A 47,424-nucleotide genomic window follows, 5' to 3' on the forward strand; every position below is an offset into this window, starting at 1 on the left:
CTCGCCACGGCATCGCACAGCCCTCCAACCTATCAGGCGAGAACTGTTACCCATCTATCCGGGCTGGTCTGTCACCTCTCTATCCGGGCTGAACACCCCCCCTCTCCCTCTGGGAGAGGGTGAAGGTAGGGCGCCGCGCCTCCCGCCAGGACCTGGGCGACTCGGGGTCTACGGAATGAGCAACGTCGCCCCGGTCGTCCGCCGGCCCTCCAGCGCCTCATGCGCCGCACGGGCCTGAGCCAACGGGAACGTCTGCCCGACCTCGATCTTCACCGCCCCGGACGCCAGCACAGCGAACAGCGCCGCCGCGCTCTCGTCCAGTTCCTCCGTCGTGGCGATGTAGTCGAACAGCCGGGGCCGGGTCAGGAACAGCGACTTGCCCGATAGTTCCAGCGGCGCGATCGCCGGCGCGGGACCGGAGGCGTTGCCGAAGGTGGCCAGCACGCCGCGTCGACCCAGGCTCTTGAGGCTGGCCTCGAAGGTGTCCTTGCCGACCCCGTCATAGACGACCACCACGCCCTGGCCGCCGGTGATCTCCAGCACGCGGGCCGCGACGTCTTCCTCGCTGTAAAGGATGACATGGTCAGCGCCATGCGCGCGGGCGAGGGCGGCCTTGGCCTCCGAGCCGACCGTGGCGATCACCGTCGCGCCGAGCGCCTTGGCCCATTGCACCAGGATCGACCCCACCCCGCCGGCCGCCGCATGGACCAGCACGGTCTGACCCGGTTCGACCCTGTGGCAGCGTCGGACCAGGAACTCGGCGGTCATGCCTTTCAGCAGGACCGCGGCGGCGGTCTCCAGGCTGACCGAGCCTGGAACCTTCACGGCGCGATCGGCGGGAACGACGGCGGCCTGCGCATAGGCCCCAAGCGTGCCGTTATAGGCGACGCGGTCGCCGACCGCGAAGCGGGTGACGCCGTCGCCGACGGTCTCGACGAGGCCAGCCGCTTCGAGACCCAGCACCACGGGCGTCTTCATCGGGTAGAGGCCGCTACGGTGATAGGTGTCGATGAAGTTCAGACCCACGGCCTGGTGCCGGACCAGGATCTGACCGGCGCCAGGCGTGGGAACGGGAAGGTCGACAGCCTCGAGCACCTCGGGGCCGCCAGTGCGGACAGCTTGTATGGCCAGCATCGGTCAGCCCAGGTTCGACTTGAAGAACGCCAGGCTGCGGGCGTTGGCGCTACCGGCGTCGGCCGCGTCGTAGTGCTCGCCGCCGACCCGGGCGAAGGCGTGGTCGCGACCGGGATAGGTATGGATCGCGATCTGCGGATGATCCTTCAGCGCGCCGAGGATCACCTTCTGTGCCTCCTTCGGCACGAACTGGTCTTCCTCGGCGATGTGCATGAGCAGGGGGCGAGCCAGCTTGTCGGCCTCGCCGACGTGCTTCTCGATGCCGACGCCGTAATAGGCGATCGTCGCGTCGCTGTCGGTGCGGGCCGCGGTCAGGAAGGCCAGCAGGCCGCCGAGACAATAGCCCACGGCGCCGACCTTGCCGTTGACGCCGGGCAGGGCACGGACGACGGCCAGGGTGGCGGCGATGTCGGAGACGCCGGCGTCGACATCGAAGGCGTTATAGAGTTCGAAAGCCTTTTTCCATTCGGCCTCGCTCTGGTCGGTGATGTCGATTCCCGGCTCGATGCGCCAGAACAGGTCGGGGCAGACGGCGACGAAGCCCTGGGCGGCCAGGCTATCGCAGACGTCGCGCATCACCTTGTTGACGCCGAAGATCTCCTGGATGACCACGACCGCCGGGGCGGGGGTCGTCGTGGGGCGCGCCACATAGGCCGAAAAGGCGCCGTCCGGGGTGTCGATCGTGAGGGTCTCGCTCATTGGGGCTCTCCGTATCCGCAAGGCGTCGATGGGACTTTCGACCGAAGCGCTCTAACGTGGTCCGATGCGCCTGACGCATAACAATGTCGTGCCCTGACTGTAGGGAACCAAAGCCATGAAGATGACGATCGAGATCGACTGCACCCCCGTGGAGGCCCGCGCCTTCCTGGGCTTGCCCGACGTGAGCGCCCTCAATGACCACCTGGTCAAGGAGATGCAGAGCCGGATGGACGCCAACATGGCCGCCCTGGCGCCGGAAGAGCTGATGAAGAACTGGATGGCGTTCGGGGCCGGGGCCCAGGATCAGTTCCGCAAGCTGATGACCGCGGCGGCCGGGGCGGCCGTGGGTGGCATGGGTGGCAAGCGCGAATGAACGACACGATCTACGCGCCGGCCACGGGCGCGGGTAGGGCGGCGGTGGCGGTGCTCCGGATATCCGGGCCCCGCGCCAGCGATGCAGTGCGCGCCCTGGCTGGTGACCTGCCCAAGCCGCGGCGCGCGGCCCTGCGTCAGTTGACCCATGACGGCGTGGCCTTGGACGACGCCCTGGTGCTGTGGTTCGAGGGCCCCGCCAGCTACACCGGCGAGGACGCCGCCGAGTTCCACGTGCACGGCGGCCGGGCGGTCGTCGAAGCGGTGCTGGAGGCGCTGGCCGCCGAGGGGCTGCGCCTGGCCGAGCCGGGCGAGTTCACCCGCCGGGCCTTCGAGAACGGCAAGCTGGACTTGACCCAGGCCGAGGGTGTGGCCGACCTGATCGACGCCGAAACCCAGGCCCAACGGCGCCAGGCCCTGGGCCAGCTGGGCGGGGCGCTGAGTGAGCGGTACGAGGCCTGGCGCGGGTTGCTGGTCGAGGCCCTGGCCATGTTGGAAGCCGCTGTGGACTTCCCCGACGAGGCGCTTCCGGAGGACGTCGCGGCGCGAGCCCGCCCCGGCCTGGTGGCCCTGGAGGCCGAGATCGGCGAGGCCTTGGTCGACGCCGCGCGCGGACGGCGGGTGCGCGACGGCTTCCGGGTGGCCCTGGTCGGAGCGCCGAACGCCGGCAAGAGCACATTGCTGAACGGCCTGGCGGAGCGCGACGCGGCGATCGTCACCTCGACCCCGGGCACTACGCGGGACATTATCGAGGTTCCGCTGACCTTGGGGGGCTACAAGGTTCTCCTGGCCGACACGGCGGGTCTCCGGGCGACGGAAGACACCATCGAAGCCGAGGGCGTACGCCGCGCCCAGGCTTGGGCGGCGGGAGCTGATCTTCGTCTCTGGGTGATCGACGCGGCGATGTTTCACGTGAAACAGGACGACGCCTATGGCGTGGTCCGGCCGGGCGACTGGGCGGTGATCAACAAGATCGACCTGGTCGACGACCATCGCCTGGAAGAGCTTCGCATCGCCTTGGTGGGGCAGGGCCTGTCGATCGTCGAACTCGCCGCCCGCAAGCCCGGCGGCGCCGAACTGGCCAGAGCGGCGCTGACGTCGCACGTGATCGAAGCCCTGTCCGGCGCCGAGTTTCCCGCCGCCACCCGCATCCGCCACGCCGAAAGCCTGACGGAGGCGCGTGGCTATCTGCGGCGGGCCCTGTCCGACATGGGGCTGGAAGTCGAGCTCGCCGCCGAGGATGTTCGCCTGGCGGCGCGATCCTTGTCACGCATTACCGGGCGCATCGATCCGGAGGATGTGCTGGATCGCGTGTTTTCGAGCTTCTGCATCGGCAAGTGATGTTCCACGTGAAACATCGGCTTGAACCATCCACAGGCTGATCACAGATGTGTCGGGGCTGTTTCACGTGAAACACCCGAGACCGACTCGCCGTTCGAGTGAGTTCCACGTATAAGGCCCGTACGCCCCCGCCGCGACGGGGGCGTTCGCATTGAGGCGCGCAAGCTTGTCCAATCTCTGGGATGTCATTGTCATCGGCGGCGGTCACGCCGGCTGCGAGGCCGCTTCCGCGTCGGCCCGAGCCGGGGCGCGCACCCTGCTGCTGACCCACAAACGCGAAACCGTCGGCGAGATGTCGTGCAACCCGGCCATCGGCGGCCTGGGCAAGGGCCATCTCGTTCGCGAGATCGACGCCCTCGACGGCCTGATGGGCCGGATGGCCGACAAGGCCGGCATCCAGTATCGCCTGCTGAACCGCTCCAAGGGCCCCGCCGTGCGCGGCCCGCGCTCGCAGATCGACCGCAGGCTCTATCGCGAAGCCATGCAGGCCGAACTGTTCGACCACGTGAACCTCGACGTCATCGCCGCCGCGGCCGAAGACCTGATCGTCGAGGACGGGATCGTCGCCGGCGTCATCGATGGGGAGGGCGCTGTCTACCGGGCGCCCCGCGTCGTGCTGACCACCGGCACCTTCCTGAAAGGCCTGATCCACCAGGGCGAAACCCGCATCCCGGCCGGCCGGGTCGGCGACGCGCCGTCGATCGGCCTGTCGGACCGGCTCTATGCACTGGGCTTCGACATGGGCCGCCTGAAGACCGGCACGCCCGCCCGTCTGGACGGCAAGACCATCGCCTGGGACCGCCTGGAGATGCAGGCCGCCGACGACAATCCCGAGCCGTTCTCGTTCCTGAATTCCACGGTGGACGTGCCGCAAATCCAGTGTGGCATCACCTATACGACCGCCGAAACCCACAAGATCATCGCCGATCGCCTGGGCGAGTCGGCGGTCTACGGCGGTCGCGCCACCGGGATCGGCCCGCGCTATTGCCCGTCGATCGAGGACAAGGTCGTCCGTTTCGCCGACAAGACCAGCCACCAGGTGTTCCTGGAACCGGAAGGCCTGGACGACGACACGGTCTATCCGAACGGTGTCTCGACCTCGGTCTCGGCCGAAACCCAACTGCTGTTCCTGCGCACCATGCCAGGCCTCGAGGCCGTCGAGGTCATCCGGTATGGCTACGCCATCGAGTACGACTACGTCGATCCGCGCGAGCTCTACCCGACCCTGGAGACCAAGCGTCTGCCCGGGCTCTACCTGGCGGGCCAGATCAACGGCACGACCGGTTATGAGGAGGCGGGGGCCCAGGGCCTGGTCGCCGGCCTCAACGCGGCGCTGGCCGGACAGGGCAGGGAGCCCGCGATCTTCGCCCGCGACGAGGCCTATATCGGGGTGATGATCGACGACCTCGTCACCCGGGGCGTCACCGAGCCCTATCGGATGTTCACCAGTCGCGCCGAGTTCCGCCTGGTGCTGCGGGCCGACAACGCCGACCAGCGGCTGACCGATCGCGGCCTTGAGTTTGGTTGCGTCGGCACGGTCCGCGCGGCGGCCTGGGCGGCCAAGAAGGCCGAGCTGGAAACCGTCCGCGCCTTCGCCCGCTCGGTCACCCTGACCCCGGCGGCGGCGGTCAAGGCCGGCTTTAAGGTCAATGCCGACGGCCAGCGTCGGGATGTCCTGGCCATGCTGGCCCTGCCGGGCGTCGACCTCGACGGCCTGACGGCGGTATGGCCGCGGATCGCCAACTGGAGCCCGATGGCCCGCGAGCAGATCGAGATCGAGGCGGCCTATGCCGGCTATCTCGACCGCCAGCGCACCGACGCCGAGGCCTTCCGCAAGGAAGAGGACCTGCGCCTGCCCGGCGACCTCGACTACGACCTGGTCGGCAGCCTGTCGAACGAGGTGCGCGAGAAGCTGGCGCGGGTCAGGCCCCTGACCCTGGGCCAGGCGGCCCGGATCGAGGGCGTGACGCCCGGCGCCCTGACCGCGCTGTTGGCCCATGTGCGACGCGCCCGTGCAGCGGCCTGATCCCATGCAAACAGAACTCGTCATCGAAGCCCTCGACCCCGTCGACGCGGCCGCATTCCAGCGGCTGACGGGCTGCAGCGACGCCCAATTGGCGGACCTGACGCGCTTCCAGGCCCTGCTGGCCGAGTGGAACGCGGTGATGAACCTGGTCGGGCCGGCGTCGCTGCCGAACTTCTGGAACCGCCACGCCTGGGACAGCGCCCAGCTGCTGAAGTTGGCGCCGGACGCCAGGACCTGGGCCGATCTGGGGGCCGGCGCCGGCCTGCCGGGCGTCGTCCTGGCCATCCTCCTGAAGGACACGCCGGGGGCCAAGGTCCACCTGGTCGAGAGCATGGCCAAGCGCTGCAAATTTCTGCGCGCGGTCGTCGACGACCTGAAGCTGCCGGCCGAGATCCACAACGCCCGCGCCGAGGAGCTCGACCTGAAGGTCGACGTCGTCACCGCCCGGGCCTGCGCGCCGATGGTCAGACTGCTGGGTTATGCCCAGCCCTACCTGAAGCGCGGCGCGACCGCCTGGTTCCTGAAGGGACAAGATGTCGCTTCGGAACTGGCCGAAGCCGCCACATATTGGAAATTCGAGTCGACCCTGCGGTCCTCCCTGAGCGACCCGCGAGGCCAGATCGTGCAAGTGAAGGGGCTCAAGAGTGTCCGTAAAGTCTGACCAACCGCTGCGCGTCCTGGCCATCGCCAACCAGAAGGGCGGGGTGGGCAAGACCACGACCGCGATCAATCTGGGCACTGCCCTGGCGGCCTGCGGCGAGCGCGTGCTGCTGATCGACGCCGACCCGCAGGGCAATTGCTCGACGGGCCTGGGCATCACCCGCATGCAGCGCAAGACCACGCTCTACGACGTGCTGATGGGCGAAAAGCCGGTGGTCGACGCCGCGGTCCGGACCGAGCTGCCGGGCCTGGATGTGATCCCCGCCGACGCCGACCTGTCGGGCGTCGAGATCGAGCTGGGCCAGACGGCGCGCCGTTCTTACCGTCTGCGCGACGCCCTGGAGCCGCTGCGCACGAGTGGTGAATACAGCTACGTGCTGATCGACTGCCCGCCGTCGCTGAACGTGCTGACCGTCAACGCCATGACCGCCGCCGACGCGGTGTTCGTGCCACTGCAATGCGAGTTCTTCGCCCTGGAAGGCCTGACCCAACTGATGCGGACCATCGAGCGGGTGCGCGGCAGCCTGAACCCCAAGCTGGAGATCCAGGGCGTGGTGCTGACCATGTACGATCGCCGCAACAGTCTGTCCGACCAGGTGGCCCGGGATGTCCGGCAACACTTCGGCGACAAGGTCTATGACGCGGTCATACCGCGCAACGTTCGGGTGTCCGAGGCGCCGTCGTTCGGTAAGCCCGTACTGCTCTACGACCTGAAATGCGCGGGCAGCCAGGCCTATCTGCGGCTGGCGCGCGAGGTGATCGTGCGCGAGAAGTCGCGGCTGGCCCAGGCGGCATAGGGCCGTCTGAGGATAACCATCCAAGTCATTGTCGAAATTGAGTGTTGAGCGCGTGAGGGAGTCGGTCGTGGTGGGAGAACCGGGGATGTCTGAAGGTCGTCGTGGGCTGGGTCGGGGTCTGTCCGCCCTGCTCGGCGAGGTCGATTCCGCGCCCGCCCAGGCTCCCGGCGACACCGCCGGCGGCTCGCGCGAGGCGCCGATCGAACTGATCCGCCGCAATCCCGATCAGCCCCGCAAGACCTTCCACGAGGAAGACCTGGTAGAACTTTCGGACTCGATCCGCGAGAAGGGCGTCCTGCAGCCGATCCTGGTCAGACCGGCGCCGGGCGCGGCCGGGGAATACCAGATCGTCGCCGGCGAGCGCCGCTGGCGGGCCGCCCAGCGCGCCGGCCTCAAGACCATCCCGATCATCATCCGCGAGCTGGACGATCTGGCGGTGCTGGAGATCGGCATCATCGAAAACGTCCAGCGCGCCGACCTCAACGCCCTGGAAGAGGCGCTGAGCTACAAGGTGCTGATGGACAAGTTCGGTCGTACCCAGGAGGCGATCGCCCAGACCGTCGGCAAGAGCCGCAGCCACATCGCCAACACCCTGCGCCTGCTGGCCCTGCCCGAGGCCGTCCAGACCTACCTGACCTCCGGCGAGCTGACGGCGGGTCATGCCCGCGCCATCGCCTCCGCGCCCGACCCGACTGCCCTGGCCCGTGAGGTCGTCGACAAGGGCCTGTCGGTCCGCGAGGCCGAGGCCCTGGCCCGTCGCACCCCGAACGCCGCCGGCGAGGTTCGCGCCCGTTCGAACGGCGGCCGCCCGCCGCGGACCAAGGACACCGACACCCAGGCCCTCGAGTCCGACCTGTCGTCGGTGCTCGGCCTCGACGTCGAAATCGACCATCGCGGCGACGCCGGCGCCATCACCATCCGCTACGCCAAGCTCGAGCAGCTCGACGACCTCTGCAACCGTCTGACCCGAGGCCTCTGAGGCCTCGGAAAAAGGGTCGTCTGTCGCGCACGGAACGGGGCTTGTCCGCACACCGGGACGCACGATCGGCGAGAAACGACGCGGGGAAGCTCCCATTTTTCGATCAAACCTTTGAATTATAAGGCGAAGTATCGCTTTTCGCCGAGAGTTTGATCGAGGGGTTCCCGGAGTATAATCCACAGGAAAACGCGATCCGCCGCCCCATGGGTTTGACGGTTAGGCCGACTCAGCTTCCGCGATCATCCAGACGCCTGGGGCAGGGGATCGATCCGAAGGCGGTCGCCGCCTGAGTCAGGCGGCGTCGCTCACAGCCCCAGCCGTCGCGCCTTGCCGGCGATCTGCAGGGCCAGCCGCTCAGAGATCAGCTGGTCGGGCGAGCCTGAGGTCTTGCAGGCCTTGTCGGCGGCCAACACCTCGGCCTGCACCAGCAGCAGCTGATCCAGGGTCCAGGCGCGGGCCTGGCGCAGGAATTCGCGCTCGCTCTTCCAGAACACGCCCGAAGCCTTGGCGGCCGCCGCCAGGTCGACGCCGTTCTTGTGCAGGGTCAGGGTGCGGCGCAGGCGGCCCAGATGATAGCCCATGGCCCGCACGGCGGCCGGTCCGCCTTCACCCTCGGCCGCGGCGCGCCTCAGGCCGGCCTGGGCGGGGCCCAGACGGCCGCCGAACGCGTCGACGGCGGCGTCGCCCAGCGAAGCCTCGGGCTCTACGCCCAGGAAGTCGGTCAGGTCGGCCGGGGTGGCGCTGACGCCGCTGCCTGGGCCCAGGAACAGGGCCAGGCGCTCGATCTCGGCGCGGGCCACGCCGCGCTCCTTGGGCAGGCGCGAGACGAACAGGTCCAGCGCCTCGCCGTTCAGGCTGACCTTGTCCTTGGCCAGGGTTTCGCGGGTCAGGCGGGCCAGGTCGCCGGCCTCGTCTTCGTAGCAGGGGATCACGGCGGCGCCGGCGGCCTTCTCGCCGGCCTTGCGCAGGGCCGAGTTGCGATCCAGGGCCCCGGCCTCGACCAGGAACAGCGCCTCGGGGTTCAGCTGGCCCTCGACATGGCGGACCAGGGCTTCGGCGGCCTGCTTGTCGGGTCCGGCCTTCTCGCCGGTCAGGCGCAGGCGCACCAGCCGTCGGCCGCCCATCATCGACAGGGCCGAGAGTTCGTCCTCCAGCTTGCCGGCCTGGGCGTCGAGGTCGCTTTCGGTCAGCTGGGCGGTGTCGAAGGGGTCGTCGGGCCGCTCGAACAGCCGCTTGGCCAGCTGGTCGGCGCGATCACGCACCACCCCGCGATCGCGGCCGTAGATGACCACGGCGCGGATCTCCGGCGTGGGGTCCTTCAGGAAGCGTTCGACGTCCTGGCGTTTCGACAGGATCATGGCCAGCGTACTCGAGCGAAATGGATGTCGGTTCGCGTGAAGAGCGCGCGCGAGAACAGGGTCGGGTCTCTAGGGGGCCTTGCCCGCGAGCCAGGCGGCGAGGTCCAGCTGGATCTTGCGGGCGACCTCGGCCGCCGCGCGCTCCTGGCTGTCCTGCTGGGCCGCGATGGAGGCGTAGGGCTGGTCGGCGGAGTCGTAGGTGACCGCGGCGGCGGCGGAACCGGCCCGCACGGCCTGCCCGGTCTTGGTGTCGAGTAGGCGCCAGTCGGCGGTGAGGTTCAGCTCGTAGCGGTTGGCGACGTTGTCGACCCGAACGCCCCGGGCGTAGCGCTGTTCCTTGACGGTGTAGACCAGCCGATGGGACGGCAGGACATTGACGTCGCGCGCCAGGGCGTCCTCCAGCTTCTCGCGCAACAGATAGCCGGCACGGCCTTCGGGGGCGACCACTTCGATGGCGCCGAGGCCCTTGGTGACCGACTGGGGCCCGTAGAGGGGGGTGAAGCCGCAGGCCGAGAGGAGCAGGGCGAAGCCGGCGATCAGGGCCGTGGGAAACAGTCTGGGGAGCATTGCGCGCTTCATGGATCAGCCGGCCACGATGTTGACGATACGGTCTTTCACCACGATCACCTTGCGAACGGTCAGGCCCTCAAGGTGGGCCAGGACGGCGCGATCCGCCAGAGCGATTTTCTCGACCTCGGCCTCGGCCGTGCCGGCCTTGACCTTGATCTCGCCGCGACGCTTGCCGTTGATCTGGATCGGCAGCACGCGCTCATCGTCGGCCGCCAGCATCGGGTCGGCCTTGGGCCAGGGCGCGTCGACGACCATGCCGCTCTTGCCCAGGCTGGCCCAGGCTTCCTCGGCCAGGTGGGGCGTGAAGGGTGAGATCAGGCGGGCCAGGATTTCCAGCGCCTCGGCGCGGGCGGCCAGGACGCCCTTGGAGGCGCCGCTTCCATCAGCCAGGGCGGCCGGCGCGGCCTTCAGCATGTTGAGGAATTCGTACAGGCGCGCCACGCCGCTGTTGAATCGGAAGCCCTCGATGGAGTCGGTCACGAAGCCGATCAGCCGGTGGGCGCCCTTGCGCAGGGCCAGGGCCGTGGCGTCGGTCTCATCATGGGCGAAGTCGCCGGCCGGCTGGCCGTCGAACTCGTTCCACACCCGGTGGGTGAAGCGCCAGGAGCCCTCGACGCCGCTGTTGGTCCACTGCACGTCGCGCTCGGGCGGGCTGTCGGACATCACGAACAGGCGCGCGGCGTCGACGCCGTAGGCCTCGAAGATGTCCTCGGGGGCGACGACGTTCTTCTTGGATTTCGACATCTTCTCGATGTCGCCGATGGTGATCGGCTCGCCGGTCGCGGCATGGGTCGCGGAGCGCTCGGCGCCTTCGACGGTGATGCGGATGTCGGACGGTTCGACCCACTCGCCGGCCGCGTTCTTGTAGGCCTCGTGGGTGACCATGCCCTGGGTGAACAGGCCGGCGAACGGCTCCTCGACCGACAGCAGGCCCTCGTCCTTCAGGGCGCGGGTGATGAAGCGGGCATAGAGCAGGTGCAGCACCGCGTGCTCGACGCCGCCGATATACTGGTCGACCGCCATCCAGTGGTCGGCCGCGTCCTTGCTGATCGGCTCGGCGGCGGTCGGGTCGGTGAAGCGGGCGAAATACCACGAGCTGTCGACGAAAGTGTCCAGCGTGTCGGTCTCGCGCTCGGCCTTGCCGCCGCAGGCCGGACAGGTGGTGTGGCGCCAGGTCGGATGGCGCAGCAACGGGTTGCCCGGCTTGTCGAAGCTGACGTCGTCGGGCAGCACCACCGGCAGCTGGTCCTCGGGCACACCGACGGGGCCGCAGGCTTCGCAGTGGATGACCGGGATCGGGCAACCCCAATACCGCTGGCGCGATACGCCCCAGTCGCGCAGGCGATAGACCGTGGCGCCCTGGCCCTGGTCCATGGCTTCGATGCGGTTCACGGCTTCGGTCTTGGCGGCCTCGATATCCAGGCCGTCCAGGAACTCTGAATTGAAGATCGCGCCGGGGCCGACATAGGCTTCCTTGCCGATCTCGAACGTCACGGGGTCCTCGCCGGGTGGCAGCACCACCGGCAGGACGGGCAGGGCGTACTTGCGGGCGAAGTCCAGGTCGCGCTGGTCGTGGGCCGGGCAGGCGAAGATCGCGCCCGTGCCGTAGTCCATCAGGATGAAGTTGGCGATCCACACCGGCAGGGTGATCGACGCGTCCAGCGGGTGGACGACGCGCAGGCCAGTGTCGCGGCCCAGCTTTTCGGCCCCCTCGATGTCGGCCTCCGAGGTGCCGCCCTTGCGGCATTCGGCGACGAAGGCGGCCACGGCGGGGTCGGCCGCGGCCAACTGCTCGGCCAGCGGATGCTCGGGGGCGATGCCAACGAAGCTGGCGCCGAACAGGGTGTCGGGGCGGGTGGTGTAGACTTCCAGGCCGTCCTCATGGCCGGCCGGGGCCTTTTCGGCGAACTTGAAGGTGAAGCGCAGGCCCTTGGAGCGGCCGATCCAGTTCTCCTGCATGATCCGGACCTTCTCGGGCCAGCGATCCAGGGTCTTGAGGCCGTCGATCAGGGCGTCGGCATAGTCGGTGATGCGCAGGAACCACTGGGTCAGCTTGCGCTTCTCGACCGTCGCGCCCGAGCGCCAGCCCTTGCCGTCGATCACCTGTTCGTTGGCCAGGACGGTCATGTCGACCGGGTCCCAGTTGACCGAGGCTTCCTTGCGATAGACCAGGCCGCGCTTCAGCAGACGCAGGAACCAGGCCTGCTGCTGGCCGTAATATTCCGGATCGCAGGTGGCGAACTCGCGCGACCAGTCGACCGACAGGCCCAGGGCCTTCAGCTGCTCGCGCATGGCGGCGATGTTGTCGTAGGTCCAGCCCTTGGGATGGACGCCGCGCTCCATGGCGGCGTTCTCGGCCGGCATGCCGAAGGCGTCCCAGCCCATCGGGTGCAGCACGTTGAAGCCCTGGGCGCGCTTGTAGCGGGCCACGACGTCGCCCATGGCGTAGTTGCGCACATGGCCCATGTGGATGCGCCCCGACGGATAGGGGAACATCTCGAGCACGTAGTACTTCGGACGGCCGTCGGGGGTGATCGGCGTCAGGAAGGTGTTGGCGGTCGCCCAGGCGGCGCGCCACTTCGGCTCGGTGTCTTTGGGATTGTAGCGGGCCATGAAACCAGACTGTTCGTGCGGGGGATCACGCCTTTGGAGCGCGTTCCGCGGAAGTCTTAAGCGGTTTCGCGGCCTCGGCGCGCTTCTAAAAGTGCGAACGGGAGCTTTTGTCGCCAGGACAAAAGCTCCCGCGAAGAACTCGGCCGAAAGCCTAGTTCTTGATGTTGGAGAGTCGCAGCTGACGGGCGCGGGTCAGGATGGCGTTCTCGATGTCGGTCGCCGTCTGATCGGTGGCGGCCGTGTCGGTCCAGCTACCGGCGGCGTCCTTGATCTGCTTGAAGATCGTGACGTTCAGGCCGTCGGCCCGCAGGCGGGTGTCGAGGATGTAGACGGTCGCCTTGAAGCGCTCGTCCGGCTTCTCGGGATTGGTGTACCAGTCGGTGACGATCACGCCGCCGTAGGGGTCGGCCGAGGCCAGCGGCATGAAGGCCAGGGTGTCGAGGCTGGCGCGCCACAGGAAGCCGTTGACGCCGATCGAGCCGCTGGACGGCGCGGCCTGCTTGCCGCGGCCGAACTTGAACGGGTTGAAACCCGGCTCGTCGCTTTGGGTGCTGAAGGTTTTGGGAGGACTGCTGCTGCAAGCAGAAGCGCCCACCAGGACCGACAGCGTCAGAACGCCAGCGGCGACGCCGCGCAACACCGACCCACGCTCAAACGCCATAGTACCTCGCTCCAAATGTATCGCCGGCGCGTCGCGCGACCTGGCGCGCCCCCGCAGCCGGAAGCGGTCTATAGCATGGTCGCGCTGCGTCAAAACAGGAATCGCGTGGCAGGACCGCCACAGGCGCCGCTTGAATCGCTCCCTGCGACGCTTAGCCCGACTCAAGTGCGGTTGACCGCGCTGTACTCAGGCCTTTAATCGATTTTCAGGGAGCCCGCTCCTATATGTAGGTTGGCCTATATTAGGTTCGGGTTGGGGATTGGGTTCAGTAGCGATGTTCGCGGCACGGTATTTCATGGCAGGGGCTACGGCGTTGATCCTCTTGGGATCGACCTCGATGGCCTATGCCCAGAGCAAGACGCGTACGGGCGCCGCCGATTTCACCGTGAAGAACGATTTCAGCAATCCCGCCCAGATGATGCCGTTCAACCCGCAGCAAGGCCCGAAGAAGTCCCTGCAGTGGGACAACAAGAAGGGCAAGTGGGGCCTCAAGCTCGACCTTGACCAGCCGGCCAACCGCGAACTCGAAGGACGGGACGTCCAGGCCGGGGCCTATTACAGCGTCACCCCGTCGATCCGGGTCGGCGGCGCCGTGGCGCTGGGCGACAACAACCCCGCCCTGGCCGCCCGCAAGAACGAGATCCAGGAGCCCGCGCCGCGGGTGAAGCTGGAAACCGCGTTCAAGTTCTAGGCGTCCAAGTCTAGGCGTGGAGCGCCTCCACAGCCGCGATCCCGACAATTCCGCTGTCCAGCAGTTGCTCGACCGTGTCCGCTCGCACGCCGCCCAGGGCGTAGACCGGCGTTTCGACCGCTCCGATGATCCTCTTGAGGCCATCCAAGCCCAGTGGCGTCCCCGCCGAGGGGCTGGCGCTGGGAAAGACCGGTGAAACCACCAGCGCGTCGGCGCCCGCCGCCCGGCCCGCCCTGGCGGCGCCGTCGTCATGAGCGGCCACGGTGATCAGCCATTGCGGATGACGGGCCCGGATCGCGGGCAGGTCCGCCGAGAGCCGTTGCGGCAGATGCAGACCATCGGCCTCGACGGCCACCGCCAGGGCTTCGTCCGCCCCGACCAGCAGCAGCAGGCCGCGTCGCCGGGTGATGTCCCGCAATCCACGGCCCCGGGCTTCGGCGTCCGGCGCGCCGAACGCTCGGAACACCACGGCCGCACCCGGCGGCAGGCGCTCGGCGACGCCTTCGGGGTCGGGGGTCCGGTCCGGGTCTGTGAAGAACAGCAGATTGGGCAGGGGTTTTCCGCGCACCAGCCATGGGCGAAGGCGCGCTGCCGTTCTAGACAGGGCGTCCATCTCGTCGATCGCGCCCCCGGCGCCCACGCCTGAAGAATCCATGTCCGACGTCTACGCCTCCATCCAGTCCCGTATCCGGGCCGCCGCCGTCGCATCCGGGCGTCCGGCCGACGCCGTCACCCTGGTTGCGGTGTCCAAGCTGCAGCCCTGGGACCATATCGCTCCCATTCTGGCCGCCGGCCAGCGGGTGTTCGGCGAAAATCGCGTCCAGGAGGCCATGGGTCGCTGGAGCGAGCGCCGTGCGCAGGTCGAGCTGCGACTGATCGGGCCGTTGCAGAGCAACAAGGCGCGCGAGGCGGTGGCGTTCTTCGACGTCATCGAGAGCCTGGACCGCGAGAAGCTGGCCCACGTCCTGGCCGGGGAGGCTCAGGCCCAGGGCAGGACGCCGCGGCTGTTCGTCCAGGTCAACACCGGCGAGGAGCCGCAGAAGGCCGGGGTGGTCCCGGGCCAGGCCGACGCCTTCATCGCCCTGTGCCGGGGCCTGGACCTGCCCGTGGAGGGCCTGATGTGCATTCCGCCGGCCCAGGGCGACCCCGCGCCGCATTTCCGCCTGCTGGGCCAGATCGCGGCCCGCAACGGCCTGGCCAGGCTGTCGATGGGCATGAGCGACGATTTCGAGACCGCCATCGCCTGCGGCGCGACCTCGGTGCGGGTGGGCTCGGCGCTGTTCGGAAGCCGGGGCTAGGCGACGATCTCGACCGCGTCCCCCGGCCTGGCCACCGCCAGCAGAGCCTCGACATCGTCCCGCGCCAGGGCCACGCAGCCCTCGGTGCCGGGATAACCGTCCCGCGCCAGGTGCAGGAAGATCGCCGAGCCCAGGCCGGCGACGGGCGGGTCGTCATTGTGGCCCAGCACCACCACCAGGTCGTAGACAGGGTCGTCGCGCCACAGCCGCTCGGCGCTGGCCGGGTAGGGCAGCTTGACCGGCCGGTTATAGGCGGGGTCGCCCGGAGCGTCGCACCAGCCGTCGTCGGCCGCGATCGGCCTGGCGGGCAGGCTGGTGGCGGGGCCGTCCGGATAGATGTCGGGCCGGTAGAGCACGTGGCGGATGGGCCAGAGGCCTAGCGGGCTCTTGTTGTCGCCCTCGCGCTTGTCGGCGGCGGCGATGACTCCGGCCTTGCCCAGCGCGCAGCGCGCCAGCCGCTCGTCCCACTCGATCTGGCCTTTGGCGTGGGCGCGAAAGATCATCGGCGCGGTGTTCTCTCAAAGCGCGCTTGGCGCCGGGGGCCGCAGCGGTGCATGTTCCGCCTTATGGCGCAACGCAAAACCCTACTGCTGGTCGATGACGACGAGGATCTGCGCGGCGCGCTCGCCGAACAGCTCGCCCTCCACGAGGAGTTCGCGGTCGCCGAGGCTCCCACGGCCGGCGAGGGCGTGCGGATGGCCCGGGAGATCAAGCCGGACTTGGTCCTGCTGGACGTCGACCTGCCCGACATGGACGGCCGCGAGGCCTGCCGGTTGATGCGCAAGAACGGCGTCACCGCCCCGGTGATCATGCTGACGGCGGCGGCCAGCGACAGCGACACCATCCTGGGCCTGGAATCCGGGGCCAACGACTATGTCACCAAGCCCTTCCGCTTCGGGGTGCTGCTGGCCCGCATCCGCGCCCAGCTGCGCAGCTACGAGGCGTCCGAGGACGCCCTGTTCCGCATCGGCCCCTACGAGTTCAGGCCGTCGGCCAAGCTGCTGATCGACGAGAAGCAGAAGAAGGTCCGGCTGACCGAGAAGGAAACCAACATCCTCAAATACCTCTACCGCGCCGGCTCCAAGCCGGTGTCGCGCGAGGAGCTGCTGACCGAGGTCTGGGGCTACAACGCCGGGGTGACGACCCACACGCTCGAGACCCACGTCTATCGCCTGCGCCAGAAGATCGAGCCCGATCCGGCGATGGCCCGGATCCTGATCACCGAGATGGGCGGATATCGGCTGCAGCCTTAAGTATTTGGCGCGTCGTTCTCCCATTCGGCGCGTTCCGGCAGCCAGCAATCGTCGCCGGTGAGATTGGAGCGCATCCACTTGTCGAAGATGTTGAACGAAATCTCGGATGGCGAGAATCTCGAAGCGCCTTTAGCGCTAGCCTCTCTTTCGAGACCCCAGAGCGCTTGATGGAACGACCACATCGCGATCTGTCGCCAGTCATCGTCGACGGAGTATGAATCCTCGTTCGCCTGATAAATTCGGTTCAGGGTGTTCCGTGCGTCAAAAGTGAAAATCGTCTGCGGCCAGAGCGCCTTGGTGCTTTCGAATAAAGCTGTCTTGTCGATAGCCATGAAGTCTAGCTTTTCATCGGGCAGTTAAAGAAAAGGCCCCGATCGCAGCACGATCGAGGCCTTTTTGTTTCAGCCTTCTGGGTGTGATCAGGCGTTGCCGACCGTCGCGCCGTCGGCCTGGGCCTTGCGGGCCGCGTAGACGCCGGCGAAGTCGATCGGGTCGATCAGGAAGGGCGGGAAGCCGCCTTCGGTGGTGACGTCGGCGATCAGGCGACGGGCGAACGGGAACAGGAAGCGCGGGCACTCGATCAGCAGCACCGGCTCCAGGTCGGCTTCCGGCACGCCGCCGATGTGGAACAGGCCGCCGTACATGACCTCGACGTGGAACACCGGCTGGTCGTCGCGGGTGGCGCGGGCCGACAGCTTCAGGTCCACCTCGAACAGGCCGTCGGGACGGCCGCGGGCGTTCATCTCGACACCCATGTCGATGGCCGGCGCGGCGCCGCCGGCGCGCAGGGAATCCGGGGCGTGCGGGCTCTCGAACGAGAAGTCGCGGACGAACTGGGCGATGATGCGGATGCCGGTTTCGGCGGCCGCGCCGTCTTCGAGAGCGGCGGGGGGAGCGGCGTTCGTGTCGGTCATGAGCGATAAATCCGTATTCGGCGTCGAAATTGGCCGCTAGGAGAGAGCGGGGCTGCTAACACGGGGGCGGCTGGCGCGCAACGCCAGGCGCCTGACGCGCGAGCCCTTCTCGCCTATGGATGGGGCCTCGCCTATATAGGCAGGATGTCTCGCCTTGGCGCCTGCCCTGGCTGAACGAGCGGAAACTATCGTGTTTGAATGGATTATCCTCGCGGTTCTGGCCGCGGTCATCCTCTACCAGCTCTACGCCACCCTGGGCCGCCGGGTCGGGCGTCAGCCCGAAGACGCGCCCGCCGCCGTGCCGGCCAACGCGCCGGCGCTCGACGTGAAAGCGCCCGAACTGGCCGTGGACGCCCTGAGCGGCCTGGCCGCCCTGCGCGCTCGCCAGGCCGATTTCGACGTCGGCCACTTCCTGGCCGGCGCCCGCCAGGCCTACGAGATGATCGTCAAGGCCTTCGCGGCGGGAGAGCGCGACACCCTCAAGCCGCTGCTGGCGCCTGACGTCATGGCCAATTTCGAGACGGCCATCGCCGCCCGCGAGGCCGAGGGCCGCACCGAGAAGGCCGAATTCATGGTTCCCCCGCGCACCGACCTGGATTCCATCACCGTCGAAGGCGATGTGGCCAAGGCGGTGGTCCGCATCCTGGCCGAGGTCCGCACCCGTTCGACCAGCGCCGCGGGCGAGGCGGTCGACGATCGCCGCACCGCCGACCTGTGGACCTTCGAGCGCGACCTGAAGAGCCGGAACCCGAACTGGACCCTGGTCCGCGTCGACGTCGCGGAGGCGTGATGCCGCGCCTGGGATTTGTCGCCGCGTTCGCCGTCCTGGCGTTGGCGGCTTGTACGACCACGCCGCTCAGGCCGACAGGGCCCGGACCGGTCACGACCACGCCGGGCGCCTCGACCGCTCTGTCGTTCAACGCATTGGCCGGCTGGTCGCAGGAAGACCATCTCGGCGCGCTGGACGCCTTCCGCCAGGGCTGCGGCGTGGCCAAGGCGCCGGACCTGGCCGCGATCTGCCGCAAGGCCCGCGCCGACCGGGTGACCGACGACGCCGGGGCCCGCCGTTTCCTCGAAGCCAATTTCCGGCCTGAACCCGTCGCCGGCCAGGGCCTGCTGACCGCCTATTTCGCCCCGGAATACGAGGCGCGCATGTCGCGCTCGGCCGAGTTCAGCGCCCCGATGCGCGGCAAGCCGGCCGACCTGGTGACGCTGGACCTCAGCCAGTTCGAACCCGGCCTGGCGGGCAAGAAGGTCACCGGCGAGGTCGAGGGCGGCCAGTTCGTGCCCTATCTCGACCGCGCCGCCATCGAGGCCTCGTCCGTCGATCGGCCGCTGGCCTGGATGCGTCCGGAAGAGCTGTTCTTCCTGCAGATCCAGGGCTCGGGCGTTCTCGTCCTGCCGGACGGCCGCCGGGTGCGCGCCGCCTTCGCCGGGCACAACGGCCGGCCGTTCGTCGGCATCGCCACCGCCATGCGCGATCGCGGCCTGCTGCCCGACAACAACACCTCCGGCGACGCGATCCGCACCTGGCTGGCCGATCACCGCGGTCCCGAGGCCGACGCCATCATGCAATTGAACCCACGCTACGTGTTCTTCCAGACCCTGCCGGACGACGGCAAGCAGGCGGTGGGCGCCGCGGGGATTCCGCTGCCGGCCGGCCGGGCCATCGCCGTCGACCCCAGCAAGCACGCGATGGGCGAACTCTATTGGCTGGACGCCAGCGCGCCGAAGCTGGCCGGGGCTTTCCCGGCCTATCGCCGCCTGGCGGTGGCCCTGGACGTCGGTGGCGCGATCAAGGGCGACGCCCGGGCCGACCTCTACACCGGCACGGGCCCGGCGGCGGGGGCCGAGGCGGGGCGCGTGCGCCACGACCTGCGGCTCTACCGGCTCGTCCCGCAACCCCAGTCCTGAGACCATGAAACGCCCCCCGCGCCAGGACGAGATGCGTCTGTGGGGCATGGTCACCGCCACGGTGCGGGCCAAGCCGACCCAGAAGGCGGTGGGCTGGACCCCCAAGGCGCCGAAAAGCCTGGAGTCGCCGACCACGCTGCAGCCGATGGCTCCGCTGCTGATCGACCCCAAGAGCCTCAAGCCGGCGGGCAAGGCGCGCGCGCCCGGCCCGCTGGAAGGCATCGAGCCCAACCGCAAGCGCAAGATCGCCCGCGAGCATACGCCGCTGGAGGCCCGTCTCGACCTGCACGGTCTGGACCAGGACCGCGCCAGGCCGGTGCTGGAGGCCTTCCTGCGCCGCGCCTGGGAGGACGGCCACCGCGCGGCCCTGGTGATCACCGGCAAGGGCAAGGTGGGGATGGGCGTGCTGCGCTCGCGCACCCCCGAATGGCTGGCCGGGCCGGCCCTGCGCGACATCGTGGCGGGCGTGTCGCCGGCCGATAAGCGCCACGGCGGCGACGGGGCGTTCTACGTGGCGCTCAAGCGGCGGCCGCCGAAGGTCTGAAGCCGCCCCTTCATCGCCCACTCCTCGCCACGATCCCCGCGCCAAGCTTGGCCAGCTTCAGGAGCGGCGCAATGGATATCGAGATCGGGGCCGAGGCCAAGGACAAGAGGTTCAACCGGCGGGTGGCGATCACCGTGGTGGCCCTGTCGATCTTCATGGGCCTGTGCGGGGTGAAGGACGGCAACATCGTCCAGGCCATGCAGCAGGCGCAGTCGAGCGGCGTCGACGCCTGGGACCAATACCAGGCTGCCAGGACCAAGCTGCACATCGACGAGACGGCGCGGGCCCAGACCCGATTCCTGGCCTTGTCGGGCGATGGACGGGCGGCGGCGCCCGAGGCGGCCGAGATCACCCGTCTCGACGCCGAGATCGCCAAGTACCAGGCCGAGGCCCCCGCGCTGAAATCCCGCGCCCAGGGCTTTCAGGCCCAGTACGACGCGCTCAACGTCCACGACGACCAGTTCGACGCCGCCGACGCCCTGAACTCCATCGCGGTGTCGATCGCCGCCGTGGCGGCGCTAGTGGAGATTCCCGCGGCGCTCTGGGCCTCCTGGGCGTTCGGCGCCCTGGGGGTCGTCATGGGCGTGGCGGGCTTCCTGGGCTGGAGCCTGCACTCGGCGTTTCTGAGCCGGTTGCTGGGTTAGGGATGAGGTCCGGGAACAGGCGCATGCGCCTGTCCCCAACTCAGGAACCGTCCCGCGACGCCTTCTCGGCCAGTCCCGAGGTCCCCTCGCGGGCCGCCAGCTTGTCGGCCACCGCATCGAGCGACACGTCCGAGGCCGCCAGCAGCACCAGCCAGTGGTACAGCAGGTCGGCGCTTTCCGAGGCCAGGGCGTCGGGGCTCTGGGCGACGGCGGCGATCACCGTCTCGATGGCTTCCTCGCCCAGCTTCTTGGCGGCCAGGGCCGGGTCGGCCAGCAGCTTGGCGGTGTAGGAGGTGGCGGGGTCGCCGCCCTTGCGGGCCTCGATCGTCGCCGCCAGGCGCTCCAGGGTATCGAACAGCTTGCTCACGCCTCCCCCTTCAGGTCGTCCAGGCGCACGGGAATGCCGGCGTCAGCCATGGCCCGCTTGGCCTCGCCGATGCTGATCTCGCCGAAGTGGAAGATCGAGGCGGCCAGCACCGCGGCGGCGTGGCCGTCGCGGGCGGCTTCGACCAGGTGCTCGGTCTTGCCGGCCCCGCCCGAGGCGATCACCGGCACGGTCACCGCGCCGGTCACGGCCTTCAGCAGCGGGATGTCGTAGCCGATCTTGGCCCCGTCGCGGTCCATCGAGGTCAGCAGGATCTCGCCGGCCCCCCGCGCCACGCTCTGGGCGGCGTATTCGACCACGTCCAGGCCGGTGTCCTTGCGGCCGCCATAGGTCCAGACGTTCCAGCCCGAGCCGTCGGCGCGGGCCTTGGCGTCGATGGCCACCACCACGCACTGGGCCCCGAAGGCGTCGGCGCCGGCGGCCACCAGGGCGGGGTTTTCCACGGCGGCGGTGTTGATCGACACCTTGTCGGCCCCGGCCAGCAGCAGGCGGCGCATGTCGGCCACCTCGCGCACCCCGCCGCCGACCGACACCGGCATGAAACAGACCTCGGCGGTGCGGGCGATGACGTCGAGCAGCAGTCCCCGGCCCTCGCTGGAGGCGGTGATGTCGAGGAACATCAGCTCGTCGGCCCCGGCCGCGTCATAGGCGCGGGCCTGCTCCACCGGATCGCCGGCGTCGCGCAGGGCCACGAAGTTGACGCCCTTGACCACCCGGCCGTCCTTGACGTCGAGACAGGGAATGATCCGGGTCTTCAGCATCAGGCGGCCGCTATGGTCAGGGCTTCGGCCGGCTTGATCGTGCCGGCATAGAGCGAGCGACCCAGGATGGCGCCGGCGATCTCGACGCCCACGCGGGCCTTCAGCCGCTCGATGTCGGCCACCGAGGCCACGCCGCCCGAGGCGATGACCGGGATCGACACGGCGTCGGCCAGCTCGCCCACGCCCTCGACATTGACGCCGGTCAGGGCGCCGTCGCGGCTGATGTCGGTGACGATCAGGGCCGCGACCCCGACGTCCTCGAAACGTTTGCCCAGGGTGATGGCGTCCAGGTCCGACAGGCCGGTCCAGCCGTCGATCGCCACCTTGCCGTCGCGCACGTCGACGGCCACGGCGATCTGCTCGGGCCAGAGGCGCGCGGCCTTGCGGACCAGGTCAGGGTCGTGGACGGCGACGGTGCCGAGGATCACGCGGGACACGCCCGCCTCGATCCAGGCCTCGACGGCCTCCAGGGTGCGGATGCCGCCGCCCAGCTGCACGGGGATCGAGATCGACTCCAGGATCGACTGCACGGCGGCGATGTTGACCGACTTGCCCTCGATGGCGCCGTTCAGGTCGACCACATGCAGCCACGAGAAGCCGTCCTTGACGAAGCGCTGGGCCTGGTCGGCGGGGGAGGTGTTGAAGACCGTGGCCTTCTCCATGTCGCCGTGCAGCAGACGCACGCACTGGCCGTCCTTCAGGTCGATGGCGGGATAGAGGATCATGGGCGCCATTCCAGGAAGTTGGCGAGCAGGGCGAGCCCCGCGGCTTGGGATTTTTCGGGGTGGAACTGTACGCCGGCCACGTTGCCCTTGGCCACAGCGGCCGTGAAGGCGCCGCCGTGGTCGGTGGTCGCCAGCAGATCGGCCGGATCGGCCGCCGTCAGGGCGAAGGAGTTGGCGAAATACATGTGGGCGCCGCTTTCGACGCCCTTGAACAACGGATGCGCGCGCACCTGCTCGACGGCGTTCCAGCCCATGTGCGGGATGGTCAGGGCCGGATCGGCGGGCGCGAGCTTCTTCACCTCGCCGGCGATCCAGTCGAGGCCGGGGGTGACGCCGAATTCGAGGCCGCGGGTGGCCAGCAGCTGGTGGCCGACGCAGATGCCCAGGAACGGAGCCCCTTTGCCGTGAACGGCTTCGTTCATGGCCTCGTAGACGCCCGAGGCGTCCAGGCCCGCGCGGCACGAGGCGAAGGCCCCGACGCCGGGCAGCACCACGCGGTCGGCGGCGGCCACGCGCTCGGGATCGGCGGTGACAACGATGTCAGCGTCGAGTGCGTGACGGCGGGCCGCCTCGCGCAGGGCCTTTTCGGCCGAGCGCAGGTTGCCCGACCCGTAATCGATCAGGGCGACGGTCTGCATGAAATCAGGTTCCTACAGCACGCCCTTGGTGGAGGGGGCATGGCCGCCGGTCTTGGGGTCGATCTCGACCGCTTGACGCAGCGCCCGGGCCAGGGCCTTGAAGCCGCTCTCGGCGACGTGGTGGGTGTTGTCGCCGTAGAGGGTTTCCAGGTGGACGCACGCCCCGACGTTCATGGCGAACGCGTGGTGGAACTCCTTGAAGAGCTCGGTGTCCATCTCGCCGACCTTGGGCCGCTTGAAGTCGACCTTCCAGATCAGATAGGGCCGGTTGGAGAGGTCGATGGCGCAGCGCGTCAGGGTCTCGTCCATCGGGATATAGGCGTGGCCAAACCGGCGGATGCCCTTGAACCCGTCCAGCGCCTTGTTGATCGCCTGGCCCAGCACGATGCCGGTGTCCTCGACCGTGTGGTGCATGTCGATGTGCAGGTCGCCCTTGGTTTCGACCTTGAGGTCGAAGCCGCCATGGCGCGCGAAGCTCTCCAGCATGTGGTCGTAGAATCCGATGCCGGTGGAGATCGTCGAGGCGCCGGTCCCGTCGAGATCGATCCAGACCCGGATCTGGGTCTCCTTCGTCTCGCGGACCACTTCAGCGGTGCGGGCCATGGTGTCCTTACAGTCCGTTCTGGGCCGCGAGATCCCGCAGGCTGACCTGCGGGCGCGGACCATAGTGCGCGATGACCTCGGCGGCGGCCAGGGAGCCCAACTGTCCGCAGACGGGCAGGGGACGACCCTGGGAGAGGCCGTAGAGGAAACCCGCCGCGTATTGGTCGCCGGCGCCGGTGGTGTCCATGACTTTTTCCACGGGGTAGGCCGAGATTTCGTGCAATGCCCCGTTGGAAGCCACGATCGAGCCGTGTTCGCTGCGGGTCACGGCGGCGATTTCGACCTTGCCGGCCAGGGCCCGGACGGCGGCGTCGAAATCGGTGGTCTGGAACAGGGCGCAGATTTCCGAGGCGTTGGCGAAGACGATGTCGCACTGGGTTTCGATGAAGCCCAGCAGGGCGTCGCGGTGACGCTCGACCACGAAGCTGTCGGACAGGGTGATGGCGATCTTGCGCCCGGCGCCGTGGCTCAGGGCGGCGGCCTTGGCGAAGGCGCGGCGCGCTTCCAGCGGGTCGAACAGATAGCCTTCGAGATAGGCGTACCGGGCGGCCTCGATGACCGCCGGGTCGACGTCGGCGGCGGTCAGCTCGACGCAGGCGCCCAGATAGGTCGACATGGTGCGCTGGGCGTCGGCGGTGACGTTGATCAGGCTCTGGGCCGTCGCCGGGCCTTCCGTCAGGGGCGAGGTGTCGAAGGTGGCGCCGATGGCGCGCATGTCGTGGGTGAACACTCGGCCCAGCTGGTCGTCGGCGACCTTGCCGATGAAGGCGGCCTTGCCGCCGAAGCTGGCGACGCCGGCCACCGTATTGCCGGCCGAACCGCCCGAAGCCTCGATGCCCGAAGCCATCACGTCATAGAGGCTGCTGGCCCGATCGACGTCGATCAGGGCCATCGAGCCCTTCACCAGGCCTTCGCGCTCCAGGAAAGCGTCGTCGCACTGGGCGATGACGTCGACGATGGCGTTACCGATGGCGGCGACGTCGTAGAGAGCGGTCATGAAAGGCTTTTCCGAAAGGGGCGACGCGCGCGAAGTACCGGATCGGGGCGGCCAAGGCAACGCGAGCCTTGCCGGAGCGCCGCGGTCGTTCTACCGCCAACGCCATGACCGACGTTCTCATCCTCACCCCGGCCGCCGACCAGACGCTGTACGCCCACGCTTGGCGGCCGCTGTTCGACCGCCTGGCCGCGCCGTTGCGGGCCCATGGCCTGACGGTCTCGGACCTCGCCTGGGACGCGCCGTTCGACCCCGGTTCGGCCCGGGCGGTGCTGCCGTTGCTGAGCTGGGGCTACCACCTGCGGCCTGCCGCATGGTTCGCGCGGCTCGACGCCCTGGAGGTGGCGGGCGCGCGCCTGGCCAATCCGGTGTCGGTGCTGCGCTGGAACACCACCAAGACCTATCTGGCGCAGCTGGCGGCCAAGGGCGCGCCGGTCGTGCCGACCATCGCCCTGGACCGTCTGACGCTCGAGGACATGGACCGGGCCCGCGACCTTTTCGGCGTCGACGTGCTGGTGGCCAAGCCGCAGATCTCCGGCGGCTCGCAGGACACCGTCAAGCTGCGTCATGCCGACGGCCTGGCGGGCTGCCCGACCGGTCCAGCCCTGATCCAGCCGTTCCTGCCGGCGGTGGGCGAGGAGGGCGAGCTGTCGCTGTTCTATTTCGACGGGCTCTTCAGCCACGCGGTAACCAAGGTGGCGACCGGCGGCGACTTCCGCGTCCAGCCGCAGTTCGGCGGTCAGGTCAGCGGCGTCGCGCCGGAGCCCGAGGCTCTGCATGCGGCCGAAATGGTGCTGAAGGCGGCGGAAACGCCCCTGACCTACGCTCGCGTCGACCTGATCCGCGGGCTGGACGGCACGCCGCAGCTGATGGAGCTGGAGGTCATCGAGCCGGACCTGTTCCTGGGCCACGCGCACGACGCTGGGGCGGCGTTCGCGGCGGCGGTGGTTCGGGCGCTTTAAGTCCTCCCCCTGTGGGGGAGGTGTCGGCGTAGCCGACGGAGGGGGGACTTGGCGGCGGGCAGCCGCAACCGGGCCGACGATCCTGAAACTCCCCCCACCGGTCGCTTCGCGACCGCCTCCCCCACGGGGGGAGGACCTAACCGCCGATAAACAGTTCCCGCGACGGACACAAATCCGAAATCCGGCACACCTCGCACTTCGGCTTCCTCGCCACGCACACATAGCGCCCGTGCAGGATCAGCCAGTGGTGCGCCCGGGTCTTGTAGCGGTCCGGCACGATCCGCATCAGGTCGTCCTCGACCGCGTCGGGGGTCTTGCCGACCGACAGCTTCAGCCGGTGCGCGACCCGGAACACATGGGTGTCGACGGCGATGGCCGGTTCGATGTCCAGCTCGTTGAGCACCACGCTGGCGGTCTTGCGGCCGACGCCGGGCAGGCTTTCCAGCGCCGCGCGGTTCAGCGGGACCTCGCCGCCGTGGCGGTCCATCAGGATATGGGCCGAGGCGATGACGTTCTTGGCCTTGGTGCGGAAGAGGCCGATCGAGGCGATGTGGCGGATCAACCCTTCTTCCCCCAGCTCCAGCATCCTGGCCGGGCTGTCGGCGATCTGGAACAGCGGGCCGGTGGCCTTGTTGACCTGGACGTCGGTGGCCTGGGCCGACAGGGCGACGGCGGTCACCAGGGTATAGGGGTTGGAATAGTTCAGCTCGGTCTTGGGGTGGTCCTCCAGGCTCTCGAAGCGCGAGAACAGCACCTCGACCCGTTCGCGCTCGGCGGGCGAGACGCGCTTGGTGACAGGACGTTTCTTGACGAGCGGTTTGGAAGGCTTGGCCATGGGCGGCGACCATGCCGTGATGCGCCCGTTCCGCCAAGCCGGAGCCTCGCCAAGCGGGTGGGTCGGGACTAAATCAGGATCATGGCCGCGCCGCTGTACATGGACGCCGTGATCAAGCCCAACCGGTCGATGAACCGGCGGGGGCTCTATGTGCTGCTGGGCGTGATGGTCGCCTTCAACCTGATGGTGGCGATCTTCCTGCTGGTGGTGGGCGCGCCGCCGGTGCTGCCGTTCCTGGGGCTGGACGTGCTAGCCATGGGCCTGGCCCTGCGGGCCAACTTCCGGGCCTCGGAGCGGTCCGAGCGCGTGCGGGTCACGGCCGAGGCGGTGACCGTCAGCCGCGAGGACGAGAAGGGCGCGCGCCTGGTCTGGACCTCGCCCACCGCCTTCACCCGGGTGGGGATCGACCAGCCGGGCGAGCACGAGACGCGGGTGCGGCTGATGATGTCGCGCAAGCGCCTGACCCTGGGCCGGGCCCTCAGCCCGCCGGAGCGGATGGATTTCGCCCGGGCGCTGGAACGGGCGATCCTGCGGGCCCGGGCCGAGCGGATCTCCTGAAAAGGCGCAAGAACCGGGCGGACGGAACGGCCCGTCCGCACTATCTTTCTCCCATGGCCCTCGATGTTTCCCCCTCGCAAGCCTTCGCCCACCTGACCGAACGGTCGGCGGACTACGATCGCATGGCCAAGGCCCTGGCCTGGCTGGCCGACCGTTGGCAGGAGCGCCCGTCCCTGGACGAGGCCGCCGAGGCCGTCGGCCTGTCGCCGTTCCACTTCCAGCGGGTGTTCAGCCGCTGGGCCGGGGTCAGCCCCAAGACCTTCATCGCCGCCATCGCCCACGCCGAGGCGCGGCGCTCGCTGGAGGAAGGGGCCAGCGTGCTCGACGCGGCCTATGACGCCGGCCTGTCGGGCCCCTCGCGCCTGCACGACCTGTTCATCGCCCAGGAGGCTGTCACCCCCGGTGAGGTGCGACGGCGGGGCGAGGGCATCAACCTCGCCTGGGGCTGGGCTCCGACCCCCTACGGCAAGGGCCTGTTCGTCATGGCCCCGCGCGGCCTGGCGGGCCTGGCCTTCTCCGACGGCGACGACGACGCGACCTTCGACGACATGCACCAGCGTTTTCCCGCCGCCGACTGGCGTCGCGATGACGCCGCCGCCGCCCGCACGGCGATCCACGCCTTCGCCGGCGGCGACCAGCCTCTGCCGGTGGTTCTGATCGGCTCGCCGTTCAACGTCCAGGTCTGGAAGGCCCTGCTGCGCATCCCGCCGGGCCGGACCAGCACCTATGGCGAGATCGCGGGCTGGGCCGGCAAGCCGCGCGCCTACCAGGCCACCGGCGGGGCGATCGGGGCCAACCCGATCTCGCTGCTGATCCCCTGCCACCGGGCCATCGCCAAGGACGGCCGGCTGACCGGCTACCACTGGGGGCTGGGCCGCAAGGCGGCGATGCTGGGGATGGAGGCGGTGGGGGCGCACCACGGCTGACGCCCGCGAGACCCTCTCCCAGAGGGAGAGGGAGGGGCCCGACTGCGAAGCAGTTGGGAGGGTGTTAGGGACTGTCGACGGCGTGCCGGCACGCCGGTTAGCGGCGTAACCCCTCATCCTCCCACGCTTCGCGCGGGCCCCTCCTTCTCCCTCTGGGAGAAGGTGCTCTATCTACAGAATAAACCGGCTCAAATCCGCGTTGGCCGCCAGGGCCCCGATGCGCATCTGCACATAGGCCGCGTCCACCGTCACCGTCTCGCCGGAGCGGTCGGCCGCGCTGAAGCTGATCTCCTCGACCACCTTTTCCAGGATGGTCTGCAGTCGGCGGGCCCCGATGTTCTCGACCGAGGCGTTGACCGCCACCGCCGCGTCGGCCACGGCGTCGATCGCATCCTCGGTGAACACCAGGGTGACGCCCTCGGTCAGCAACAGGGCCTGGTGCTGGCGGATCAGGTTGGCCTCCGGCTCGGTGAGGATGCGGCGCAGGTCGTCGCGGGTCAGGCCCTTCAGCTCGACGCGGATCGGCAGGCGGCCCTGCAGCTCGGGCAGCAGGTCGCTGGGCTTGGCCACGTGGAAGGCGCCCGAGGCGATGAACAGGATGTGGTCGGTCTTCACCGGCCCGTACTTGGTCGAGACGGTGGTGCCCTCGATCAGCGGCAGCAGGTCGCGCTGCACGCCCTCTCTCGAGACGTCAGCGCCCCCGCGCTGACTGGAAGACGCGACCTTGTCGATTTCGTCGAGGAAGACGATGCCGTGGTTCTCGGCCAGCTCCAGGGCTTCCTGGGTCAGGGCCTCCTGGTCGAGCAGCTTGTCGCTCTCCTCGGCGATCAGCGGGGCCCAGGCGCCGGTGACGGTGGTTTTGTGGGTCTTGCTGCGGCCGCCGCCCAGCGACTTCATCATCTCCGACAGGTTCAGCACCGAGGCGCCCGGCTGGCCGGGGATCTCGAACATTCCGCCGCCGCCGGTGTCGGCCAGCTGCAGCTCCACTTCCTTGTCGTCCAACTCGCCGGCCCGTAGCTTCTTGCGGAAGCTGTCGCGGGCGGCGGTGGCGCCGGGGCCGGTCAGGGCGTCGAGGATGCGCTCCTCGGCCGCCGCCTCGGCCTTGGCCTTGACCCCGGCCCGGCGTTTGTCGCGGACCATGCCCAGGGCGCTCTCGACCAGGTCGCGGACGATCTGGTCGACGTCGCGGCCGACATAGCCGACCTCGGTGAACTTGGTGGCTTCCACCTTGAGGAACGGAGCCTGGGCCAGCTTGGCCAGGCGACGGGCGATCTCGGTCTTGCCGACGCCGGTGGGGCCAATCAGCAGAATGTTCTTGGGCGTGACCTCGTCGCGCAAGTCGGCCGGCACGCGGCGGCGACGCCAGCGGTTGCGCAGGGCGACGGCGACGGCCTTCTTCGCGTCGGTATGGCCGACGATGTAGCGGTCGAGCTCGGAGACGATTTCGCGGGGGGAGAATTCGGTCATGATCTGTGGATCCGCCCTCGTCCTTCGACAAGCTCAGGATGAGGGCTACTGTAAAGGCGGAAGGCTCTGGAAGTCTCCGAAATCCTCACCCTGAGCCTGTCGAAGGGCGGGGATTTCGAGCACCGTCGCTACAGGCTTTCCACCGTCAGATTGCCGTTGGTGTAGACGCAGATCTCGGCGGCGATGGCCATCGAACGTCTGGCGATATCGTCGGCCGTCAGGTCCTGGTCGATCAGCGCCATGGCGGCGGCCAGAGCGTAGTTGCCGCCCGAGCCGATGGCCGCGATCGAGCCGCCGCCGGCGCTTTCGCCCGGTTCCAGCACGTCGCCGACCCCGGTCACGGTGTAGATCGACTCCGCGTCGGCCACCAGCAGCATGGCCTCCAGCCGCCGCAGGTAGCGGTCGGTGCGCCAGTCCTTGGCCAGGTCGACGCAGGCCCGGGCCAGCTGGTCGGGATACTGCTCCAGCTTGGCCTCCAGCCGCTCGATCAGGGTGAAGGCGTCGGCCGTGGCGCCGGCGAAACCGGCGATCACCTTGCCGCCGGCCAGGCGACGCACCTTGCGGGCGTTGCCCTTGACGACGGTCTGGCCCATGGAGACCTGTCCGTCGCCGGCGATCACGGTCTGTCCGTTCTTGCGCACCGCCAGAATGGTCGTGCCGTGCCAGTCTGGAAAACGGGCGGCGGGGAAGGAATTGCTGCTTTGCATGGCTTCGCATGTGGCGAGGCTTGGCGTGGAGATCAAGCGCGATGAGTTTTTCACCGGCCGAGGTCGAACGCTACGCCCGCCATCTGGTGCTGCGCGAGATCGGCGGCCCGGGCCAGCAGAAGCTGAAGGCGGCCCGGGTCCTGGTGGTCGGGGCAGGGGGCCTTGGCGCGCCGGCCGCCCTCTACCTGGCCGCCGCCGGGGTCGGGACCCTGGGCCTGGTCGACGCCGACACGGTGTCGCTGTCCAACCTGCAGCGCCAGGTGCTGTTCGACGAAGCCGACGTCGGCCGGCCCAAGGTCGAGGCGGCGGCCGAACACCTGACCGCCCTCAATCCGCATGTGACCGTCGAGACCCATCCGCTGTGGCTGGACCAGGCCAACGCCCGCGCGGTCATATCGCGGTATGACCTGGTGCTGGACGGCACGGACGACTTCGCCACCCGCTTCGCCGTCAGCGACGCCTGCCTGGCCGAGAGCAAGGTCCTGGTCAGCGGGGCCCTGGGCCGCTGGACCGGCCAGGTCGCGGTGTTCCACGGCCAACCCTGCTACCGCTGCCTGGTGCCGGAAATCCCGCCCGACGCCGAGACCTGCGCCCTGGTCGGCGTGGTCGGGGCCCTGGCCGGGGTGATCGGCTCGATGATGGCCCTGGAGGCGGTGAAGGTGATCACCGGCGCCGGCGACCCCCTGTCGGGCCGCCTGCTGATCTACGACGCCCTGGCCGCCGAGACCCGCACGGTGCGGATCGGGGCGGACCCGGCTTGTCCGAGCTGCGGCGGTTGACGCCCTACAGCATCGACGGGATCACCCTATCCGGCGGCCTATGCCCGTCCATGAAGGTCTTCACGTTGACGATGACCTTTTCGCCCATGTCGATGCGGCCCTCGACCGTGGCCGAGCCCATGTGGGGCAGCAGCACGACATTGGGCAGCTTCAGCAGCTTGGGATTGATGGCCGGCTCGTGCTCGTAGACGTCGAGCCCAGCCCCGGCGATCTCGCCGCGCGCCAGCATGTTGGCCAGGGCGCCCTCGTCGATCACCTCGCCGCGGGCGGTGTTGACGATGATACTCTGCGGCCGCAGCAGCTTCAGCCGGCGGGCCGACAGCAGGTGGTAGGTGGCCGGGGTGTGCGGGCAGTTGACCGAGATGAAGTCCATCCGGGCCAGCATCTGGTCCAGGCTCTCCCAGTAGGTGGCCCCGACCTCCTCGGCGATGCGCGGGCTGACGGGCTTGCGGTTGTGGTAGTGCACCTGCATGCCGAAGGCCTTGGCGCGGCGGGCCACGGCCTGGCCGATGCGGCCCATGCCGATGATGCCCAGGCGCTTGCCCCACAGGCGGCGGCCCAGCATCCAGGTCGGCGACCAGCCGTGGAAGCCGCCGGCCTTGACCACCTCGGCGCCTTCGACCACCCGGCGCGAGGTGGCCATGATCAGGGTCATGGTCAGGTCGGCGGTGTCCTCGGTCAGCACGCCGGGGGTGTTGGTGACGATGATGCCCCGGGCGTTGGCGGTGGCGACGTCGATATTGTCGACCCCGGCCCCGAAATTGGCGATCAGCTTGAGCCGGTCGCCGGATCGCGACAGAAGACGGGAATCGATCCGGTCGGTGATGGTGGGCACCAGGACGTCGCACTGACCCATGGCCTCGGCCAGTTCATCGGCCGTCAAGGGTTTGTCGGTGACGTTGAGTTGCGTGTCGAACAGCTCGCACATCCGCGTCTCCACGGCGTCCGGGAGTTTGCGGGTGACGATGACTTTGAGCTTGCGAGCTGACATGAGCGGTTCGAAAAGCCTTCCCCAATTGGGCGTTCCCAGGCGGGTGTTTGGAATCTGTAGCAAAGGGGCCGGATGCGGCCAAGCAACATGCCGACGAATCGCCAACATCGTTCGCTCGGCCGTCTGGCCCTGATCGCCTTGACGCTCCTGGGGGCGTCGGCCGTCACGGTTGGGATAGCACAGGCCCAGGCTCCCAGGGTCACGCCATCGGGCATGGACGTGCCGCGCTATGTCTCGCTGAAGTATGGCCAGGTGAACGCTCGGGTCGGGCCGGACGAGGAGCACCGGCTGCTGTGGATCTACCAGGCCAAGGGCCTGCCGGTGCAGGTGGTGGCCGAAACCCGGGAGTGGCGGCGGATCTGCGACCCGGAGGGCGGCGTGGCCTGGGTCCACAAGCGCACCACCGACGGTCGCCGCACCGCCATGCGGGTTCAGGCCACGCCCTTGCCGCTGCGCGCCCAGCCCAAGGCCGGCGCGCGGGTCACCGCCTACCTGGCCGGCCGGGCGACCGCCAATCTCGACAAGTGCGAGAAAGGCTGGTGCCGCCTGAAGGTCGGCGGCGAGTCCGGATGGGCCCCGGAAAGCGAGATCTGGGGGGCCTCGCCCCAGGTCCAGTGCAAGGAATAGGCGCTCATCGAGGCCCTCGCGGAGCGCCCGGCGATCACGGGCGTTACCGAAAGTAAGATTGAGGCGCGGCCCGCCGTCGTGCTAGGGCGGGATCATGCAACAAAGTTCCTACACCTTCGACGAGCTGTTGGCCTGCGGCCGGGGCGAGATGTTCGGCCCGGGCAACGCCCAGCTGCCCGTGCCGCCGATGCTGATGTTCGACCGCATCGTCCGCATCGAGTCGGACGGCGGCAAGTACGGCAAGGGCTATGTCGAGGCCGAGTTCGACGTCAATCCCGACCTCTGGTTCTTCGGCTGCCACTTCATCGGCGACCCGGTCATGCCCGGCTGCCTGGGCCTGGACGCCATGTGGCAGCTGGTCGGCTTCTTCCTGGGCTGGTCCGCGGCCCCCGGCCGCGGCCGGGCCCTGGGCGTCGGCGAGGTGAAGTTCACCGGCCAGGTCACGCCGGTGGTCAAGAAAGTCACCTACAAGATCGATCTGAAGCGGGTGATCATCCGCAAGCTGGTCATGGGCATCGCCGACGGCGTGATGGAGGCCGACGGCCTGCCGATCTACGAAGCCAAGGATCTCAAGGTCGGTCTGTTCACCGCGGAACAAATGGCGTCGTGATCCGACTGTAGGGTGGCCGTGTCAGAGCCGGCCCCTTTTGGATCATGGGGAGAAAGAGGAATTTTCATGCGTCGCGTCGTCGTCACCGGATTGGGGATCGTCTCGTCCATCGGCAACAACGCCAATGAGGTGCTCGCCTCACTGCGTGAAGCCAAGTCCGGCGTGGTCACCGCGCCGGAATACGCGGAACTGGGTTTCCGCTGCCAGGTCTATGCTGCGCCGAACATCGAGTGGGAGCCGCTGGTCGACCGTCGCGCCGCGCGTTTCCTGTCGCCGGGCCTGGCTTACGCCCACATCGCCATGGAACAGGCGATCACCGACTCCGGTCTCGGCGAGACCGAGGTTTCGAACGAACGCACCGGCTTGATCGTCGGTTCGGGTGGTCCCTCGACCAGCATCATCGTCCAGGCCGCGGCCACCACCAAGGAAAAAGGCCCCAAGCGCATCGGGCCGTTCGCGGTGCCCAAGGCGATGTGCTCGGGCCCGTCGGCGGTGCTGTCGACCTGGTTCAAGATCCGCGGGATCAACTATTCGATCAGCTCGGCCTGCGCGACCAGCGCCCACTGCATCGGCGCGGGCGCCGAGCAGATCCAGATGGGCAAGCAGGATATCGTGTTCGCCGGCGGCTGCGAGGAGCTGGACTGGACCCTGTCCAACCTGTTCGACGCCATGGGCGCGATGAGCAGCAACTTCAACGACCGCCCGGCCGTGGCCAGCCGCGCCTACGACAAGGACCGCGACGGCTTCGTGATCGCCGGCGGGGCCGGGATCGTGGTGCTCGAGGAGTACGAGCACGCCAAGGCGCGCGGCGCCAGGATCTATGGCGAGGTGGTCGGCTACGCGGCCAATTCCGACGGTTTCGACATGGTCGCGCCGTCGGGCGAGGGCGCGGCGCGCTGCATGAAGATCGCCATGGCGGAAGCCGGCGGCCGGACCATCGACTATCTGAACCCGCACGGCACCTCGACGCCGGTCGGCGACAGCAAGGAGATGGGCGCGGTCCGCGAGGTGTTCGGCGACAAGGCCCCGCTGATCTCCTCGACCAAGTCGCTGACCGGCCACAGCCTGGGCGCGGCCGGGGCGCAGGAGGCGATCTACTCGATCCTGATGCTCGACAACGGCTTCGCCGCCAAGAGCGCCAACATCGAGACCCTCGACCCCGAGTTCGCCGACCTGCCGATCCTGCTCGAGCGCTCGGACAAGCCGCTGACCACCGTGATGTCCAACAGCTTCGGGTTCGGCGGCACCAACGGCACGCTGATCATCAGCAAGGCGGACTAGGCTTTGACGGGCGCGCCGCTGGGGCTGGACCTGGTTCGGCGCGCCGGCCGGTCGCTGTGGTCGCCGCGAACCTCCGACCCGGCGGCCCGGGCGACGATCCGCGCCCTGGGCGCGGGTTTCGACGCCGGACGCCGCGACGCCGCCTCCTTGCTCGAGAAAGCCTGGGCCGAACTGGCCTTCATGGCCGCCCAATCGGGCAATCTCGAACGGCTGCGGGGTCTGACCTCGGACGGCGCCTGGCCCTACGCCGTGATCGGCGACAGTCACGGCCGCCTGCTGGTTCGACGGTCCCGCGACGCCCGCGACCGGTGGCTGGCCCCGCTCTGGTGGCTGGAGAGCGGCGCTTCGGCGCGCGGCCTGGGCCAGGCCGAGGCCCGCTCCGGGGCCGGCGGCCGCGTGCGGGCGGCGGTCCGGCAGGCCCTGGGGCTTTCCGGGGCGCCGATCCTGCTCAAGTTCGGCCAGGTCGACGTCGAGTTCGTCCAGGTGTTCAAGCGCCTGGAGGCGGATCGGCCGGCCTTCGACCCGGCCGTCTTCCGGGCTTTCGCCGACGAAACCATCGGACGCTACGTGGCCTTCCTGGTCGATGCGGTGGTTTCCGCCGATCGCGGCCGCGTACACGTCTGCTCGCTGTTTCCGCCCGCGCTCTCCGACGCGGCCTGGCGAACCGGCTATGTCAACGCCCACCTCGTCGACCTGCACGGACCGGCCGACCGGGAGGGCCTGGCCGGGCGACTGGCCAGGCTGGAGATTCCGGATCTTGCCGCCCGGACGGCGCAGCACGCGGCGTTCAACGCCGCTCTGGCCGGGGCGGTTCAGGCCGAGGGCTTCGCCGTTTGCGACGACTTCACGGCGCTGCTCGGGCCGGGCGGGGTCGTCGACCCGCGTTGGCTGGGTCCGCGGGCGGGGTCCGATCACCACCTGGATTTTCACGCGGTTCGCCCTCAGGTGGTTGACCGGCTTTGGCGACTGCCTGAAGGATCGCCCGGCAATTCGAGATCAGCATGACCCTCAAGACACGCTCCGGCGACCTTCCCCAGACCCCGTGGGTCGAGTCCGACGATCTGGAGGCCCGCCTGGCGCGGAGCGGCGCAAGCGAGCGGGCCAAGACCTTCGCCCGTGACCTGGCGCGCGACGGCCTGGCGATCCTCGACCTGGGCGACGACATGCCCGCCCTGTGCGACGAGATCGCCGCCGAGACCGCTGGCCATTTCGCCCGCCCCGGCGTCACCCGCGTCCACGACGCCTGGCGGCGGTCGCCGGCGATCCGCGCCCTGGCCACCCATCCCGTCCTGCTCGAATGCCTGGCCCTGGCCTATGGCCGCGCGCCGTTCCCGTTCCAGAGCCTGAACTTCATGCGCGGCAGCCAGCAGGACACCCATGCCGACGCCCTGCATTTCCACGCCGAGCCGGCACTGTTCATGTGCGGCGTCTGGCTGGCCCTGGAGGACGTCAAGCCCGGGGCGGGGCCGCTGCGCTACTATCCGGGCAGCCACCGCCTGCCGGTCCTGACCATGCAGGATGCTGGCGCGGTGATGGGCGCGGCCCCGAGCAGGGTCACGTCCGCCAACTACAACGACACCTACGGCCCCGCCATGCAGGCGCGTCTGGCGCAAGGCGGGTTCGAGGCGCGACACGCCTTGCTCAAGAAGGGCCAGATCGCGGTCTGGGCGGCCAACCTCGCCCACGGCGGCTCGCCGATCCTCGACCCCGGATCCACCCGGCAGTCGCTGGTCGTGCACTACTATTTCGAGGACTGCCTCTACTACACGCCGATGCTGTCGACGCCGGAGCGGGCCTATGTGCGGCTGCCGGCCAATATCGCCACCGGCGGCTGGGTGTGGCCGCGGCGCGCGGGACGGCGGGTTCCGGTGTCGCTCAAGCAGCTGGCGGCGACCATCGCCTACGCCGCCCTGCGCCGGACGCCCCGCTTCTGAGCGCCCCTTGATCGGCTCCAAGGAGGGCCGTCGAACGGGCGCGCCGGGCTTGGGGAGAGGGTGGCGAACGCCGAAACCGGCTTCCACTTTGCGCCGTCAGCCTCTAGCTAGCGGGCAAGGATTCCAGGAGAGCCAACCGATGGCCGACGAATACGCATTCCCCAAGGGCGAGCTGATGCGGGGCAAGAAGGGCCTCGTGATGGGCGTGGCCAACCACAATTCCATCGCCTGGGGCATTGCTTCGCAGCTGGCCGCCCAGGGCGCCGAGATGATCTTCACCTACCAGGGCGAAGCGCTGGAGCGCCGCGTGCGGCCGCTGGCCGAGAGCATCGGCGTCACCACCCTGATCCCGGCCGACGTCACCGACGACGCCTCGATGGACGCGGCCTTCGCCGCCATCGAGGAGAAGTTCGGCGCGCTCGACTTCGTCGTCCATTCGGTGGCCTTCGCCAACAAGGACGAGCTGAAGGGTTCGTTCGTCGACAACACCACCCGCGAGGGCTTCCTGCTGGCCATGAACATCTCGGCCTTCAGCTTCGTCGACGTGGCCAAGCGGGCGGCGAAGATCATGCCGAATGGCGGCTCGCTGATCACCATGACCTATCTGGGGTCGGAGCGGACCATCCCGAACTACAACACCATGGGCGTGGCCAAGGCCGCCCTGGAAGCGGCGACCCGCTACATCGCCCGCGACCTGGGCCCCAAGGGCATCCGCTGCAACGCCATCTCGGCCGGCGCCATGCGCACCCTGGCCCTGGCCGGCATCGCCGGCGGCCGCGGGATGATCGCCCAGGGCCGGGCGTTCAGCGCCATGAAGGAAGACACCTCGATGGAAGGCGTCGCCGGCGCGGCGCTGTGGCTGGTCTCCGACCTGGGCCGCTCGACGACGGGCGAGGTCGTCCACGTCGACGCGGGCTTCCACATGATGGGCATGCCGGACGAGGTCGAGGCGTAGCGACGACCAACGCGCGTCATCCCCGAACAGGTCGGGGATGACGCGATTCTTGCTACGGCGCGTAGGCCCGCATGAACCGTTCGGCGGCTTCGCGCGCGAGGCCGTCGAACTCCGCCGGCGTCTTGTCGGACGGCAAGCGAAGCAGGGCCCGCAGCTGGCTGTGGCCCATGACCATGCCCGAGAAGAACTCGGCCGCCTGATCGAAGTTGTCGACCTTCAGGCGGCCGATCCGGGTTTCCATCTCCAGGAACGCGGCCAACTGGCGGCGCGCATGGCGCGGTCCGGCCTCGAACACCTCCTGGGCCACGTCCGGCATCTCGCCCGCGCCCTGGATGATCACCCGCATCACCGAATAGCCCTTGGTGGTGACCACGGTCTCCAGCATCGAGCGGGCATAGGCCTCCAGCGCTTCGCACGGATTGTCGATCGCGCCCGGATCGCGCAGCGGGGCGGTGATCACCGCCACCCGCCGGGCCATCAGGGCCCGCACCAGCTCGGCCTTCGAACCATAGTGGTTGTAGACCGTCTGCTTGGAGACCCCGGCCCGCTTGGCGATGGCTTCCATCGGCGCGCCGAGGCCGCGCTGGCCGATCACCTCGACGGCGGCGTCGAGGATGGCCTCGGTCTTGGCGACGTCGATCTGTCCGGCGACTCTGGGCATCAGTGCGCGTCCGAAGGAGGCGGCGGGGCGTTCTTGGCCGGCCTGGCCAGCAAGGACACCGCCGCGGCGATGAAACAGCCATAGGCCAGCAGGGTGAAGCTGTCGCCGAACGCCAGGACGGTGGCCTGCTGCTGCATCATGCCGCCGATCGCCTTGCGCGCCGCGCCGGCCGGATCGGCCAGGCCCAACTGGGCCATGCGGGCGGCCAGGCCCTGCATCATGCCCTGGACCCGGGCGTCGCCCTGGCCGACTTCCGAAGTCAGGCCCATGTAGTAGAGCGCCGTCTGGTTGGTGATGCTGGTGGCCAGCAAGGCCAGGCCGACGGCCCCGCCGGTGTTGCGCGACAGGTTCACCAGGCCCGAGGCGTTCTTGACCATGTGCTGGGGCAGGGTGCTCATGGTGATCTGCTGGGTGGCGATCATGGCGATCATCACCCCCACGCCGCGACAGGCCTGGACGCCGGCGAACTCCCAGAACCCCCAGTCCTTGGTCACGCCGTGGGCCATGTACATGCCCCAGCCGGCCAGCATGAAGCCGATGAACATCGGGATGCGCGCATCCATCTGGCGCACCAGGCGTCCGGCGATCGGCCCGGTGGCGAACATCGACAGGCCCGAGACCACCATGGTGGTGCCCACTTCCGAGGCCGAATAGTGCCGCACCCGGCCCAGGAACTGCGGCAACAGGAAGGTGCCGCCGAACAGGCTGGCGCCCGACACCGCCGTCATGGCCACGCCGATCGTGAAGTTGCGGTTGGCGAAGGCTTTCAGCTCGACGATCGGGTTGCGATAGGTCAGCGACCGCCAGACGAAGGTGACGCCGGCGACCACCGCGACCACGGTCAGGCCCAGGATGCCGCTGTCCTCGAACCAGCCGTCCTTCGAGCCCTCTTCGAGCACGAACTGCATGCTCATCAGGAAGGTGGCCATCACCGCCAGGCCGAACCAGTCGAAGCCCTTGGCCAGGCTGGGGTCGCCCTTGTCGAACTGGCCCCAGCGGGCGACGCCGAACAGCACGACCAGGCCGGTCGGCACATTGATGAAGAACAGCCAGCGCCAGCTGAGCCACTCGGTCAGGTGGCCGCCCAGGGTCGGGCCGACGGTGGGGGCCAGGGTGACGATCAGGCCCATGATCACGCTGGCCGTCACCCGCCGCTCGGGCGGGAAGGCGGTGAAGGCCACGGCGAACACCGTCGGGATCATCGCCCCGCCGATGAAGCCCTGCAGGGCGCGGGTGATGATCATCATGTCGATCGACGAACTCAGGCCCGTCAGCACGCTCATGACGATGAAGCCCAGGCACGAGGCCAGGTAGACGCGTTGCGTCCCCCACAGCCGGGACAGGTACCCCGACAGCGGGATCATCACGACCTCGGGGATCAGGTAGGCGGTCTGGATCCAGCTGACCTGGTCGGCGCTGGCGCCCACCCCGGCCTGGATCTGCGGCAGCGAGGCCGCGACGATCTGGATGTCGAGGATGGCCATGAACTGGCCGATGACCATGGCTCCGAAGCCAAGGAACAGCTTGGTCCAGTCGATCTCGGGCGCCGGCGCGGCGACCGGCGGCGCGGCGGATTGGGCGGGGAGCGCGGCGTCGGTCATGGCTTCGATCCTCGACCGGACGCCTAGCGCGAGACGCCCTGCTGGGCGAGGCGCGCGGTCGGCTGGCCGGCCTCGGCGAAGGACTGGCCCGAGCGGTCGCGGACATCGACCTTGACGTCCACCGACAGGCCGGGGCGCAGGGCCGCGCCGATCGTCGAGCGGTCGACGACGATCTTCACCGGCAGGCGCTGGGTGATCTTGGTGAAGTTGCCCACCGCGTTCTCGACCGGGATCAGGGCGAACTCCTGGCCGGTGGCCGGGGCGAAGCTGTCCAGCTTGCCGCGGATCACCGACTTGCCGAAGGCGTCGGCATGGATCTCGACCGGCTGGCCGACCCGCAGGCGGCCGACCTGGGTTTCCTTGAAGTTGGCGACGATATAGCCCTCGCCGACCGGCACGATCGACATCAGGGCCACGCCCGGCTGGACCAGCTGACCAGGGCGCACCGAACGGGCGCCCACGACGCCGGCCACCGGGGCGCGGATCACCGTGCGGTCCAGGTCGATACGGGCCTGGTCGACGGCGGCGCGCGCCGCCAGGGCCTGGGCCACGGTCTGGGCGCGGGCCGAGCCCAGGGATTGGGCGGCGCGGCGCTCGGCTTCCAGGGCGGCTTGGGCGCTCTGGACGGCGGCGCGGGCCTGGGTGGCCCCGGCCTGGGTCGTCTGAACCTTCTGGGTCGACACCCAGCCTTGTCCGGCGAGGGTGTTATATCGGTCGAGGTCGGCCTTGGCGCGGCCGGCATCGGCCTCGGCGCTGGCGACGCCCGCCGCGCGCTGGGCGATCATCGCCTGTTCCAGGACGGCCTTGTCGTCGACACCGCGCACCGCGGCTTCCAGGGCCTGGGCGTTGGCGATCGCCTCATCGAGCTTGGCCTGCAGTGTGGCCGGATCGATGCGGGCCACGACCTGGCCGGCCTCGACCCGCTGGTTGTCGGCCACCAGCACCTCGGCGACATAGCCCGACACCTGCGGGCTGACCTGGACGGTGTCGGCCTGGACGAAGGCGTTGTCGGTGGTCTCGTAGCGCTGCTTGTCGACGAACCACAGTCCGCCGCCGATCAGCAGGGCCACGACGGCGATCCCGCCGACGACCATGGGAATGAGCTTCTTGTTCGACGCGGCGGCCATGGTGGAAATCCCGAAACAACCCGATGGATCGAGGCGGCGATATATCGGACGCGCGGCCTCGGCAAGGGATAAATGGACGCGCCCGTCCAAAAATCAAGCGGTCGGGTGAACGGTGATCATCAAGCCCTAGGGCAATCGGTGGCCGCGATTGCTCGCTATAGACGAATCACGACATATTTCCTGGGCGTTCGCGCAACCGCGCGACGGGGGACGCGTATTTCCGGTAGCGGGTGGGTTCACCCGCGCCAAAGGACGCGCCGATGAACGCCGACGACCCGCTCTCGATGCTGCGCCCCGTGTTGTGGCTGGCCGCCGCCGCCTTCGCCGCCGGATTCGGCGGCTATCTGGTGATGGCCTCGGGCGGCCACGGCGGCTGACGCCGCCGCGACTACCTCCGTCATGGGCCTATTTGGCCCCGGTCGAGCCGAAGCCGCCGCCGCCGCGCGCGGTTTCCTCCAGGCTGGCCACCAGGCCCCACGAAGCCTGGGTCACCGGCGCGATCACCAGCTGGGCGATGCGGTCGCCGCGACGGATGGTGAAGTCCTCTTCCCCCAGATTGATCAGGATCACCTTCACCTCGCCGCGATAGTCGCTGTCGATGGTGCCGGGGGTGTTGAGGCAGGTGACGCCGGCCTTGGCGGCCAGGCCCGAGCGCGGCCGCACCTGGGCCTCGAAGCCGGCCGGCACGGCGAAGGCCAGACCCGTGGGGGCCATGGTCCGCGCGCCGGGCTTCAGTACGATCGGCGCGTCCTCCTCGACGGCCGCCCGCAGGTCCATGCCCGCCGCGCCGACGGTCTCGTAGGCGGGCAGGGGCAGGCCGTGGGCGTGGGCCAGTTGGACGACGGGGATGCGCGGGTTGGTCATGAAAGGCTCTCGGCTATGCGTTGGGCGAGGTCGTGGGCCACGGCGTCCTTGGCCGCCCTGTCCCAGCGTTCGGTCTTGTCCTTGGAGATCAGCAGGACGGCGTTCTCGTCGCCGCCCATCACGCCGGGCTCGGTGACGTCGTTGGCGATGATCCAGTCACAGCCCTTGCGCGCCAGCTTGGCGCGGGCGTGGGCCTCGACGTCGTTGGTCTCGGCCGCGAAGCCGATGACCAGTTTCGGCCGCCTCGGCCCGGAGGCCGAAAGCGTCGCCAGGATGTCCGGATTCTCGACGAAGGTCAGGGCCGGCGGGCCGCCCTTGTCCTTCTTCAACTTGGTCCCGAACACCTCGTCGATCCGCCAGTCGGCGACGGCGGCGACGAACACCCCGACGTCGGCGGGCAGGGCGGCCTGGCTGGCGGCCAGCATGTCGCGCGCGGTCTCGACGTCGACGCGGTCGACACCGAAGGGGGTGGGCAGGGCGACCGGGCCGCTGACCAGGGTCACTCGCGCGCCCAGCTTGGCCAGCGCGCCGGCGATGGCGTAGCCCTGCCGGCCGCTGGAGCGGTTGGTGATGCCGCGCACCGGGTCGATCGGCTCGAAGGTCGGGCCGGCGGTGACCAGGGCGTGCTTGCCGAGCAGCGGCCCCCTTTTTGAGGATTGGGCGGCGGGCCCCGCGAGCGCTTCCATGATCGCCTCGAAGATCACCGGCGGCTCGGCCAGGCGGCCGGGGCCGAACTCGCCGCAGGCCATGGCTCCGTCGTCGGGTCCGACGAAACTCACGCCGTCGGCCTTGAGGGTCTCGAGGTTGCGCTGGGTCGCCGGGTGCAGCCACATCCGCACGTTCATGGCCGGAGCCATCAGCACGGGCTTGTCGGTGGCCAGCAAGGTGGTCGAGGCCAGGTCGCCGGCCAGGCCGTGCGCCGCCTTGGCGATCAAGTCGGCGGTCGCCGGCGCCACCACCACCAGGTCGGCCGAGCGCGACAGCTGGATGTGGCCCATCTCGGCTTCGTCGGTCAGCGAGAACAGGTCGCCATAGACCTTGTCCTCGGAGAGCGCCGACAGCGACAGGGCGGTGACGAACTCGGCGCCCGCCTTGGTCAGGATCGGCCGCACGCCGACGCCGGCCTTGCGCAGCAGCCGCACCAGCTCCAGCGCCTTGTAGGCGGCCACGCCGCCGCCGACGATCAGAAGAACCCGCTTGTCGCTCGCTTGGTCGGTCATGGGGTGGTCTCCGGTTCGCGCCTCGCCCCCAGGCGCATAGAGCGACGCGGCGCAAAGCGTAAGCCCCCTTCGGCAAAATCCTTAACGGGGACTCGACAGGCGTTCCGTCTTCGTTCACTAATCGCGCAGGTAGAGCAACAAGCTGGAGATCGATCATGACGGTACGTTTGGCGTCCTGGTTTTCTGTCCTGGCCGCCCCTTTGGCCATCGCGGGCGCGGCCTTGACGGTCGCGGCCTGCGACGGCGGCGCCTCGGCGGTGAAGGCGCCCAAGGCGGGTGACGTGGCTTCGGTCGAGGCGGCGTCCGACCGGGACGCGCCGGCCTTCGAGAGTCGGACGACGCGGAGCGATCCGCGCGACGCGCCCGTGCCCAAGGTCGCGGGCAAGCCGATGTGGGCGGCCAACCGCACCCGCACCGCCGAGGAGAACGCCCAGCGCGGTTTCGAGCGCTACGGGTCCGAGTTCGCCGCCGCCGATGTCGACGACTATGTGCGCAAGGCACACGCCTTCGTCGCCCACCCGCCGTCCGAGGCCGAGACGCTGACCCGGCCCAACGGCGACACCCTGATCTACGACCCCAAGGGCAATGTCTTCGCGGTGGTCACCAAGGCCGGGGCCCCACGCACCATGTTCAAGCCTGACGACGGCGCGACCTACTGGTCGCAGCAGAAGACCCGCGAGACCCGGCGGACGACAGCCTCGCGCGACCGCGGCGCGAACGACAACGGTTAGAACAACGGCTCGCGGCAGGGCAGGGGGGCCTGCCATCCCGGACGACGCCGAGCGTCGGGCCCGGGACCCAGGGGCGGTGCGCAACGCCCCTGGGGCGCAAGCTTTCAGAAAACCCTCTCCCAGCGGGAGAGGGAGGGGCCCGACGCGAAGCGTTGGGAGGGTGAGGGATCACGCCGTTCGCGGTCCCATCCCCCTTCGACATCGCCCTCGGGGGACCCAAGCGGAATCCGACGCCATGTCCAGCGCCGCTTGGGTCACCCGCACAAAGCGGGTGATGACGGAATTTTTGAGCTGAAGATGCGCTCTCAGGCCTGGGTCAGCGAACTGTCCGCGCCCCTAGACCAGCCAGGCGCCCGCCGCGAACGCCAGGCCGGCCACCGCCGCGCCGGCCAGGAACCACAGCAGCGGTCGGCCTGGCCGGGTCTCGACCACGACCGCCGCCGGGGCAGGGGGAGCCTCGGCCAGGCGCGCCAGGGCGCGGATGGCGCGGAGGGCCTCGTCGGCGAAGTCCTTGACCTTGGCGGCGGGAGAAAGCTCGCGGGCGATCCAGCGGCGCACCACCGGGTCGGCGGCGGCCCACAGGTCGTGGGTCGGGTCGATGCGGCGGGCCACGCCCTCGACGGTGACCATGGTCTTCTGCAGCAGGACCAGTTCCGGCCGCAGAGCCATGTCGAACAGCGCGGTGATCTCGAACAGCTGGGCCAGCAGCTTGCCCATCGAGACGTCGCGGGCGTCGCGGCCGAACACCGGCTCGCCCACCGCCCGCAGGGCCTGGGCGAAGGCGTCGCGGTCCTGGTGGGCCGGCACGTAGCCGGCGTCGAAGTGGATGGCGGCGACGCGCGGATAGTCGCGATTGAGGAAGCCGTAGAGGATCTCGGCCAGGTACTTGCGTTCGGCCGGGCCCAGGCGGCCCAGGATGCCGAAGTCCACCGCCGTGATCGAGGCCGGCGCGGCGATGAACAGGTTGCCCTCGTGCAGGTCGGCGTGGAACAGCCCGTGGTCGAGGGCCTGGGCCAGGAAGCCGCGGGTCAGGCCTTCCGCCAAGGCCTTGCGGTCCAGGCCGTCCTGTTCCAGCGCCGCGTCCTCCGACAGCGCCATGCCGGGCGCCCAGCTCAGGGTCAGGAAGCGCTTGCCGACCCCGTCCCAGACCACGTCGGGGGCGCGCATGTGGGGATCGACCTTCATGGCCTCGCCCAGCTCGGCGCAGCCGGCGGCCTCGAAGCGCAGGTCCAGTTCCAGGTCCAGGGCCCGGATCACCACCTCGACGAACTCGCGGGGCCGCAGGCGGCGGGCGGCCGGGACCAGGCGGTCGGCCAGGCCCGCGGCCAGGCGCAGGGCGGCGCTGTCCTGGGCGACCCGCTGCTCGATCCCGGGGCGCAGCACCTTCACGGCCACCTTCGTGCCGTCCACCAGGGTGGCGGGGTGGGCCTGGGCCAGGGAGGCGGCGGCGATCGAGCCTTCGAAACTGGCGTACAGCGTCTCGAGCGGCCGGCCCAGGCCGCGCTCGATCTCGGCGCGGGCCACGTCCAGCGGGAACGGCGCCAGGCGGTCCTTGAGGTGCGACAGGTCGTCGGCGAACTGGGCGCCGAACATGTCGGCCCGGGTCGACAGGAACTGGCCCATCTTGATAGCCGCCGGGCCCTCGCGCTCCAGCACCCGCGCCAGGCGCTCGCCCGGCCGGCCCTGACGGGCCTTGCCGCCGGCGAACAGGCGCAAGGCGCGACCCGCCCAAAGCGCCGAGGGCGGAAGAACCGGCTCCAGCTCGCGCGGGATCAGCGCGTCGGCCCGGACCAGGGCCCAGCTGGCGGCGATCAGGCGCAGGAAAGCGGAGAGGCTCATGCGGCGGTCCGGTCGCGATGGAGATAGGTCAACCCAAACGCCGTCATCCTCCGCTTCATGCGGGGGACCCAAACGGCGTCAGAAGGCGCCCGAGCCGTCTCGGCTTGGGTCCCCCGAACAAGTCGGGGGATGACGGCGATGAGGAGGTCAGTTTGGATGATCGACGTCCTACAGCGCCCAGCCCTGGTGCATCGCCGCCACGCCGCCGGTGAAGTTGGTGATCGTCACCCGCTTGAAGCCGGCGTTCTCCATCATCCCAGCGAAGGTCCGCTGGTCGGGGAAGCGGCGGATGCTCTCGACCAGGTACTGGTAGGCGTCGCGATCCTTGGCCAGCCATTCGCCGAACTGGGGGATCAGCTTGAAGCTATAGGCGTCATAGGCTTTCGCCAGCGCCTCGGTCACCGGCTTGGAGAACTCCAGGCACAGGAACCGGCCGCCGGGCTTCAGCACCCGCCGGGCCTCGCGCAGGGCTGCGTCGATGTCGGTGACGTTGCGGATGCCGAACGAGATCACATAGGCGTCGGCATAGGCGTCGGGCAGCGGCAGGGCTTGGGCGTCGCCGACCGTCCAGGTGATCTCGGGCGCGCCGCCCTTCTCGATCCCGGCGCCGATCATCTCGGCGTTGTAGTCGATGATGTTGATCAGGGCGTCGGGACCGCCACGCCGCGCCTGGGCCGCGCGCGTCATCCTGGCGAAGCGGCGGGCCATGTCGCCGGTGCCGCCGGCGCAGTCGATGATGATCTCGCCCGGCTGCGGGTTGAGGCGCGCGGCGACCGCGTCCTTCCACAGTCGGTGGACGCCGCCGCTCATCACGTCGTTCATCAGGTCGTAGTTCTTGGCGACCCGGTCGAACACCCCGCGCACGAGGCCGGCCTTGGCCGAGGGATCGACGTCCTGGAATCCGAAGGTGGCGGCGGGCTTGGTCATGCGGTCGCTCGAAATCGCTTTAGGTCCCTTGGGCGCGGGGCCCTCAGGCTCTGGCTTGTATCGTCCGGCTCTTATAGCCGCCAGCGCTTCGCCGTCACCGGTTTTGCGTGTCGGCACCCTAGGAACCGCGCGCGGGATGGCCGATATCTGACGCCCAACGCCTGATCCGAGGTTCTCCTTGCCCGAACTGCCTGAAGTCGAGACCGTGCGGCGCGGCCTGGAGCCGGTGCTGAGCGGGGCCCGCCTGAGCCGCGTGCGCGCCAACCGGCCCGACCTGCGCTTCCCCCTGCCCGACGGCTTCGTCCAGCGCTTGATGGGCGCGAAGATCCTGCGGCTGGACCGCCGCGCCAAGTACCTGCTGGCCCCGCTGGATCGCGGCGACACCCTGGTGATGCATCTGGGGATGACCGGCCGCTTCGAGATCGCCGCGCCGGCCGGCGCGATCCGTCCCGGCGACTTCGCCCGGGAGATCACGCCCGACGACAAGCACGCCCACGTGGTCTTCGAGACCGAGGCCGGCGCGGTGGTCACCTATCACGACCCCCGGCGCTTCGGCTTCATGGACCTGATCGCCACCGACCGGCTCGACCGCCACCCCTGGTTCGCCACCATGGGTCCCGAGCCGCTGGGCGAGGGTTTCGACGCCAGGACCCTGGTCAAGGCCTTCAGCGGTCGCAAGCAGGGCCCCAAGACCCTGCTGCTCGATCAGAAGACCGTCGCCGGCCTGGGCAATATCTATGTCTGCGAGGCCCTGCACCGGGCCGGCATCTCGCCGTTCAAGCCGGCCGGCCTGGTCGCCGGCAAGCGGCTGGGGCCGCTGACCCAGGCGATCAAGGACGTGCTGGCCGAGGCGGTCGAGGTCGGCGGCTCGTCGCTGAAGGACTTCGCGGCGGCCGACGGGGCGTTGGGCTATTTCCAGCACCGTTTCCGGGTCTATGACCGCGAGGGCCAGCCCTGCCCCACGCCCGGCTGCAAGGGCGTGGTCGCCCGCGAGGTCCAGGCCGGCCGCTCGACCTTCTTCTGCCCAGTGTGCCAGGTGTGACGGCATGGTGGGGTCCTTTCTTCTATGTCGGGGACAGGCGCATGCGCCTGTCCCCGGCCCATGGCGCTTCGACCTCGGGCTTTCGCGACGAGTTGGGTGAGGAGGCGCGGAGCGGCCGGGCCAAGCCCGGAGACCGTGAGTGTTGTGTTTGCGTTTCGGCGTGGACCGACCGCTCCGCGAAACCGTTGTTCTCGAGGGACGGCGAC

The 47,424-nt window shown here is 69.3% G+C and carries 53 protein-coding genes; 26 read left to right on the forward strand and 27 right to left on the reverse strand.

Annotated features, from left to right (window positions below):
• Positions 1-168 precede the first annotated feature (168 nt).
• A complete protein-coding gene (locus ASD79_RS08495; RefSeq protein ID WP_056720608.1) occupies positions 169-1,134 on the reverse strand; it encodes a quinone oxidoreductase in 966 nt (321 codons plus the stop codon).
• Between the two features lie 3 nt (positions 1,135-1,137).
• Entirely contained in the window at positions 1,138-1,833 is a 696-nt protein-coding gene (locus ASD79_RS08500) for a dienelactone hydrolase family protein (RefSeq protein WP_056720609.1), read from the reverse strand.
• Positions 1,834-1,948: 115 nt separating this feature from the next.
• Here ASD79_RS08500 and ASD79_RS08505 point away from each other — a divergent pair, with 115 nt between their 5' ends.
• The 6 genes from ASD79_RS08505 to ASD79_RS08530 all read left to right on the forward strand — a co-directional run bounded on the left by ASD79_RS08505 (position 1,949) and on the right by ASD79_RS08530 (position 8,008).
• Positions 1,949-2,206, forward strand: coding sequence for a DUF6489 family protein (locus ASD79_RS08505; protein WP_007674856.1), 258 nt, complete (start codon positions 1,949-1,951; stop codon positions 2,204-2,206).
• Positions 2,203-3,546 (forward strand): tRNA uridine-5-carboxymethylaminomethyl(34) synthesis GTPase MnmE, encoded by a 1,344-nt coding sequence (gene mnmE, locus ASD79_RS08510; RefSeq protein ID WP_056720610.1) that lies wholly within the window; start codon positions 2,203-2,205, stop codon positions 3,544-3,546. The genes ASD79_RS08505 and mnmE overlap by 4 nt, the downstream gene beginning before the upstream one ends.
• Before the next feature lie 166 nt (positions 3,547-3,712).
• Complete coding sequence (mnmG, locus tag ASD79_RS08515; RefSeq protein ID WP_082584853.1) at positions 3,713-5,572, forward strand: tRNA uridine-5-carboxymethylaminomethyl(34) synthesis enzyme MnmG; 1,860 nt, start codon at positions 3,713-3,715, stop codon at positions 5,570-5,572.
• A 4-nt stretch (positions 5,573-5,576) separates the two neighbouring features.
• The gene (rsmG, locus tag ASD79_RS08520) at positions 5,577-6,233 is read left to right on the forward strand and encodes a 16S rRNA (guanine(527)-N(7))-methyltransferase RsmG (protein ID WP_056720651.1); all 657 of its coding nucleotides are present in this window, start codon (positions 5,577-5,579) and stop codon (positions 6,231-6,233) included.
• Positions 6,217-7,029: a ParA family protein gene (locus ASD79_RS08525; RefSeq protein WP_056720612.1), complete on the forward strand. Its 813-nt coding sequence runs from the start codon at positions 6,217-6,219 to the stop codon at positions 7,027-7,029. Before rsmG ends, ASD79_RS08525 begins: the two co-directional genes overlap by 17 nt.
• Before the next feature lie 85 nt (positions 7,030-7,114).
• A complete protein-coding gene (locus tag ASD79_RS08530) occupies positions 7,115-8,008 on the forward strand; it encodes a ParB/RepB/Spo0J family partition protein (protein WP_056720613.1) in 894 nt (297 codons plus the stop codon).
• A 305-nt stretch (positions 8,009-8,313) separates the two neighbouring features.
• On the opposite strand, the gene holA is transcribed toward ASD79_RS08530, so the two are convergent.
• The 4 genes from holA to ASD79_RS08550 form a co-directional block, all read right to left on the reverse strand.
• Complete coding sequence (gene holA / locus ASD79_RS08535; protein ID WP_056720614.1) at positions 8,314-9,366, reverse strand: DNA polymerase III subunit delta; 1,053 nt, start codon at positions 9,364-9,366, stop codon at positions 8,314-8,316.
• Between the two features lie 69 nt (positions 9,367-9,435).
• Positions 9,436-9,945: an LPS assembly lipoprotein LptE gene (lptE, locus tag ASD79_RS08540; protein WP_056720615.1), complete on the reverse strand. Its 510-nt coding sequence runs from the start codon at positions 9,943-9,945 to the stop codon at positions 9,436-9,438.
• 3 nt (positions 9,946-9,948) lie between these two features.
• A complete protein-coding gene (leuS, locus tag ASD79_RS08545; RefSeq protein ID WP_056720616.1) occupies positions 9,949-12,549 on the reverse strand; it encodes a leucine--tRNA ligase in 2,601 nt (866 codons plus the stop codon).
• Between the two features lie 151 nt (positions 12,550-12,700).
• Entirely contained in the window at positions 12,701-13,225 is a 525-nt protein-coding gene (locus tag ASD79_RS08550) for a DUF3576 domain-containing protein (RefSeq protein WP_156400421.1), read from the reverse strand.
• A gap of 322 nt (positions 13,226-13,547) precedes the next feature.
• Between ASD79_RS08550 and ASD79_RS08555 the strand changes: the two genes are divergently transcribed.
• Entirely contained in the window at positions 13,548-13,901 is a 354-nt protein-coding gene (locus ASD79_RS08555; RefSeq protein ID WP_007667480.1) for an NtrZ family periplasmic regulatory protein, read from the forward strand.
• A 10-nt stretch (positions 13,902-13,911) separates the two neighbouring features.
• On the opposite strand, the gene ASD79_RS08560 is transcribed toward ASD79_RS08555, so the two are convergent.
• The gene (locus ASD79_RS08560) at positions 13,912-14,556 is read right to left on the reverse strand and encodes a thiamine phosphate synthase (protein ID WP_235524373.1); all 645 of its coding nucleotides are present in this window, start codon (positions 14,554-14,556) and stop codon (positions 13,912-13,914) included.
• Here ASD79_RS08560 and ASD79_RS08565 point away from each other — a divergent pair.
• Positions 14,555-15,199 carry a YggS family pyridoxal phosphate-dependent enzyme gene (locus tag ASD79_RS08565; RefSeq protein WP_056720618.1) on the forward strand — a complete coding sequence of 215 codons (645 nt, stop codon included), beginning with the start codon at positions 14,555-14,557 and terminating at the stop codon, positions 15,197-15,199. The two genes, ASD79_RS08560 and ASD79_RS08565, sit on opposite strands and share 2 nt — an antisense overlap.
• On the opposite strand, the gene ASD79_RS08570 is transcribed toward ASD79_RS08565, so the two are convergent.
• A complete protein-coding gene (locus ASD79_RS08570; RefSeq protein WP_056720619.1) occupies positions 15,196-15,702 on the reverse strand; it encodes a L,D-transpeptidase in 507 nt (168 codons plus the stop codon). The two genes, ASD79_RS08565 and ASD79_RS08570, sit on opposite strands and share 4 nt — an antisense overlap.
• A 63-nt stretch (positions 15,703-15,765) precedes the next feature.
• Between ASD79_RS08570 and ASD79_RS08575 the strand changes: the two genes are divergently transcribed.
• Positions 15,766-16,452: a response regulator transcription factor gene (locus ASD79_RS08575; protein WP_056720654.1), complete on the forward strand. Its 687-nt coding sequence runs from the start codon at positions 15,766-15,768 to the stop codon at positions 16,450-16,452.
• On the opposite strand, the gene ASD79_RS08580 is transcribed toward ASD79_RS08575, so the two are convergent.
• Both ASD79_RS08580 and secB read right to left on the reverse strand, forming a co-directional pair.
• Positions 16,449-16,784 carry a hypothetical protein gene (locus tag ASD79_RS08580; RefSeq protein ID WP_056720620.1) on the reverse strand — a complete coding sequence of 112 codons (336 nt, stop codon included), beginning with the start codon at positions 16,782-16,784 and terminating at the stop codon, positions 16,449-16,451. The two genes, ASD79_RS08575 and ASD79_RS08580, sit on opposite strands and share 4 nt — an antisense overlap.
• 87 nt (positions 16,785-16,871) lie before the next feature.
• The gene (secB, locus tag ASD79_RS08585; protein WP_007667490.1) at positions 16,872-17,366 is read right to left on the reverse strand and encodes a protein-export chaperone SecB; all 495 of its coding nucleotides are present in this window, start codon (positions 17,364-17,366) and stop codon (positions 16,872-16,874) included.
• 190 nt (positions 17,367-17,556) lie between these two features.
• On the opposite strand from secB, the gene timA reads away from it, so the two are divergent.
• From timA to ASD79_RS08605, 4 genes are all read left to right on the forward strand, one after another.
• Positions 17,557-18,156, forward strand: a complete 600-nt coding sequence (gene timA, locus ASD79_RS08590; RefSeq protein ID WP_056720621.1) for a TIM44-related membrane protein TimA — start codon at positions 17,557-17,559, stop codon at positions 18,154-18,156.
• On the forward strand, positions 18,156-19,280 hold the full coding sequence (locus tag ASD79_RS08595; RefSeq protein WP_056720622.1) for a murein transglycosylase A: 1,125 nt from the start codon (positions 18,156-18,158) through the stop codon (positions 19,278-19,280). Before timA ends, ASD79_RS08595 begins: the two co-directional genes overlap by 1 nt.
• Positions 19,281-19,284: 4 nt before the next feature.
• The gene (locus ASD79_RS08600; RefSeq protein ID WP_056720623.1) at positions 19,285-19,824 is read left to right on the forward strand and encodes a Smr/MutS family protein; all 540 of its coding nucleotides are present in this window, start codon (positions 19,285-19,287) and stop codon (positions 19,822-19,824) included.
• Positions 19,825-19,895: 71 nt separating this feature from the next.
• Positions 19,896-20,468 carry a DUF4337 domain-containing protein gene (locus ASD79_RS08605; RefSeq protein WP_056720624.1) on the forward strand — a complete coding sequence of 191 codons (573 nt, stop codon included), beginning with the start codon at positions 19,896-19,898 and terminating at the stop codon, positions 20,466-20,468.
• A gap of 40 nt (positions 20,469-20,508) precedes the next feature.
• On the opposite strand, the gene ASD79_RS08610 is transcribed toward ASD79_RS08605, so the two are convergent.
• From ASD79_RS08610 to ASD79_RS08635, 6 genes are read right to left on the reverse strand one after another with little or no spacing between them, the layout of a single operon-like run.
• Entirely contained in the window at positions 20,509-20,835 is a 327-nt protein-coding gene (locus tag ASD79_RS08610; protein WP_056720625.1) for a phosphoribosyl-ATP diphosphatase, read from the reverse strand.
• The gene (gene hisF / locus ASD79_RS08615) at positions 20,832-21,614 is read right to left on the reverse strand and encodes an imidazole glycerol phosphate synthase subunit HisF (protein WP_082584855.1); all 783 of its coding nucleotides are present in this window, start codon (positions 21,612-21,614) and stop codon (positions 20,832-20,834) included. The genes ASD79_RS08610 and hisF overlap by 4 nt, the downstream gene beginning before the upstream one ends.
• The gene (gene hisA, locus ASD79_RS08620; RefSeq protein ID WP_162252348.1) at positions 21,614-22,348 is read right to left on the reverse strand and encodes a 1-(5-phosphoribosyl)-5-[(5-phosphoribosylamino)methylideneamino]imidazole-4-carboxamide isomerase; all 735 of its coding nucleotides are present in this window, start codon (positions 22,346-22,348) and stop codon (positions 21,614-21,616) included. Before hisA ends, hisF begins: the two co-directional genes overlap by 1 nt.
• Positions 22,336-22,977 carry an imidazole glycerol phosphate synthase subunit HisH gene (gene hisH, locus ASD79_RS08625; protein WP_056720628.1) on the reverse strand — a complete coding sequence of 214 codons (642 nt, stop codon included), beginning with the start codon at positions 22,975-22,977 and terminating at the stop codon, positions 22,336-22,338. The genes hisA and hisH overlap by 13 nt, the downstream gene beginning before the upstream one ends.
• A 12-nt stretch (positions 22,978-22,989) precedes the next feature.
• Positions 22,990-23,580, reverse strand: coding sequence for an imidazoleglycerol-phosphate dehydratase HisB (hisB, locus tag ASD79_RS08630; RefSeq protein ID WP_007667504.1), 591 nt, complete (start codon positions 23,578-23,580; stop codon positions 22,990-22,992).
• Between the two features lie 7 nt (positions 23,581-23,587).
• Positions 23,588-24,577, reverse strand: coding sequence for an adenosine kinase (locus ASD79_RS08635; protein ID WP_056720629.1), 990 nt, complete (start codon positions 24,575-24,577; stop codon positions 23,588-23,590).
• 104 nt (positions 24,578-24,681) lie between these two features.
• Here ASD79_RS08635 and ASD79_RS08640 point away from each other — a divergent pair, with 104 nt between their 5' ends.
• Positions 24,682-25,536, forward strand: coding sequence for a RimK family alpha-L-glutamate ligase (locus ASD79_RS08640; RefSeq protein WP_056720630.1), 855 nt, complete (start codon positions 24,682-24,684; stop codon positions 25,534-25,536).
• A 136-nt stretch (positions 25,537-25,672) separates the two neighbouring features.
• Here the strand turns inward: ASD79_RS08640 and nth are convergent, their stop codons facing one another.
• Positions 25,673-26,371, reverse strand: a complete 699-nt coding sequence (gene nth / locus ASD79_RS08645) for an endonuclease III (protein ID WP_056720631.1) — start codon at positions 26,369-26,371, stop codon at positions 25,673-25,675.
• An 81-nt stretch (positions 26,372-26,452) separates the two neighbouring features.
• On the opposite strand from nth, the gene ASD79_RS08650 reads away from it, so the two are divergent.
• Both ASD79_RS08650 and ASD79_RS08655 read left to right on the forward strand, forming a co-directional pair.
• Entirely contained in the window at positions 26,453-26,929 is a 477-nt protein-coding gene (locus ASD79_RS08650; protein WP_056720632.1) for a DUF2244 domain-containing protein, read from the forward strand.
• A gap of 53 nt (positions 26,930-26,982) precedes the next feature.
• Positions 26,983-27,855 carry a methylated-DNA--[protein]-cysteine S-methyltransferase gene (locus ASD79_RS08655; protein WP_056720633.1) on the forward strand — a complete coding sequence of 291 codons (873 nt, stop codon included), beginning with the start codon at positions 26,983-26,985 and terminating at the stop codon, positions 27,853-27,855.
• Between the two features lie 171 nt (positions 27,856-28,026).
• Here ASD79_RS08655 and hslU read toward each other — a convergent pair whose 3' ends face one another.
• Together hslU and hslV are read right to left on the reverse strand one after the other, a co-directional pair.
• Positions 28,027-29,322, reverse strand: a complete 1,296-nt coding sequence (gene hslU, locus ASD79_RS08660) for an ATP-dependent protease ATPase subunit HslU (protein WP_056720634.1) — start codon at positions 29,320-29,322, stop codon at positions 28,027-28,029.
• A gap of 128 nt (positions 29,323-29,450) precedes the next feature.
• Positions 29,451-30,065 (reverse strand): ATP-dependent protease subunit HslV, encoded by a 615-nt coding sequence (gene hslV / locus ASD79_RS08665; protein ID WP_162252349.1) that lies wholly within the window; start codon positions 30,063-30,065, stop codon positions 29,451-29,453.
• A 5-nt stretch (positions 30,066-30,070) separates the two neighbouring features.
• Here hslV and ASD79_RS08670 point away from each other — a divergent pair, with 5 nt between their 5' ends.
• Positions 30,071-30,808 carry a molybdopterin-synthase adenylyltransferase MoeB gene (locus ASD79_RS08670; protein WP_056720636.1) on the forward strand — a complete coding sequence of 246 codons (738 nt, stop codon included), beginning with the start codon at positions 30,071-30,073 and terminating at the stop codon, positions 30,806-30,808.
• A gap of 4 nt (positions 30,809-30,812) precedes the next feature.
• Here ASD79_RS08670 and ASD79_RS08675 read toward each other — a convergent pair whose 3' ends face one another.
• The gene (locus tag ASD79_RS08675; RefSeq protein ID WP_007667523.1) at positions 30,813-31,799 is read right to left on the reverse strand and encodes a D-glycerate dehydrogenase; all 987 of its coding nucleotides are present in this window, start codon (positions 31,797-31,799) and stop codon (positions 30,813-30,815) included.
• Positions 31,800-31,886: 87 nt separating this feature from the next.
• Between ASD79_RS08675 and ASD79_RS08680 the strand changes: the two genes are divergently transcribed.
• The 6 genes from ASD79_RS08680 (at position 31,887) to ASD79_RS08705 (ending at position 37,206) form a co-directional block, all read left to right on the forward strand.
• Complete coding sequence (locus ASD79_RS08680) at positions 31,887-32,426, forward strand: SH3 domain-containing protein (RefSeq protein WP_056720656.1); 540 nt, start codon at positions 31,887-31,889, stop codon at positions 32,424-32,426.
• 94 nt (positions 32,427-32,520) lie between these two features.
• The gene (gene fabA / locus ASD79_RS08685; RefSeq protein WP_056720637.1) at positions 32,521-33,036 is read left to right on the forward strand and encodes a 3-hydroxyacyl-[acyl-carrier-protein] dehydratase FabA; all 516 of its coding nucleotides are present in this window, start codon (positions 32,521-32,523) and stop codon (positions 33,034-33,036) included.
• Positions 33,037-33,102: 66 nt separating this feature from the next.
• Complete coding sequence (fabB, locus tag ASD79_RS08690) at positions 33,103-34,317, forward strand: beta-ketoacyl-ACP synthase I (RefSeq protein WP_056720638.1); 1,215 nt, start codon at positions 33,103-33,105, stop codon at positions 34,315-34,317.
• Between the two features lie 3 nt (positions 34,318-34,320).
• A complete protein-coding gene (locus tag ASD79_RS08695; protein ID WP_056720639.1) occupies positions 34,321-35,322 on the forward strand; it encodes a hypothetical protein in 1,002 nt (333 codons plus the stop codon).
• Positions 35,319-36,251: a phytanoyl-CoA dioxygenase family protein gene (locus tag ASD79_RS08700; RefSeq protein ID WP_056720640.1), complete on the forward strand. Its 933-nt coding sequence runs from the start codon at positions 35,319-35,321 to the stop codon at positions 36,249-36,251. Before ASD79_RS08695 ends, ASD79_RS08700 begins: the two co-directional genes overlap by 4 nt.
• A gap of 139 nt (positions 36,252-36,390) precedes the next feature.
• Positions 36,391-37,206, forward strand: coding sequence for an enoyl-ACP reductase (locus ASD79_RS08705; RefSeq protein WP_056720641.1), 816 nt, complete (start codon positions 36,391-36,393; stop codon positions 37,204-37,206).
• Between the two features lie 52 nt (positions 37,207-37,258).
• Here ASD79_RS08705 and ASD79_RS08710 read toward each other — a convergent pair whose 3' ends face one another.
• The 3 genes from ASD79_RS08710 to ASD79_RS08720 are packed head-to-tail and all read right to left on the reverse strand — an operon-like array spanning position 37,259 to position 40,595.
• Positions 37,259-37,867 (reverse strand): TetR/AcrR family transcriptional regulator, encoded by a 609-nt coding sequence (locus ASD79_RS08710; RefSeq protein ID WP_056720642.1) that lies wholly within the window; start codon positions 37,865-37,867, stop codon positions 37,259-37,261.
• Positions 37,867-39,468 (reverse strand): DHA2 family efflux MFS transporter permease subunit, encoded by a 1,602-nt coding sequence (locus ASD79_RS08715; protein WP_056720643.1) that lies wholly within the window; start codon positions 39,466-39,468, stop codon positions 37,867-37,869. The genes ASD79_RS08710 and ASD79_RS08715 overlap by 1 nt, the downstream gene beginning before the upstream one ends.
• A gap of 23 nt (positions 39,469-39,491) precedes the next feature.
• Positions 39,492-40,595, reverse strand: coding sequence for an HlyD family secretion protein (locus ASD79_RS08720; RefSeq protein WP_056720644.1), 1,104 nt, complete (start codon positions 40,593-40,595; stop codon positions 39,492-39,494).
• Between the two features lie 260 nt (positions 40,596-40,855).
• On the opposite strand from ASD79_RS08720, the gene ASD79_RS25005 reads away from it, so the two are divergent.
• Positions 40,856-40,972, forward strand: a complete 117-nt coding sequence (locus tag ASD79_RS25005) for a hypothetical protein (protein WP_007667563.1) — start codon at positions 40,856-40,858, stop codon at positions 40,970-40,972.
• Between the two features lie 28 nt (positions 40,973-41,000).
• On the opposite strand, the gene dut is transcribed toward ASD79_RS25005, so the two are convergent.
• Positions 41,001-41,459 carry a dUTP diphosphatase gene (gene dut, locus ASD79_RS08725; protein WP_056720645.1) on the reverse strand — a complete coding sequence of 153 codons (459 nt, stop codon included), beginning with the start codon at positions 41,457-41,459 and terminating at the stop codon, positions 41,001-41,003.
• Complete coding sequence (gene coaBC, locus ASD79_RS08730; protein WP_056720646.1) at positions 41,456-42,679, reverse strand: bifunctional phosphopantothenoylcysteine decarboxylase/phosphopantothenate--cysteine ligase CoaBC; 1,224 nt, start codon at positions 42,677-42,679, stop codon at positions 41,456-41,458. Before coaBC ends, dut begins: the two co-directional genes overlap by 4 nt.
• Before the next feature lie 155 nt (positions 42,680-42,834).
• Here coaBC and ASD79_RS08735 point away from each other — a divergent pair, with 155 nt between their 5' ends.
• Entirely contained in the window at positions 42,835-43,410 is a 576-nt protein-coding gene (locus tag ASD79_RS08735) for a hypothetical protein (protein ID WP_056720647.1), read from the forward strand.
• A 336-nt stretch (positions 43,411-43,746) separates the two neighbouring features.
• Here ASD79_RS08735 and ubiB read toward each other — a convergent pair whose 3' ends face one another.
• Both ubiB and ASD79_RS08745 read right to left on the reverse strand, forming a co-directional pair.
• Positions 43,747-45,249: a 2-polyprenylphenol 6-hydroxylase gene (ubiB, locus tag ASD79_RS08740; protein ID WP_056720648.1), complete on the reverse strand. Its 1,503-nt coding sequence runs from the start codon at positions 45,247-45,249 to the stop codon at positions 43,747-43,749.
• A 168-nt stretch (positions 45,250-45,417) separates the two neighbouring features.
• Positions 45,418-46,176 (reverse strand): class I SAM-dependent methyltransferase, encoded by a 759-nt coding sequence (locus ASD79_RS08745; RefSeq protein ID WP_056720649.1) that lies wholly within the window; start codon positions 46,174-46,176, stop codon positions 45,418-45,420.
• Between the two features lie 178 nt (positions 46,177-46,354).
• On the opposite strand from ASD79_RS08745, the gene mutM reads away from it, so the two are divergent.
• Positions 46,355-47,218 carry a bifunctional DNA-formamidopyrimidine glycosylase/DNA-(apurinic or apyrimidinic site) lyase gene (mutM, locus tag ASD79_RS08750; RefSeq protein WP_056720650.1) on the forward strand — a complete coding sequence of 288 codons (864 nt, stop codon included), beginning with the start codon at positions 46,355-46,357 and terminating at the stop codon, positions 47,216-47,218.
• The last annotated feature ends 206 nt before the right edge of the window (positions 47,219-47,424 follow it).

It is taken from the genome of Caulobacter sp. Root655, assembly GCF_001427665.1.
Lineage (GTDB): Bacteria > Pseudomonadota > Alphaproteobacteria > Caulobacterales > Caulobacteraceae > Caulobacter.

Bases quoted from the DNA above. Each gene is read 5' to 3' on its own strand.
- ASD79_RS08495 (WP_056720608.1), bottom strand. From the start codon at position 1,134: ATGCTGGCCATACAAGCTGTCCGCACTGGCGGCCCCGAGGTGCTCGAG.
- ASD79_RS08500 (WP_056720609.1), bottom strand. From the start codon at position 1,833: ATGAGCGAGACCCTCACGATCGACACCCCGGACGGCGCCTTTTCGGCC.
- ASD79_RS08505 (WP_007674856.1), top strand. From the start codon at position 1,949: ATGAAGATGACGATCGAGATCGACTGCACCCCCGTGGAGGCCCGCGCC.
- mnmE (WP_056720610.1), top strand. From the start codon at position 2,203: ATGAACGACACGATCTACGCGCCGGCCACGGGCGCGGGTAGGGCGGCG.
- rsmG (WP_056720651.1), top strand. From the start codon at position 5,577: ATGCAAACAGAACTCGTCATCGAAGCCCTCGACCCCGTCGACGCGGCC.
- ASD79_RS08530 (WP_056720613.1), top strand. From the start codon at position 7,115: ATGTCTGAAGGTCGTCGTGGGCTGGGTCGGGGTCTGTCCGCCCTGCTC.
- holA (WP_056720614.1), bottom strand. From the start codon at position 9,366: ATGATCCTGTCGAAACGCCAGGACGTCGAACGCTTCCTGAAGGACCCC.
- lptE (WP_056720615.1), bottom strand. From the start codon at position 9,945: ATGAAGCGCGCAATGCTCCCCAGACTGTTTCCCACGGCCCTGATCGCC.
- leuS (WP_056720616.1), bottom strand. From the start codon at position 12,549: ATGGCCCGCTACAATCCCAAAGACACCGAGCCGAAGTGGCGCGCCGCC.
- ASD79_RS08555 (WP_007667480.1), top strand. From the start codon at position 13,548: ATGGCCTATGCCCAGAGCAAGACGCGTACGGGCGCCGCCGATTTCACC.
- ASD79_RS08565 (WP_056720618.1), top strand. From the start codon at position 14,555: ATGTCCGACGTCTACGCCTCCATCCAGTCCCGTATCCGGGCCGCCGCC.
- ASD79_RS08560 (WP_235524373.1), bottom strand. From the start codon at position 14,556: ATGGATTCTTCAGGCGTGGGCGCCGGGGGCGCGATCGACGAGATGGAC.
- ASD79_RS08570 (WP_056720619.1), bottom strand. From the start codon at position 15,702: ATGATCTTTCGCGCCCACGCCAAAGGCCAGATCGAGTGGGACGAGCGG.
- ASD79_RS08575 (WP_056720654.1), top strand. From the start codon at position 15,766: ATGGCGCAACGCAAAACCCTACTGCTGGTCGATGACGACGAGGATCTG.
- ASD79_RS08580 (WP_056720620.1), bottom strand. From the start codon at position 16,784: ATGGCTATCGACAAGACAGCTTTATTCGAAAGCACCAAGGCGCTCTGG.
- secB (WP_007667490.1), bottom strand. From the start codon at position 17,366: ATGACCGACACGAACGCCGCTCCCCCCGCCGCTCTCGAAGACGGCGCG.
- ASD79_RS08595 (WP_056720622.1), top strand. From the start codon at position 18,156: ATGCCGCGCCTGGGATTTGTCGCCGCGTTCGCCGTCCTGGCGTTGGCG.
- ASD79_RS08600 (WP_056720623.1), top strand. From the start codon at position 19,285: ATGAAACGCCCCCCGCGCCAGGACGAGATGCGTCTGTGGGGCATGGTC.
- ASD79_RS08605 (WP_056720624.1), top strand. From the start codon at position 19,896: ATGGATATCGAGATCGGGGCCGAGGCCAAGGACAAGAGGTTCAACCGG.
- hisF (WP_082584855.1), bottom strand. From the start codon at position 21,614: ATGCTGAAGACCCGGATCATTCCCTGTCTCGACGTCAAGGACGGCCGG.
- hisA (WP_162252348.1), bottom strand. From the start codon at position 22,348: ATGGCGCCCATGATCCTCTATCCCGCCATCGACCTGAAGGACGGCCAG.
- hisH (WP_056720628.1), bottom strand. From the start codon at position 22,977: ATGCAGACCGTCGCCCTGATCGATTACGGGTCGGGCAACCTGCGCTCG.
- hisB (WP_007667504.1), bottom strand. From the start codon at position 23,580: ATGGCCCGCACCGCTGAAGTGGTCCGCGAGACGAAGGAGACCCAGATC.
- ASD79_RS08635 (WP_056720629.1), bottom strand. From the start codon at position 24,577: ATGACCGCTCTCTACGACGTCGCCGCCATCGGTAACGCCATCGTCGAC.
- ASD79_RS08640 (WP_056720630.1), top strand. From the start codon at position 24,682: ATGACCGACGTTCTCATCCTCACCCCGGCCGCCGACCAGACGCTGTAC.
- nth (WP_056720631.1), bottom strand. From the start codon at position 26,371: ATGGCCAAGCCTTCCAAACCGCTCGTCAAGAAACGTCCTGTCACCAAG.
- ASD79_RS08650 (WP_056720632.1), top strand. From the start codon at position 26,453: ATGGCCGCGCCGCTGTACATGGACGCCGTGATCAAGCCCAACCGGTCG.
- ASD79_RS08655 (WP_056720633.1), top strand. From the start codon at position 26,983: ATGGCCCTCGATGTTTCCCCCTCGCAAGCCTTCGCCCACCTGACCGAA.
- hslU (WP_056720634.1), bottom strand. From the start codon at position 29,322: ATGACCGAATTCTCCCCCCGCGAAATCGTCTCCGAGCTCGACCGCTAC.
- ASD79_RS08670 (WP_056720636.1), top strand. From the start codon at position 30,071: ATGAGTTTTTCACCGGCCGAGGTCGAACGCTACGCCCGCCATCTGGTG.
- ASD79_RS08675 (WP_007667523.1), bottom strand. From the start codon at position 31,799: ATGTCAGCTCGCAAGCTCAAAGTCATCGTCACCCGCAAACTCCCGGAC.
- ASD79_RS08680 (WP_056720656.1), top strand. From the start codon at position 31,887: ATGCCGACGAATCGCCAACATCGTTCGCTCGGCCGTCTGGCCCTGATC.
- fabA (WP_056720637.1), top strand. From the start codon at position 32,521: ATGCAACAAAGTTCCTACACCTTCGACGAGCTGTTGGCCTGCGGCCGG.
- fabB (WP_056720638.1), top strand. From the start codon at position 33,103: ATGCGTCGCGTCGTCGTCACCGGATTGGGGATCGTCTCGTCCATCGGC.
- ASD79_RS08700 (WP_056720640.1), top strand. From the start codon at position 35,319: ATGACCCTCAAGACACGCTCCGGCGACCTTCCCCAGACCCCGTGGGTC.
- ASD79_RS08705 (WP_056720641.1), top strand. From the start codon at position 36,391: ATGGCCGACGAATACGCATTCCCCAAGGGCGAGCTGATGCGGGGCAAG.
- ASD79_RS08710 (WP_056720642.1), bottom strand. From the start codon at position 37,867: ATGCCCAGAGTCGCCGGACAGATCGACGTCGCCAAGACCGAGGCCATC.
- ASD79_RS08715 (WP_056720643.1), bottom strand. From the start codon at position 39,468: ATGACCGACGCCGCGCTCCCCGCCCAATCCGCCGCGCCGCCGGTCGCC.
- ASD79_RS08720 (WP_056720644.1), bottom strand. From the start codon at position 40,595: ATGGCCGCCGCGTCGAACAAGAAGCTCATTCCCATGGTCGTCGGCGGG.
- ASD79_RS25005 (WP_007667563.1), top strand. From the start codon at position 40,856: ATGAACGCCGACGACCCGCTCTCGATGCTGCGCCCCGTGTTGTGGCTG.
- dut (WP_056720645.1), bottom strand. From the start codon at position 41,459: ATGACCAACCCGCGCATCCCCGTCGTCCAACTGGCCCACGCCCACGGC.
- coaBC (WP_056720646.1), bottom strand. From the start codon at position 42,679: ATGACCGACCAAGCGAGCGACAAGCGGGTTCTTCTGATCGTCGGCGGC.
- ASD79_RS08735 (WP_056720647.1), top strand. From the start codon at position 42,835: ATGACGGTACGTTTGGCGTCCTGGTTTTCTGTCCTGGCCGCCCCTTTG.
- ubiB (WP_056720648.1), bottom strand. From the start codon at position 45,249: ATGAGCCTCTCCGCTTTCCTGCGCCTGATCGCCGCCAGCTGGGCCCTG.
- ASD79_RS08745 (WP_056720649.1), bottom strand. From the start codon at position 46,176: ATGACCAAGCCCGCCGCCACCTTCGGATTCCAGGACGTCGATCCCTCG.